The 55,202-nt window shown below is 67.9% G+C and carries 57 protein-coding genes (2 of these 57 running past the window's edge); 28 read left to right on the forward strand and 29 right to left on the reverse strand.

Features of this window, described 5'->3' with window-relative positions; translation table 11 throughout:
* The 10 genes from GT347_RS11145 to GT347_RS11190 form a co-directional block, all read left to right on the forward strand.
* Positions 1-178 carry the final stretch of an ABC transporter substrate-binding protein gene (locus GT347_RS11145; RefSeq protein ID WP_160552018.1) on the forward strand. It extends 1,397 nt beyond the left edge of the window, so only the last 178 of its 1,575 coding nucleotides appear in the window; its start codon lies beyond the left edge, outside the window; the stop codon is at positions 176-178.
* Positions 169-1,620, forward strand: a complete 1,452-nt coding sequence (locus GT347_RS11150; protein ID WP_160552019.1) for an amidohydrolase family protein — start codon at positions 169-171, stop codon at positions 1,618-1,620. Before GT347_RS11145 ends, GT347_RS11150 begins: the two co-directional genes overlap by 10 nt.
* Complete coding sequence (locus GT347_RS11155) at positions 1,617-3,377, forward strand: ABC transporter ATP-binding protein (protein ID WP_160552020.1); 1,761 nt, start codon at positions 1,617-1,619, stop codon at positions 3,375-3,377. The genes GT347_RS11150 and GT347_RS11155 overlap by 4 nt, the downstream gene beginning before the upstream one ends.
* 26 nt (positions 3,378-3,403) lie before the next feature.
* Entirely contained in the window at positions 3,404-4,894 is a 1,491-nt protein-coding gene (gene hydA / locus GT347_RS11160; RefSeq protein ID WP_160552021.1) for a dihydropyrimidinase, read from the forward strand.
* Positions 4,891-5,550: an aspartate/glutamate racemase family protein gene (locus GT347_RS11165; RefSeq protein ID WP_160552022.1), complete on the forward strand. Its 660-nt coding sequence runs from the start codon at positions 4,891-4,893 to the stop codon at positions 5,548-5,550. Before hydA ends, GT347_RS11165 begins: the two co-directional genes overlap by 4 nt.
* Positions 5,551-5,575: 25 nt before the next feature.
* A complete protein-coding gene (locus tag GT347_RS11170; RefSeq protein ID WP_160552023.1) occupies positions 5,576-6,616 on the forward strand; it encodes an isopenicillin N synthase family dioxygenase in 1,041 nt (346 codons plus the stop codon).
* Positions 6,617-6,699: 83 nt separating this feature from the next.
* Entirely contained in the window at positions 6,700-7,650 is a 951-nt protein-coding gene (locus tag GT347_RS11175) for a Bug family tripartite tricarboxylate transporter substrate binding protein (protein WP_160552024.1), read from the forward strand.
* 35 nt (positions 7,651-7,685) lie between these two features.
* Entirely contained in the window at positions 7,686-8,624 is a 939-nt protein-coding gene (locus GT347_RS11180) for an N-carbamoyl-D-amino-acid hydrolase (protein WP_160552025.1), read from the forward strand.
* Positions 8,625-8,670: 46 nt separating this feature from the next.
* Positions 8,671-9,570 carry a LysR family transcriptional regulator gene (locus GT347_RS11185; RefSeq protein WP_160552026.1) on the forward strand — a complete coding sequence of 300 codons (900 nt, stop codon included), beginning with the start codon at positions 8,671-8,673 and terminating at the stop codon, positions 9,568-9,570.
* 68 nt (positions 9,571-9,638) lie between these two features.
* Positions 9,639-10,376, forward strand: coding sequence for an IclR family transcriptional regulator (locus GT347_RS11190; protein WP_160552027.1), 738 nt, complete (start codon positions 9,639-9,641; stop codon positions 10,374-10,376).
* A 4-nt stretch (positions 10,377-10,380) separates the two neighbouring features.
* Here GT347_RS11190 and GT347_RS11195 read toward each other — a convergent pair whose 3' ends face one another.
* Positions 10,381-11,313 carry an NAD(P)-dependent oxidoreductase gene (locus GT347_RS11195; protein ID WP_195812409.1) on the reverse strand — a complete coding sequence of 311 codons (933 nt, stop codon included), beginning with the start codon at positions 11,311-11,313 and terminating at the stop codon, positions 10,381-10,383.
* A gap of 48 nt (positions 11,314-11,361) precedes the next feature.
* On the reverse strand, positions 11,362-12,816 hold the full coding sequence (locus tag GT347_RS11200; protein WP_160552028.1) for an aldehyde dehydrogenase: 1,455 nt from the start codon (positions 12,814-12,816) through the stop codon (positions 11,362-11,364).
* Between the two features lie 181 nt (positions 12,817-12,997).
* On the opposite strand from GT347_RS11200, the gene GT347_RS11205 reads away from it, so the two are divergent.
* On the forward strand, positions 12,998-13,984 hold the full coding sequence (locus GT347_RS11205) for a tripartite tricarboxylate transporter substrate binding protein (RefSeq protein ID WP_160552029.1): 987 nt from the start codon (positions 12,998-13,000) through the stop codon (positions 13,982-13,984).
* Positions 13,985-14,086: 102 nt separating this feature from the next.
* On the opposite strand, the gene GT347_RS11210 is transcribed toward GT347_RS11205, so the two are convergent.
* The 3 genes from GT347_RS11210 to GT347_RS11220 all read right to left on the reverse strand — a co-directional run bounded on the left by GT347_RS11210 (position 14,087) and on the right by GT347_RS11220 (position 15,788).
* Entirely contained in the window at positions 14,087-15,067 is a 981-nt protein-coding gene (locus GT347_RS11210) for an aldo/keto reductase (RefSeq protein WP_160552030.1), read from the reverse strand.
* 16 nt (positions 15,068-15,083) lie between these two features.
* Complete coding sequence (locus tag GT347_RS11215) at positions 15,084-15,338, reverse strand: helix-turn-helix domain-containing protein (RefSeq protein WP_160552031.1); 255 nt, start codon at positions 15,336-15,338, stop codon at positions 15,084-15,086.
* Positions 15,339-15,500: 162 nt separating this feature from the next.
* On the reverse strand, positions 15,501-15,788 hold the full coding sequence (locus tag GT347_RS11220; RefSeq protein WP_229722835.1) for a helix-turn-helix domain-containing protein: 288 nt from the start codon (positions 15,786-15,788) through the stop codon (positions 15,501-15,503).
* A 115-nt stretch (positions 15,789-15,903) separates the two neighbouring features.
* Here GT347_RS11220 and GT347_RS11225 point away from each other — a divergent pair, with 115 nt between their 5' ends.
* Complete coding sequence (locus GT347_RS11225) at positions 15,904-16,359, forward strand: hypothetical protein (protein WP_160552033.1); 456 nt, start codon at positions 15,904-15,906, stop codon at positions 16,357-16,359.
* Between the two features lie 97 nt (positions 16,360-16,456).
* Here the strand turns inward: GT347_RS11225 and GT347_RS11230 are convergent, their stop codons facing one another.
* A complete protein-coding gene (locus tag GT347_RS11230; protein ID WP_160552034.1) occupies positions 16,457-16,609 on the reverse strand; it encodes a hypothetical protein in 153 nt (50 codons plus the stop codon).
* 278 nt (positions 16,610-16,887) lie between these two features.
* Here GT347_RS11230 and GT347_RS11235 point away from each other — a divergent pair, with 278 nt between their 5' ends.
* Positions 16,888-17,217, forward strand: coding sequence for an STAS-like domain-containing protein (locus GT347_RS11235; RefSeq protein WP_160552035.1), 330 nt, complete (start codon positions 16,888-16,890; stop codon positions 17,215-17,217).
* 12 nt (positions 17,218-17,229) lie between these two features.
* Here the strand turns inward: GT347_RS11235 and GT347_RS11240 are convergent, their stop codons facing one another.
* Genes GT347_RS11240 through GT347_RS11250 form a run of 3 tightly spaced genes read right to left on the reverse strand, consistent with a single transcriptional unit; the run spans position 17,230 to position 19,949 of the window.
* A complete protein-coding gene (locus tag GT347_RS11240) occupies positions 17,230-18,051 on the reverse strand; it encodes an ABC transporter permease (RefSeq protein ID WP_160552036.1) in 822 nt (273 codons plus the stop codon).
* Positions 18,052-18,053: 2 nt separating this feature from the next.
* Positions 18,054-18,902, reverse strand: coding sequence for an ABC transporter permease (locus GT347_RS11245; protein WP_160552037.1), 849 nt, complete (start codon positions 18,900-18,902; stop codon positions 18,054-18,056).
* Between the two features lie 15 nt (positions 18,903-18,917).
* Positions 18,918-19,949, reverse strand: coding sequence for an ABC transporter substrate-binding protein (locus tag GT347_RS11250; protein WP_160552038.1), 1,032 nt, complete (start codon positions 19,947-19,949; stop codon positions 18,918-18,920).
* A gap of 292 nt (positions 19,950-20,241) precedes the next feature.
* Between GT347_RS11250 and GT347_RS11255 the strand changes: the two genes are divergently transcribed.
* From GT347_RS11255 to argE, 4 genes are all read left to right on the forward strand, one after another.
* The gene (locus GT347_RS11255) at positions 20,242-20,655 is read left to right on the forward strand and encodes a RidA family protein (RefSeq protein WP_160552039.1); all 414 of its coding nucleotides are present in this window, start codon (positions 20,242-20,244) and stop codon (positions 20,653-20,655) included.
* An 11-nt stretch (positions 20,656-20,666) separates the two neighbouring features.
* Positions 20,667-21,338 carry a DUF1028 domain-containing protein gene (locus GT347_RS11260; RefSeq protein WP_160552040.1) on the forward strand — a complete coding sequence of 224 codons (672 nt, stop codon included), beginning with the start codon at positions 20,667-20,669 and terminating at the stop codon, positions 21,336-21,338.
* Between the two features lie 77 nt (positions 21,339-21,415).
* Complete coding sequence (locus GT347_RS11265; protein ID WP_160552041.1) at positions 21,416-22,375, forward strand: LysR substrate-binding domain-containing protein; 960 nt, start codon at positions 21,416-21,418, stop codon at positions 22,373-22,375.
* On the forward strand, positions 22,375-23,556 hold the full coding sequence (gene argE / locus GT347_RS11270) for an acetylornithine deacetylase (RefSeq protein ID WP_195812410.1): 1,182 nt from the start codon (positions 22,375-22,377) through the stop codon (positions 23,554-23,556). The genes GT347_RS11265 and argE overlap by 1 nt, the downstream gene beginning before the upstream one ends.
* 9 nt (positions 23,557-23,565) lie before the next feature.
* Here argE and GT347_RS11275 read toward each other — a convergent pair whose 3' ends face one another.
* Positions 23,566-24,816: a flavin-containing monooxygenase gene (locus GT347_RS11275; protein ID WP_160552043.1), complete on the reverse strand. Its 1,251-nt coding sequence runs from the start codon at positions 24,814-24,816 to the stop codon at positions 23,566-23,568.
* A 193-nt stretch (positions 24,817-25,009) separates the two neighbouring features.
* On the opposite strand from GT347_RS11275, the gene GT347_RS11280 reads away from it, so the two are divergent.
* The 5 genes from GT347_RS11280 to GT347_RS11300 are packed head-to-tail and all read left to right on the forward strand — an operon-like array spanning position 25,010 to position 29,216.
* The gene (locus GT347_RS11280; protein ID WP_160552044.1) at positions 25,010-26,143 is read left to right on the forward strand and encodes an ABC transporter ATP-binding protein; all 1,134 of its coding nucleotides are present in this window, start codon (positions 25,010-25,012) and stop codon (positions 26,141-26,143) included.
* A gap of 7 nt (positions 26,144-26,150) precedes the next feature.
* Entirely contained in the window at positions 26,151-27,158 is a 1,008-nt protein-coding gene (locus GT347_RS11285) for an NAD(P)H-quinone oxidoreductase (RefSeq protein ID WP_229722836.1), read from the forward strand.
* 4 nt (positions 27,159-27,162) lie between these two features.
* Positions 27,163-27,777: a glutathione S-transferase gene (locus GT347_RS11290; protein ID WP_160552045.1), complete on the forward strand. Its 615-nt coding sequence runs from the start codon at positions 27,163-27,165 to the stop codon at positions 27,775-27,777.
* Positions 27,778-27,787: 10 nt separating this feature from the next.
* Positions 27,788-28,264, forward strand: coding sequence for a type II 3-dehydroquinate dehydratase (locus GT347_RS11295; RefSeq protein ID WP_160552046.1), 477 nt, complete (start codon positions 27,788-27,790; stop codon positions 28,262-28,264).
* A gap of 4 nt (positions 28,265-28,268) precedes the next feature.
* On the forward strand, positions 28,269-29,216 hold the full coding sequence (locus tag GT347_RS11300; RefSeq protein ID WP_160552047.1) for a 2-hydroxyacid dehydrogenase: 948 nt from the start codon (positions 28,269-28,271) through the stop codon (positions 29,214-29,216).
* Positions 29,217-29,225: 9 nt separating this feature from the next.
* On the opposite strand, the gene GT347_RS11305 is transcribed toward GT347_RS11300, so the two are convergent.
* The 8 genes from GT347_RS11305 to urtA form a co-directional block, all read right to left on the reverse strand.
* Positions 29,226-30,254: an aliphatic amidase gene (locus GT347_RS11305; RefSeq protein WP_160552048.1), complete on the reverse strand. Its 1,029-nt coding sequence runs from the start codon at positions 30,252-30,254 to the stop codon at positions 29,226-29,228.
* 345 nt (positions 30,255-30,599) lie between these two features.
* Positions 30,600-30,962 (reverse strand): FmdB family zinc ribbon protein, encoded by a 363-nt coding sequence (locus GT347_RS11310; protein ID WP_160552049.1) that lies wholly within the window; start codon positions 30,960-30,962, stop codon positions 30,600-30,602.
* A gap of 2 nt (positions 30,963-30,964) precedes the next feature.
* Complete coding sequence (fmdA, locus tag GT347_RS11315) at positions 30,965-32,194, reverse strand: formamidase (protein WP_160552050.1); 1,230 nt, start codon at positions 32,192-32,194, stop codon at positions 30,965-30,967.
* A gap of 17 nt (positions 32,195-32,211) precedes the next feature.
* The gene (gene urtE / locus GT347_RS11320; protein ID WP_160555310.1) at positions 32,212-32,901 is read right to left on the reverse strand and encodes an urea ABC transporter ATP-binding subunit UrtE; all 690 of its coding nucleotides are present in this window, start codon (positions 32,899-32,901) and stop codon (positions 32,212-32,214) included.
* A gap of 14 nt (positions 32,902-32,915) precedes the next feature.
* Positions 32,916-33,659 carry an urea ABC transporter ATP-binding protein UrtD gene (urtD, locus tag GT347_RS11325; RefSeq protein WP_160552051.1) on the reverse strand — a complete coding sequence of 248 codons (744 nt, stop codon included), beginning with the start codon at positions 33,657-33,659 and terminating at the stop codon, positions 32,916-32,918.
* On the reverse strand, positions 33,656-34,843 hold the full coding sequence (gene urtC, locus GT347_RS11330; RefSeq protein WP_160552052.1) for an urea ABC transporter permease subunit UrtC: 1,188 nt from the start codon (positions 34,841-34,843) through the stop codon (positions 33,656-33,658). Before urtC ends, urtD begins: the two co-directional genes overlap by 4 nt.
* Positions 34,840-35,754 carry an urea ABC transporter permease subunit UrtB gene (gene urtB / locus GT347_RS11335; RefSeq protein WP_160552053.1) on the reverse strand — a complete coding sequence of 305 codons (915 nt, stop codon included), beginning with the start codon at positions 35,752-35,754 and terminating at the stop codon, positions 34,840-34,842. Before urtB ends, urtC begins: the two co-directional genes overlap by 4 nt.
* Positions 35,755-35,815: 61 nt before the next feature.
* Positions 35,816-37,069, reverse strand: coding sequence for an urea ABC transporter substrate-binding protein (gene urtA / locus GT347_RS11340; RefSeq protein ID WP_160552054.1), 1,254 nt, complete (start codon positions 37,067-37,069; stop codon positions 35,816-35,818).
* 172 nt (positions 37,070-37,241) lie between these two features.
* On the opposite strand from urtA, the gene GT347_RS11345 reads away from it, so the two are divergent.
* Together GT347_RS11345 and GT347_RS11350 are read left to right on the forward strand one after the other, a co-directional pair.
* Positions 37,242-40,694 carry a hybrid sensor histidine kinase/response regulator gene (locus GT347_RS11345; protein ID WP_160552055.1) on the forward strand — a complete coding sequence of 1,151 codons (3,453 nt, stop codon included), beginning with the start codon at positions 37,242-37,244 and terminating at the stop codon, positions 40,692-40,694.
* Positions 40,691-41,614, forward strand: coding sequence for a response regulator transcription factor (locus GT347_RS11350; protein ID WP_160552056.1), 924 nt, complete (start codon positions 40,691-40,693; stop codon positions 41,612-41,614). Before GT347_RS11345 ends, GT347_RS11350 begins: the two co-directional genes overlap by 4 nt.
* Positions 41,615-41,632: 18 nt before the next feature.
* On the opposite strand, the gene GT347_RS11355 is transcribed toward GT347_RS11350, so the two are convergent.
* Positions 41,633-43,600 (reverse strand): secretin N-terminal domain-containing protein, encoded by a 1,968-nt coding sequence (locus GT347_RS11355; protein WP_160552057.1) that lies wholly within the window; start codon positions 43,598-43,600, stop codon positions 41,633-41,635.
* Positions 43,601-43,710: 110 nt separating this feature from the next.
* Positions 43,711-44,607: a LysR substrate-binding domain-containing protein gene (locus GT347_RS11360; protein WP_160552058.1), complete on the reverse strand. Its 897-nt coding sequence runs from the start codon at positions 44,605-44,607 to the stop codon at positions 43,711-43,713.
* 101 nt (positions 44,608-44,708) lie between these two features.
* Between GT347_RS11360 and GT347_RS11365 the strand changes: the two genes are divergently transcribed.
* The 3 genes from GT347_RS11365 to GT347_RS27505 are packed head-to-tail and all read left to right on the forward strand — an operon-like array spanning position 44,709 to position 47,255.
* Positions 44,709-45,581 (forward strand): amidohydrolase family protein, encoded by an 873-nt coding sequence (locus tag GT347_RS11365; protein WP_160552059.1) that lies wholly within the window; start codon positions 44,709-44,711, stop codon positions 45,579-45,581.
* Positions 45,582-45,618: 37 nt separating this feature from the next.
* The gene (locus GT347_RS11370; protein ID WP_160552060.1) at positions 45,619-46,593 is read left to right on the forward strand and encodes a Bug family tripartite tricarboxylate transporter substrate binding protein; all 975 of its coding nucleotides are present in this window, start codon (positions 45,619-45,621) and stop codon (positions 46,591-46,593) included.
* 11 nt (positions 46,594-46,604) lie between these two features.
* A complete protein-coding gene (locus GT347_RS27505) occupies positions 46,605-47,255 on the forward strand; it encodes a hypothetical protein (protein ID WP_229722837.1) in 651 nt (216 codons plus the stop codon).
* Here the strand turns inward: GT347_RS27505 and GT347_RS11380 are convergent.
* The 9 genes from GT347_RS11380 to GT347_RS11420 form a co-directional block, all read right to left on the reverse strand.
* Positions 47,252-48,130 carry an amidohydrolase family protein gene (locus GT347_RS11380; protein ID WP_160552061.1) on the reverse strand — a complete coding sequence of 293 codons (879 nt, stop codon included), beginning with the start codon at positions 48,128-48,130 and terminating at the stop codon, positions 47,252-47,254. The two genes, GT347_RS27505 and GT347_RS11380, sit on opposite strands and share 4 nt — an antisense overlap.
* A gap of 14 nt (positions 48,131-48,144) precedes the next feature.
* The gene (locus GT347_RS11385) at positions 48,145-48,831 is read right to left on the reverse strand and encodes an RraA family protein (protein WP_160552062.1); all 687 of its coding nucleotides are present in this window, start codon (positions 48,829-48,831) and stop codon (positions 48,145-48,147) included.
* Between the two features lie 34 nt (positions 48,832-48,865).
* Entirely contained in the window at positions 48,866-50,068 is a 1,203-nt protein-coding gene (locus GT347_RS11390; protein ID WP_160552063.1) for a pyridoxal phosphate-dependent aminotransferase, read from the reverse strand.
* A 42-nt stretch (positions 50,069-50,110) separates the two neighbouring features.
* A complete protein-coding gene (locus GT347_RS11395) occupies positions 50,111-50,836 on the reverse strand; it encodes an amino acid ABC transporter ATP-binding protein (protein ID WP_160552064.1) in 726 nt (241 codons plus the stop codon).
* 12 nt (positions 50,837-50,848) lie between these two features.
* On the reverse strand, positions 50,849-51,571 hold the full coding sequence (locus GT347_RS11400; protein ID WP_160552065.1) for an amino acid ABC transporter permease: 723 nt from the start codon (positions 51,569-51,571) through the stop codon (positions 50,849-50,851).
* Between the two features lies 1 nt (position 51,572).
* Positions 51,573-52,271 (reverse strand): amino acid ABC transporter permease, encoded by a 699-nt coding sequence (locus GT347_RS11405; RefSeq protein ID WP_160552066.1) that lies wholly within the window; start codon positions 52,269-52,271, stop codon positions 51,573-51,575.
* A 22-nt stretch (positions 52,272-52,293) separates the two neighbouring features.
* Positions 52,294-53,124, reverse strand: coding sequence for an ABC transporter substrate-binding protein (locus GT347_RS11410; protein WP_160552067.1), 831 nt, complete (start codon positions 53,122-53,124; stop codon positions 52,294-52,296).
* Between the two features lie 217 nt (positions 53,125-53,341).
* On the reverse strand, positions 53,342-54,058 hold the full coding sequence (locus GT347_RS11415; protein ID WP_160552068.1) for an IclR family transcriptional regulator: 717 nt from the start codon (positions 54,056-54,058) through the stop codon (positions 53,342-53,344).
* Positions 54,059-54,124: 66 nt separating this feature from the next.
* A complete protein-coding gene (locus GT347_RS11420; protein ID WP_160552069.1) occupies positions 54,125-54,994 on the reverse strand; it encodes a LysR family transcriptional regulator in 870 nt (289 codons plus the stop codon).
* Between the two features lie 106 nt (positions 54,995-55,100).
* Between GT347_RS11420 and GT347_RS27510 the strand changes: the two genes are divergently transcribed.
* Positions 55,101-55,202 carry the 5' portion of a hypothetical protein gene (locus tag GT347_RS27510; protein ID WP_229722838.1) on the forward strand. 141 nt of this gene lie beyond the right edge of the window, so only the first 102 of its 243 coding nucleotides appear in the window; it begins with the start codon at positions 55,101-55,103; the stop codon falls past the right edge of the window.

Consider the following 55,202-nt stretch of genomic DNA (forward strand, 5'->3'; position numbering starts at 1 on the left):
GGCCGCCGCCGACAAGTTCTACAGCCAGGTGCTGGGCAAGACCTCCGCCGCCGCCGTCTGGATCCCCCTGTTCCACGATTCGCTGTGGCTGGTCAACGGCCCGCGCCTCAAGCCCCTGAAGGCCCACGGCATCGAAGGCACCGCCTTCTACAAGGGCCTGGACTTCGCATGGAAGTGAAGACCGTCGTCGTCCGCGGGCTGGATGTCCTGGTGGCCTGGGACGAGGCCGCGCAGGAACATGTCTACCACCACGGCGCCGACCTGGCCCTGCGCGGCCATCTGATCGTGCAGGCCGGCGGCCGCTACGAAGGCCCTTGCGACGAGACGGTCGACGGCCGGGGCCTGATGGCCATGCCCGGCCTGATCAATATGCACAGCCACCCCAGCTCGGAGCCGGGCAACCGGGGCCTGCTGGAAGAGCTGGGCAGCGCCAAGCTGGGCCAGAGTTCGCTCTACGAATACATGCCGGTGTTCCGCGCCGACATCTCCTCGGCCCCCTACGCCAACCAGGTGGCGGTGTCGGAGATGTTGAAGAGCGGCGTCACCACCTATGTGGACATGTCGCTGCCCCGCCCCGGCTGGGCCGACACCGTGGCCGCCACCGGCATCCGCGGCATCCTGGGGCCGATGTTCCGCTCGGCCAGCTGGGCCACCCGCAACGGGCATTCGGTGGAATACACCTGGGACGAGGCGGCGGGCGAACGTGCTTTCGAGGCCTCGCTCGATGTGGTGAAGAGTGCGCTGGCGCATGAGAGCGGCCGCCTCGGCGCCATGCTCTGCCCCTCGCAGGTGGATACCTGCACCCCCGCGCTGCTGCAGGCCGCGCAGGCGGAAGGCCGCAAGCTGGGCATTCCGCTGCAGGTGCATGCGGCGCAGAGCGTGGTCGAGTTCCAGGAGATGACCCGCCGCCACGGCCGCACGCCCATCGAATGGCTGGACGACATCGGCCTGCTCGACGAACACCTGGTGCTGGGCCATGGCATCTTCCTCAACGACCATCCCTCGCTCTTCTGGCCGCAGGCCGACGACTTCGCGCTGCTGGCCCGATCCGGCACCGGCGTGGCGCATTGCCCCACCGTGTTCGCGCGGCGCGGCATCTCGCTGAACTACCTGGGCCGCTACCAGCAGGCCGGCATTCCGGTGGGCATAGGCACCGACACCTTCCCGCACAACATGCTCGACGAAATGCGCCTGGCCAGCTACCTGGCGCGTGTCGTGGCGCGCAACTTCAAGGCCAGCAGCACCGAGGGCGTGCTGGACGCCGTCACCACCACCGCCGCCCGCATGCTGGGGCGGGACGACATCGGCCGGCTCGCCCCGGGCTTCAAGGCCGACTTCTCGCTGATCGACCTGCGCCACGCCTACATGCGCCCGGCGCGCGAGCCGCTGCGCAGCCTCTTGTATTCGGCCGGCGACCGTGCGGTGCGCGACGTGTACGTGGATGGCCGACAGGTGGTGCGCAACGGCGAGGTGCTGACCATCGACGTGGAGCGTGCCCTGCACGAGGTGGAGCAGGCCCAGCTCTCCACCCTGAGCCGGGTGCACCTGAACGACCATGCCGGCCGCAGCGCCGAGACACTCTCGCCCAAGGTGCTGCGCACCCTGGAGGCCGGCGCATGACCGCCCCCTTGCTCGATGTGCAGGGCCTGGTGGTGGAGTTCGCCCGCGGCCAGCAGCGCACCCAGGCGGTCAAGGGCCTGAGCTTCTCGATCGGCGCGGGCGAGACGGTCGCGCTGGTCGGCGAATCCGGCTCCGGCAAGTCGGTCACCGCCTTCTCGCTGCTGCGCCTGATCGAGAACGCGGGCGGTGTCATCGCCGGCGGCAGCGCGCGTTTCAGCCGCGCCGGCGCCGATCCGGTGGACCTGTTCCAGCTGCCGCAGGACCGTCTGCGCGCCCTGCGCGGCAAGGCCATCTCCATGATCTTCCAGGAGCCGATGACGGCCCTGAACCCGCTGATGACGGTGGGCGACCAGATCGCGGAGGCCTACCGCCTGCACGAGGACGTGAGTCCGGCCGAGGCCCTGGCCCGCGCGCAAAAGATGATCGAGGCCGTGCGCCTGCCCGAGCCGGCGCGGCGCCTGAAGCAATATCCCGGCGAACTCTCCGGCGGCATGCGCCAGCGGGTGGCCATCGCCATGGCCCTGGCCTGCCGGCCGGCGCTGCTGATCGCCGACGAACCCACCACCGCACTCGACGTGACGGTGCAGGCCGAGATCCTGGAGCTGATCCGCGAGATGCAGCGCGAGCTGGGCATGGCCGTGCTCTTCATCACCCACGACATGGGTGTGGTGGCCGAGATCGCCGACCGGGTGGTGGTCATGCAGGCCGGCCGCAAGGTGGAGGAGGCCCCCGTGCGCCAGCTCTTCGCCGCGCCCGTCGAAACCTATACCCGCGAGCTGCTGGCCGCCGTGCCGCGCCTGGGCGACGGCTCGCCCGCGCCGGTGGCGACCGACGATGCGCCGCTGCTGGAAGTCAGCGGCCTCAGCAAGCGTTTCCCCATCCGCAAGGGCTGGTTCGGCAAGGCCCGCAATGTGCATGCGGTGGAGCAGGTCTCCTTTTCGCTGCGCGCCGGCGAGACCCTGGGCCTGGTCGGCGAATCCGGCTCCGGCAAATCCACCACCGGCCGGCTGGTCAGCAAGCTGATCGACCCTTCGGAAGGCCGGGTGCGCCTATGCGGCCGCGACATCGAGGGCCTGAACAACCGCGAGATGCGCCCGCTGCGCGCCGACATCCAGACCATCTTCCAGGACCCCTACGCCTCCCTGCATCCGCGCCTGCAGGCGTGGGAACTGGTGAGCGAGCCGCTCAAGCTCCACGGAGGCCTGGACGCGGCCGAACGCCGCAACCGTGCCGCCGCCCTGATGGAGCGGGTGGGCCTGCCTTCGAGCATGCTGGAGCGTTATGCCCACCAGTTCTCCGGCGGCCAGCGCCAGCGGCTTTGCATCGCCCGGGCGCTGAGCGTGCGGCCCAAGATCATCGTGGCCGACGAGTCCGTCTCGGCGCTCGACGTGTCGGTACAGGCCAGGGTGCTCGACCTGCTGCAGGACCTGCAGAAGGAACACGGCCTTGCCTATCTCTTCATCTCGCACGACATGGCGGTGGTGGAGAAGGTCAGCCACCGGGTGGCGGTGATGTACCTGGGCCGCATCGTGGAGATCGGCCCCACCGCCTCGGTGCTGCACCAGCCGCGCCATCCCTACACCCGGCGCCTGCTGTCGGCCGTGCCCATGCCCGACCCCACCCGCGAGCGCGGCCGCCATGTGCGGCCGGCCAGCACCATTCCCAGCCCGGTCTTCGCCCAGGGCCACCGGGCCGCCGAGATGCCGATGACCGAGGTGGCGCCCGGCCATTTCGTGCAGGCGGACGGCCTTCATTGAACCCCAGCGAACAGGAAGACAAGCGTATGCAGGACACACCTTTCGAACTCACCATCCGCAACGGCCGCATCGTCACCGACGGCCGGGTCGTGCAGGGCGACGTCGGCATCAAGAACGGCCTGATCGTCGCCATCGGCGCCGACCTGCCGCCGGGCCAGCGCGACATCGACGCGGCCGGCCGCTGGGTGCTGCCCGGCGGCATCGACAGCCATTGCCACGTCGAGCAGAAATCCGGCATGGGCATGATGTGCGCCGACGATTTCCACTCGGCCACCGTGGCCGCCGCCTTCGGCGGCACCACCACCATCGTGCCCTTCGCCGCCCAGCACCGCGGCATGTCGGTGCCCGAGGTGCTGGCCGACTATGCCCAGCGCGCGGCCGAGAAGGCGGTGATCGACTACGGCTTCCACCTGATCCTGGCCAACCCCGACGAGCAGACGCTGAAGGTCGACCTGCCCAAGGCGATCCGAGACGGCATCACCTCGCTCAAGGTCTACATGACCTACGACAAGATGAAGCTCGAAGACCACGAGCTGCTCGACGTGCTGGCCCTGTCGCGCGAGGAGGGTGCGCTGGTGATGGTGCATGCCGAGAACCACGACATGATCAAGTGGATCGCCCAGCGCCTGCTGGACCGCGGCCACGGCGCGCCCAAGTTCCACGGTGTGGCGCACGACCCGCTGGCCGAGACCGAGGCCACCTTCCGCGCCATCTCGCTGGGCCGGCTGGTGGACGTGCCCCTGCTCATCGTGCATGTGGCCGGCGCCGAGACGGTGGAGCTGATCCGCCAGGCCCAGTCCCTGGGCGCCAATGTGCTGGCCGAGAGCTGCCCGCAGTACCTGTTCCTGACCGCCGACGACCTGGACCGCCCCGGCATGGAAGGCGCCAAGTTCTGCTGCTCGCCGCCGCCGCGCGATGCCGACTCGCAGGAGGCCGTGTGGCAGGGCCTGATCGACGGCACCCTGGCCACCTACTCCTCCGACCACGCGCCCTACCGCTACGACGAGACCGGCAAGCTGCCCAAGGGCGACTCCACCCTGTTCAAGGAAATGGCCAACGGCGTGCCCGGCATCGAGCTGCGCCTGCCGCTGCTGTTCTCGGAAGGTTTCCTCGCCGGCCGCATCGACATCCACCAGTTCGTGGCCCTGTCCTCCGGCAACCATGCGCGGCTCTACGGCATGGCGCCGAGGAAGGGCGCGATCGCGGTTGGCGCCGATGCCGACATCGCCATCTGGAACCCGGAGCGCGAGGTCGCCATCAGCGCCGACATGCTGCACGACAACACCGGCTACACCCCCTACGAAGGCCGCACGATTCGCGGCTGGCCAGAGGTGGTGCTGAGCCGCGGACGCATCGTCGTCGACGAGGACGGCCTGCATGCCGAACGCGGCTCCGGCCAGTTCATCCGCCGCGGCCCGCCCGATGTGCCACGCCGCGAGGCGCCGGCCAGCGGCCTGGGCTCGCGCCCTTACGGCCGTGTGCTCAAGGCCCTGATCGGACTGGAGAAGCAGGCATGAAAACACCCCGCATCCAGGTGCTGAACCCCAACAGCAGCGTCAACGTCACCGAAGGCATTGACCGCGCGGTGCAGGCCGCCGTCACCGCCACGCCCTGCCGTTTCGAGAGCGTGACCTCCCGGGTCGGCCCGCCGGGCATCGTGAGCCAGGCCGACTACGACATCGCCTCGGTGCAGGTCGCGGAACATGTGCAGGCGCACCAGGGCGAGGCCGATGCCTTCGTCATCGCCTGCTTCAGCGATCCGGGCGTGGCCCAGGCACGTGCGGTGAGCGGCGGCAAGCCGGTGATCGGCATCGGCGAGGCCGGCGTGCGCGCCGCCCTGGCACAGGGCCGCCGGGTGGGCGTGGTGGCGGTGGCCGATGCCTCCATCCCCCGCCACATGCGCTACTGGAAGGCCCTGGGCCTGGAGCAGAGCGTGGCCGGCGAACGCGCCCTCAACCTGCGGGTGGACCAGACGGGCGATCCGGACCTGGCCTTTGCGCCCATGCTGGAAGCCGCCCGCCAGCTGCGCGACGTGGACGGCGCCGACGTGATCCTGCTCGGCTGCGCCGGCATGGCCGACCTGCGCAAGCCCCTGGCCGATGCCCTGGGCCTGCCGGTGATAGACCCCTGCGAGGCGGCCGCCCAGGAGGCCAGCCGCCAGGCCGGCGCCTGACAGACCCCACACCGGAGACAAGAACATGAGCGATACCAGCTACGCCCCCAGCCTCGCCGCGATCCGCCCGGATGCGAAGGAGGAGATCCCTGTCCTCGACATCGGCCCCTACTTGGCTGGCGAGCCCGGCGCGCTGGAGCGCCTGGGCGCCGAGATGCGCTACGCGCTGGAGAACATCGGCTTCTATTTCGTGGTGAACCACGGCATCCCGCAGGCGCTGATCGACGGCGTGTTCGATGCCGCGCGTTTGTTCCACGCCCTGCCGCTGGAGCAGAAGTCCGCCATCGCCTTCACCGAGAACAACACCGGCTACGTGCCGCTGAAGGGCTCGACCACCCGCCATTCGGCGCTGACCAAGGACAACAAGCCCAACCTGGTCGAGTCCTTCTTCATCAAGCGCGACCTGCCGGCCGACCATCCCGACGTGCTGGCCGGCAAACGCTTCCGCGGCCAGAACCAGTGGCCCGAGGACCTGCCGGAATTCCGCCGCCTGGCCATGGCCTATGCCGATGCGGCAGAGCGCCTGGGCACCTCCCTGCTGCCGCTCTATGCGGTGGCCCTGGGCCTGCCGGCCGACTGGTTCGCGCCGGCCTTCCGCGAGCCGATGTACACCCTGCGCCTGTCGCACTATCCGCAGCAGCCGCCGGCCGTCGATGACCAGTTCGGCCTGGCCCCGCATACCGACACCAGCTTCATGACCCTGCTGCCGCAGAACAAGGTGCAGGGCCTGTCGGTGCGCCTGCCCAACGGCAAGTGGATCGATGCGCCGGCCCTGCCGGGCAGCTTCCTGGTCAATGGCGGCGACCTGATGCGGCGCTGGACCAACGACCGCTTCCTGGCCACGCCGCACCGCGTCACGAATAAATCCGGCCAGGAGCGCTACGCCGCGCCCTTCTTCATGGACTGCGACTACGGCTGGGTGATGCGCTGCATCCCCAGCTGCCTGCCGGCCGGCGCCGAGCCCTCCTATCCGCCCATCACCTATGCCGAGTACCTGGCCTGGTACCGGGCGCAGAACTACGCGGCGGCACCGGGCAAGGACGGCGTGAAGCTGTCCGCCTACTGACCCGATCACCAGAGCCACCCAGGGAAGCGAACAAGAACATGCAGCAGGATTTCAGACTCACCCGCCGCAAAGCAATGGCCGGCTTGGCAACTGCGCCCTGGCTGCTGTCCGGCACCGCGGCCCAGGCGCAGGACGGCTGGCCCGCCAAGCCGATCCGCTTCGTGGTGACCTTCGCGGCCGGCGGCTCCACCAGCGTCTTCGCCCGCCTGATGGCCGACCCCATCTCCAAACGCCTGGGCCAGAGCGTGTGGGTGGACAACCGCGCCGGCGCCGGCGGCCTGATCGGCGTGGACAACGTGGCCAAGTCACCGCCGGACGGCTATTCCATCGTGATGACCGCCGCCGGCCCCACCTCGATCTTCCCGGCCATGCAGGGCACCCACATGCCCTTCGACCCGGTGAAGGACCTGACGCCCATCGTCTACCTCAGCGACCAGCCCAATGTACTGGTGGCCCACCCCAGCGTGCCCACCGCCACCTTCGGCGAGTTCGTCGCCTGGTGCAAGGCCAACCCCGGCACCGGCTATGCCACCGTGGGCGTGGGCACCACCAACCATGTGACCGGCGCGCAGCTGGCCAACACCCTGGGCGTGGACCTGGTGCATGTGCCCTATCGCGGCGCCGGCCCGGCCATCCTCGACCTGCTCTCCGGCAACATCAAGTTGGGCATCCTGAACATCGTCGATGCCATGGCCAACATCAATGCCGGCAAGTTCAAGGCCGTGCTGGTGACCACCGACAAACGCTCCGCGCTGCTGCCGGCCGTGCCCACCATCCAGGAAGTGGGCGGCTCGCCCAATGCCTTGAAAAGCTGGCAGGGCATGTTCGGCCCGGCGGGCATGCCGCCCGCCGTGGTGCAGCAGCTCAATACCGCCTTCAACGAGGCCCTGAAGACCCCCGCCGTGCTGGAGTGGATGCAGGCCAACGGCTCCATCCCGGTGGGCGGCAGCAGCGAGCAGTTCGCCAGGTTCGTCGCCTCCGAGCAGCGGGTGTGGGGCGACCTGGTCCGCAAATACAAGATCACCGCCGAGTAAGGCAAAACACCTCAGCCAATCCAAGGACAACAGAGATGAACGACAACAAACGCAGCCTGGGCCTGGCCGTGGCCCAGATGGGCGCCGTGAACCTGGCCGACACCCGCGAGAGCGTGGTCGCCCGCCTGATGGCCATGATGCGCGAGGCCAAGTCGCGCGGCGCCGAGTTCGTGGTCTTCCCCGAACTGGCGCTCACCACCTTCTTCCCCCGCTACTGGATGAGCGAGGCCGAGGCGCAGCAGCGTTTCTTCGAGCCCGCCATGCCCGGCCCCGCCACCCAGCCGCTGTTCGACCTGGCGCGCGAGCTGCAGATGGGCTTCTACCTGGGTTATGCCGAACTCACGCCCGAAGGCCAGCCCTTCAACACCGCCATCCTGGTGGACCGCGCCGGCAAGATCACGGGCAAGTACCGCAAGATCCACCTGCCCGGCCACAGCGAACACAAGCCCGAGGCGCCTTTCCAGCACCTGGAGAAGAAGTTCTTCGAGGTGGGCGACCTGGGCTTCCGTGTCTTCGACACCGACGCGGTGCGCATGGGCATGTGCATCTGCAACGACCGCCGCTGGCCCGAGACCTACCGGGTGATGGCGCTGCAGAGCGCCGAGGTCGTGGTGCTGGGCTACAACACGCCCTCGGTCAACATCCACTGGAACGAGCCGGCCCACCTGCGCACCAGCACCCACCTGGTCTCGCTGCAGTCGGCCGCCTACCAGAACGGCATCTGGGTGGCTGCCGCCGCCAAGTGCGGCAGCGAGGACGGCCACCACATGATCGGCAGCTCGGTCATCGTCGCCCCCACCGGCGAGATCGTGGCCCGCGCGCTGAGCGAGGAGGACGAGGTCATCTGCGTGAAGGCCGACCTGACGCTGGGCGAATTCTTCCGCGAGCATGTCTTCAACTTCGCCAAGCACCGCCGGCCGGAGCACTACAAACTCATCACCGAGCGCACCGGCGCCGGCGAGCCCGTCGCCTGAAAGCGCAACGAAAGGCCGGCCTTCGCCGGCCCGTTAGCATCGGGCGATGAACCTGCGCCAGATCGAGGTATTTCGCTCCATCATGTCCGCCGGCTCGCTGAGCGCGGCCGCCCAGCTGCTGCACGTGTCGGTGGCCGCGGTGAGCAAGGCGCTGGCGCACACCGAGCAGCAGCTGGGCTTTCCGCTCTTCGAGCGCAGCAAGAGCCGGCTGCATCCCACCGCCGCCGCGCGCCGGCTCTACAGCGAGGTGGAGCTGGTGTACCGCGGCGTGCAGCGCATCGACCAGCTGACCTATGAGCTGGCCGAACGCCGACACGGCCTGATCTCGGTGGTCACCAGCCCCAGCATCGGCCAGATGGTGGTGCCCCTGGCCATCGCCCAGTTCCGCAGCGGCAACCCGGAGGTGCATGTGCATTTCCAGTGCCTGAGCAACGCCCTGCTGCAGGAGCGGCTGGTGAACCGGCAATGCGACATGGGGGTCTCCATCCTGCCGGTGGACCATCCGCACCTGGTCTGCGAACCCATCGCCCGCAGCCGCCTGGTGTGCATCAGCCCGCGGGCCCATCCGGTGGCGGTGCGGCAGTCGCTCACCGTCGACCAGCTGGTGGAGTTCCCGATCATCGGCTACCCGCCGGACTCGCCTTTCGGCGCCCGCATCGACGCCCTCTTCGCCCAGCACGCCGCCATCCCCCAGGCCCATATCGTGGTCGGCTCGCCGCAGAACGCCTGCGCCCTGGTGCATGCCGGCGCGGGCATCGCCATCGTGGACGAGTTCTCGCTGCAGGCCTGGCAGGACGCGCGTTTCCGGGTGATTCCGCTGGAGGGCGTGGCGCCCATCGTGGCGAGCCTGGTGCATCCGCGGGGGGAGCCCTTGTCGGATAGTGCGGAGGCCTTTGTGCGGGCCTTGAAGAGTGTGTTCCTGCAGCTCGAACTGACGACACCCTAGCCGCCCCGAAGCACCCGGCCCGAGCAGGTAAGCTCGCCTTTTCCCACCGCCATCCGCCCCCAAGTCCCATGCCCAAGGTCTCCCCCGACACCGCCTTCCCGCCCTCGGACGGCGTGGCCGCCGTGGACCGTGCGCTGCTGGTCGCCACCGCCATCGCGGGGCCCGAGGGGCCGGTCACGCTGACCGAGCTGGCGGGCCTCACCGGCATGTACAAAAGCACGCTGCTGCGCCTGCTCGCCTCGCTGGAACGCAGCGGGCTGGTGCTGCACCGGGCGGACAAGCGTTATGCCCTGGGTCCGCTGGCCTTCGTGTTCGGCCGCTCCTTCGACCGCAGCAACGGCCTGCGCGAGGCGGTGCTGCCGGTCATGGAATGGCTGGTGAGCCAGGGCACGGAAAGCCCGTCCTTCCATGTGCGCAACGGCGAGGACACCCGCCTGTGCCTGCTGCGCATCGACTCCAACCATTCCACGCTGGACCGCGTCCGGGTGGGCGATGTGCTGCCGCTGCACCGGGGCGCCGCCGGCAAGGTGCTGCTGCGTTTCGGCGAGAGCGGCATGCCGGCCGCCGCGAGCACCGCGGAGCTGCTGTTCACCTCCTTCGGCGAACGCGATCCGCTCTGCGGCGCGGTGGCCGTGCCGCTGTTCGGGCCCAATGCGATGCTGCTGGGAGCGCTGTCGGCCTCCGGGCCGCTGGAGCGGTTTTCCGAGCTGGCCGTGCAGCGCATGAATGCCGTCATGCTGACCGCCGCCGAACGCGGCTCGCGGGCGCTGGGCGGGGGATGGCCGGCGATCAAGGCCGCCGGCTAGGTTTTTATCTGGCGGCGATGCGGCGGTAGATGACGGGGTGGTAGCGGGCGCCGTCGCCCGCATCGATCGCCTCCTGGAACCAGCCATCCACCGTGCGGGCGCCGCGTGCATCCACGCCGGTGTCGCGCGCCAGGCGCAGGGCGTAGTCCAGGTCCTTGCGGGCGTATTCCACCGAGAAGGCACGCTCCGGGAACTCGCCGGGCAGCATGGCCTTCATGCCGTGGTTGCGCAGCGCGAAGCTGTCGGCGGATCCCTTGGAGAGCGTTTCGAACAGCAGCGCCGGATCCACCCCCGAACGCTCGGCGATGGCCTTGGCCTCGGCCATGGCCACCACCGTCTCGAACAGCACCATGTTGTTGAGGATCTTCACCACCTGGCCGGTGCCGACATCGCCGCAGTGGGTGATGTCGCTGGCGAAGGTGGCGATCAGCGGCCGCACCGCGTCGAAGCCCGCCACATCGGCACCCACCATCACCGACAGCGTGCCGGCCTCGGCCGCCGCCCGGGTGCGGGCCACCGGCGCATCCAGGAAGCGGGCGCCGCGCTGGGCGAAGGCGGCGGCCAGGGCGCGGGTGATGTCCACCGGCGAGGTGCTCAGGTCCACCACGATCTGGCCGGGGCGGATGCGGGCCAGCAGGCCGTCGGCGCCCTCGCACAGCTCGCGCACCACCTCGCCCGAGGGCAGCGAGAGGAAGACCACATCGGAGCCCTCCACCACCGCACCCGCATCGGCCGCCGCCACCACGCCGAAGGGCGCGACACGGGCCAGCGGCTGCGGATCGCGGTCGAGCGCGATCACCGGCAGGCCGGATTTCTGCGCCAGGTTGCGGCACATGGGCTCCCCCATCACCCCCAGGCCGATGAAGCCCAGGCGGCGGATGGCGGTGATGGCGATGGCCTCTGCGGCGGGCCGGGAAAGCGTTGCGGAAGTGTTCATGTGGGGATGGACAAAAGACATAGGTGTTGAAAGAGGAAGCCGGCCGTATCAGCCGCCCAGCCCGAAATAAATGCCCTTGGCCTGCTGGTAAAGCCGCATGCCGCCGGTGCCCTTCTCGCGGCCCAGGCCGCTGTCCTTGAAACCGCCGAATGGCGTGGCGATGGACAGCTGCTTGTAGGTGTTGATCCACACCGTGCCGGCTTCCAGCGCCCGCGCCACCCGCCAGGCACGGGGGAAATCGCGGGTCCAGATGCCGGAAGCCAGGCCGAAGACGGAATCGTTGGCCTGGGCGATCAGGTCGTCTTCATCGTCGAAGACCATGGCGCAGACCACCGGGCCGAAAATCTCGTTCTGCGCGATGTCGGAGCGGTTGGAGATGCCGGCGACCACCGTCGGCAGGTAGAAGGCGCCGGCCGACAGGGCCTCGTCCTCGGGCGCGCCGCCGCCGGTCAGCACCTCGGCACCCGCGGCCCGGGCCGCATCCACCATGCCGGCGATGTGCTGGCGGTGGGCGAAGGAGGCGATGGGCCCCATCTTCGATTCCGGCCGGTCGGGCAGACCCACCTTCAGGCCCCGGGCCTTGGCCAGCAGCTTCTCGATGAAAGCCTCGTACACCGAACGCTGCACGAAGAGCCGCGAGCCCGCCACGCAGGACTGGCCGCTGCCCTCGAAGATGCCGCCGGCCACCGCATCCGCCGCCGCATCCAGATCGGCATCGGCGAACACGATGTGCGGCGACTTGCCGCCCAGCTCCAGCGCCACCGGCATCAGCTTCTGCGCCGCCACCACCGCGATGCGCCGCCCGCTGGCCGTGCCGCCGGTGAAGGACACCATCTTCACGCCGGCATGCGCCACCAGCGCGCTGCCCACCGCCGCCCCGGTGCCCGGCAGCACATTGAGCAGGCCCGGCGGCAGCCCGGCCTCCAGCGCGATGCGGCCCAGCAGCAGGGCGGGCGAAGGCGTCAGCTCCGAGGGCTTCAAGATCACCGCATTGCCCGCCGCCAGCGCGGGCGCCACCTTCTGCGCCTCCATGGTCATCGGCGAATTCCAGGGCGTGATCGCCACCACCACCCCATAAGGCTCGTACACCGCCATCGACAGGTAGTTGCCGCGCGATGGCGTGAGGGCCGACTCCAGCGTCTCGCACACCGAGGCGTAGTAGCGGAAGGTGGCCGCCGCGCTGCGCACCTGCACCATGCATTCGGCATGCACCTTGCCGTTCTCGATGCGCTGCAGCTCGGCGAAGGTCTCGGCATCCCGCAGCATCAGCTCGCCGATGCGGTGCAGCACCGCCGCCCGCTGCGGCGGCTGCATGCCGCGCCACGAAGCCTGGGCGGCGGCTTGCGTGGCCGACAGCACCGCCTGCTCCACCTGCTCGGCCGTGGCGGTGTGCACCTCGTAATTGGTGGCGCCGGTGGCCGGGTTGACCGACACCAGCGGCGGCGCGGAGGAGCGTAGCCACTCGCCGCCGATCAGCAGGGGTTTGGATGTGTCTGCGTTCATGACGCGTTTCCGATCTTCTAGAATTCTGTTGAACAGAACTATCGTTCTTTTTTAAAGCGGTGCGAACAAGGGTTAACCATGCAGCCAGCGCCTTGACGCACCGCAGGATTCCGCAAAGACTATAAAAAGGAACAGAAGTTTTATCTGACAGAACAATCCAAAAAGATCAAAGGAGACACCCATGATCGACCGCCGCCAGACCCTTGCCCGCGCCGCCGCCCTGCTGGCCGCCGGCGCCACCGCCCTGCCCGGCCTCGCCCTGGCCGCGGACGACTTCCCCAGCAAGCCGGTGCGCCTGGTGATCCCCTACCCGGCCGGCGGCGCCACAGACCTGATCGCCCGCATCGTGGCCGACAAGCTCACCGCCAAATGGGGCCAGAGCGTGATCGCCGACAACCGTCCCGGCGCCGGCACCACCATCGGCGCCGAGGCCGTCGCCAAGTCGCCGCCGGACGGCTACACCCTGTTCATGACCACCTCGGCGCACACCATCAGCGCCAGCCTGTACAAGAAGCTGAGCTACGACCCGCTGAAGGATTTCACGCCCATCACCCTGGTGGCGACCATCCCGCTGGTGCTGGTGGTGGCGCCCGAACTGCCGGTGAAAAACGTGCAGGAGCTGGTGGCCCTGGCGCAGTCCTCGCCCAAGGGCCTGTCGATCGCATCGCCCGGCAACGGCACGGCCCAGCACCTGGCCGGCGAGCTGTTCAAGAACCGGGCGAAGATCGAATCCACCCACATCCCCTACCGCGGCGACGCGCCCATGATCAACGACCTGCTGGGTGGCCAGGTGCAGGCGGGTTTCGTCACGCTGTCGGTGGCCATCCCCTACATCCAGGGCGGCAAGCTGAAGGCGCTGGCCCTGGCGCACGGCAAACGCATCGACGCCATCAAGGCCGTGCCCACCTTCGCCGAGGCCGGCTACCCGGGCTTCGAGGCCGCCACCTGGTTCGGCCTGATGGGCCCGGCCGGCATGCCGCCCGCACTGGTGAAAAAGATCCGCACCGACGTGGCCGCCATCGTGGACACGCCGCAGACGCGGGACAAGCTGGTGGAGATGGGGGCCGAGGTGAACAACAGCACGCCGGAGGCATTCGAGGCGTTCATGACCAAGGAGAGTGCGCGGTGGAAGGAGGCGGTGAGGATTTCGGGGGCTCGGCTGGATTGAGCCGCCGGGGCCGCCATCCGCCGCGGCCGTTCTCCCCACGGGCGCGGACGGGGGCGCCTTGCCGTTTCAGCGCCGCGGGCTTGCGGAGAAGCCCGCCGTCGCTCAGCTAAACCCCACCACCGCATGCGGCACATACGCCGCCTCCAGCAAGCCAATCTCCTCCGCACTCAGCCGGATCTCCAGCGCCGCCACCGCATCCTCCAGATGCCCCGGCTTGGACGCCCCCACGATGGGCGCGCTGACCGCCGGCTGGGCCAGCACCCAGGCCAGGGCGATCTGCGCGCGCGGCACGCCACGGGCGGCGGCCACGGTGGCGACGGCCTCGACCACCTTGCGGTCGGCGTCGGCCGTGTGGCGGAACAGGGTCTTGCCGAACTGGTCGCTCTCGGTGCGCTCGGTGGACTCGTCCCAGTCGCGGGTGAGGCGGCCGCGCGCCAGCGGGCTCCAGGGGATCACGCCGATGCCTTCGGCCATGCACAGCGGCAGCATCTCGCGCTCCTCCTCGCGGTAGAGCAGGTTGACGAAGTTCTGCATGGTGGAGAAGCGCGTCCAGCCGTTGGCCTCGGAGGTGTGCAGCATGGTGGCGAACTGCCAGGCGTACATGGAGGAGGCGCCGATGTAGCGCGCCTTGCCGGCCTTGACCACGTCGTGCAGGGCCTCCAGGGTTTCCTCGATCGGCACCTCGGGGTCGAAGCGGTGGATCTGGTAGAGGTCGACATAGTCGGTGCCCAGGCGGCGCAGGGAGTGGTCGATCTCCGTCAGGATGGCCTTGCGGCTGAGGCCCGCGCCGTTGGGGCCGGGGCGCATGCGGCCGTGGACCTTGGTGGCGATGACGACTTCGTCGCGCCGGGCGAAGTCTTTCAGCGCCCGGCCGACGATCTCCTCGGAGGTGCCGTCGGAATACACGTTGGCCGTGTCGAAGAAGTTGATGCCGGCCTCGACGGCCTGGCGGATCAGAGGGCGGCTCTTGTCCTCGTCCAGCGTCCAGGGGTGGGGGCCGCGGGTGGGGACGCCGTAGGTCATGCAGCCCAGGCAGAGGGGAGAGATGTCCAGGCCGGTTTCAGCGAGCTTTTGGTACTTCATGGGCTTTGCTTCTCTGTTAACGGTCAGCCGGTGGCGGCGGGTTCAGGAATTTGTGCAGCACCTTTCCGGGTTGCAGCCCGCAGGCGTCGCACCAGCGGGCGAAGAGGAGGACATCGACGAAGTTCTCGCCCCGTTCCAGCTTGGAGATATAGGACTGGCCCAGGCCCAGGGCTTCGGCCATCTGGACCTGGGTAAGTTTGGCCTGCAGGCGGAGCGACTTCAGCAGGGCGCGGAGGGCGTTGTACTGTTCTTCGTAGAGGGAGACCGGCATTCCCGAATGCTCAAGTCCCAAACGGAATAGGCGTAAACAGGTTTTCTTGAGGTATGGTGACTCGGGCAAATCGATAGGCGCAAATCAACACGGAAGTGGAAGGTGATGGAGGAGCCGAATGAGCGACAACGCCATGGATGAGATATGCCTCACCTCGAATCGCTACCCTGCTGTCAGCGACTTGTGGCTGCGCTCGAACTCCCCTGCCAGCTCCTGCACGGTGCATCCCAGCGCGGCGGCGATCTTCACGACACCCACGAAATTCGGCACCGTCCGCCCGTTCTCGATCGCCGACATGTTCGACCGGCTCACCGCCGCCGCAAGCCCCAGCGCCTCCTGCGACATCCCGGCCGCCGTCCTCAGCGACACCACCGCCTGCCCGAACGCCTGGGCGATCACCGGATCGGTCGATTTCGACCCCACCGGCCGTCCCTTGCGGATCTTCTTCACAGCTGCACTCATCGAGGCAGCTTCACGATGCGTCTCTAGTTAAACCACACTTAATTAAATACATTCTGGCGTAGAGTTCAGCCTTCCTGGTGAACACGATCATGGAGAGGACGGTATGAGCAACAAGGTCGTCTATGAACTGGTTTGTTATGGCCTGGCGGTGTCGGCCGAGGGGGTGGATCAGCTCTCGCGCACCAAGGTCGATCCCGAGCGGCTGGCGCTGGCGCATCGCATGGCGGGTGTGCTGCTGGGGCAGCGGCCGCCGGTGGAGGGGCACTGCCGGTATGCGGGCTGCAATGGGGAGATGCTGCTTCTTCCGGGAAATGCGGACGAAGCGATCACTGTGAAATTGGCGCTGGACGACATCGACCCGCGGACAGTGGCCGCCATGGCGGAGATCGCTGCCGCCTTGCAATGCACTTTTGTGCCCTGGGGAGGCGGGGCCTGCATCGCGGCGGAAGCGGATGCCCTGATGGCGGATGTCGCGGGGCGCGCCGTGCGACATGTGGTCCCGCAAGGATCGACCTTGTACGAGAACACACGCATGGATGTGCGGATCGGCCTCGCCTGAGGGTGCAGGCCGCGGGCCGGTGACCCGATTAGGGCGTTTTAGCCAAAACCGCTAATTAGCCGATCTGGCTAAAACCCCCTAAACAGCCGGCGCGGACTTACCGTGGCCGCTGCATGAACTGCTCCAGCTCATCCCGGGTCAGCCCGCCGGCCGACAGTTCGAAGGCACCGAGCCCCACCGTCCACGCATCGACGACCGAGCCCCACAACGCCATCACCTGCTGCCGCAACATCGCAAGACGGAACGCCATAACCACCGCCCTTCAGCTTGGAGAAAACACTGCCCAAACCCAAGCAGGTTCCGTGCCCCAGTCTCCCCTCAATGCCCATCCTCGATATTGAGGATCTTCCCCAAGCCGGTCGTCAAAAGCAAAGGATCACCGCGGCCGGCCTAGTAGGAGCGGCAATTCACAGTAGAGCCCGTGGTGACGCAATTTGTGTATTGCCTTAGCTCGAAAAGCTATTGAAAACCTGCCGTGTCCAACGCTCAAAATTCCAGGTTCAGCGCACCCTCAAGTCTGAGTTCCACGTGACCCAACTAGTCTCATTGCGAACGCTTGCCCACAGCCGAACGCTTGGCTCAAGGACAATCGCAACGCCCATTCGTGCCCAGGTCGAAGCGCATCTGTCGGCAGGCGATGAGGTCGTGCTGGATTTCACCGGCATCAGCATCACTCAAGGCTTTGCCGATGAACTGGTGGGCGGGATCGTTCTGGCACAAGGGCTCCAGGTTCTGGAGAAGCTGGTGTTCAAAGGCTGCTCGCGGGCCGTGCAGCAGATCATTTCCTTCGTGATCGCCGACCGAGCCGAACAGCATCAAAGCCGAGGCCGGTCGACCGCTACAGGCCAGCCCGTCTGAACCCGCCGGGCCTTAGTGCCCATCCTCGATATTGAGGATCTTCCCCAAGCCCAGAAAGTAGTTGGCAAACCCCAGCACCGCCGCCGTCACCGCGATGTAGACCACCGACAGCGCCGCCAGCGTCGGGTCGGCGAACTCCCGCACATAGTTGTACATGGCCACCGGCAGGGTCTGCGTGTCCTGCGTGGTCACGAAGAGCGAGGCGGTGAACTCGCTGAAGGACATGATGGCCGCGAACAGCCAGCCGCCGAAAAGCCCGGGCGCCAGCAGCGGGATGGTCACGGTAAACAGCACCTTCACCGGCGATGCGCCCAGGCTGGCGGCGGCCTGCTCCAGGCGCTCGTCCAGGTTCTCCATCGACACGTACACGCTGCGCATCACAAAGGGCAGCACCAGCATCACATGGCACAGGATGACGATGCCGTAGCCGCGCTGGATCGAGGCCTGCGACACCAGGATCAGCAGCCCCAGCCCCAGCGTGAAATGCGGCACCACCAGCGGCGAATGCAGGATGGCCAGCAGGGTCTGCTTGCCCTTGAACTCCATGCGTTTGACGGCGATCGACAGGCAGGTGCCGATCACCAGCGCCAGCGACGAGGCCCAGCCGGTGATGACCACGCTGGCCTTGAAGCCCTCCTGGAAATCCGGGTAGCTGAACACCCGCTCGAACCACTTCAGCGAATACGACTCGGGCGGGAAAACGATGATGGCCTTCTCGTTGAAGGAGGCGATGGTCACCACCACCACCGGCAGCAGCACGAAGGCCAGCAGCAGGGCGATGAGCAGCGGGCCGGCGATGCGCAGCGGCAGGGGCAGTGCACTCTTGATCTTCATGCTCAGTGGCCTCCCACGGTCTTCAGGCGTTTGGTCAGCTGGCCCAGGGCGGCGAGCGCGGCGGCGGTCAGCAGCAGGCCGCACACGCTCAGGCTGGCGGCCAGCGGGAAGTTCATGGACGAGAAGCCCAGCTGGTAGACCAGGGTGGACACGGTGGGCACCCGGCCGCCGCCGATCATCTGCGGGGTGGCGAAGGCGCTGAAGGTCCAGGCGAAAGCGGTGGTGATGCTGGCCAGGATGCCGGGCATGGACAGCGGCAGCGTCACCGTGACGAAGGTGCGGATGGGGCCGGCGCCCAGGCTTTGCGCAGCCTTCTCGTAGTCGCGGTCGATGTGCGAGATGGCGGTGGCCAGCATCAGCACGACCACCGGGATGGTCACATGCACCAGGGCCACCAGCACGCCGAAGTGGGTGAACATCAGCTGCAGCGGCCATTCGATCAGGCCGAGTTTTCTCAGGGCGCCGTTGATGAAGCCGTTGTTGCCCAGCACGGCGATCCAGGAGTAGGTGCGGACGATCTCGCCCAGAAAGAGCGGGGTGATCGACACCACCAGGATGAAGGATTTCAGCGCCCGGTGCTTCACCCGCACCAGGGCATAGGCCAGCGGATAGGCCACCAGCAGCGAGAAGACCGTCGTCTCCACGCTCAGCAGCAGGGTGTTGGTGAATGCGCCCAGGTAGATCGACTTGCCCAGTCCGCTGAAGTTGTCCAGCGTGAGGCCGCCCACATCCAGCGAACCGGGCACGAAGGCCCGCAAGCTGTACTGGAAGACCGCGAGCAGGGAGACGGCGATGCCCGCCGCGACGAAAACGGCCGGGGATACCAGCCAGGGCCTGAGACCAGAACGCATTCCTTGGCTACCCGATCAGTTCATGATGTTTTCGGTGAACCACTTGCGCCACTCGGCGGTCTTCTCGGCGCGCAGCTTGTTGTCGATCACGATGGTTTGCGTGTCCCACTGTTCCTTGGTGGTGAACACGCCGGGCAGCTTCGCATCCTCGGCCGAGACGGTGGCGTTGTCGACGACCGGGCTGGCCTTCTTGGATGCGACGATCTTGGACTGCACATCGGCCGAGAGGGCGATGTTCAGGAACTTGTAGGCCAGCTCGGTCTTGCTGCTGCCCTTCATGATGGCCATGGTGTCCACGCCCAGCACCGCGCCTTCCTTGGGCATGGCGACCTTGATCGGCACGCCCTGGCCGGCCATGTGGTACGCGTTCATCGACAGGATGACCTCGACCGGGGTTTCGCCGGTGGCGATCAGCTGCTGGGCGTTGGCGTCGTTGGTGTAGAAGGCCTTGAAGTTGGGCTTGAGGGCCTTCAACTTTTCCTGGCCCTTTTCCCAGGTCCTGGCGTCGCCGCCGGAGAGCATGGCGGAGACGGCGATCAGGTGGCTGGGGTCGAAGTCGGGGGCGCTGATCTTGCCCTTGAGGGCGGGGTTCCACAGGTCGTTCCAGCTTTCGAACTTGACGCTGGGCGGCATCAGGTCCGGGCGGTAGCCGATGGAGTAGATGTAGGCCCAGCTGCCGATGTGGTACGGGCTGATCTTGGCACGGTCCACCAGGTGGCTGAAGTTGGGGATCTTGCTGGTGTCGAGCTGCTCGAAGAGGTTGCTGCTGACGTAGAGCCAGCCCACATGCGAGGTGGTGAAGGTGATGTCGCTCTCGGGCTTGGTGGTGAGCTTGGCCTTGTTCAGGCGGTCGATGGTGCCGCCGGTGACGTACTTCACCGGCACCCCGGTCTGCTTGGTGAATTCGCGGCCGATGTTCTCGTCGATCAGGTCACGGAAGCTGCCGCCCCAGGTGCTGACCACCAGGGCGTTGTCCTGGGCCCAGGCGGAGCTGCCGGCGGCCATGGCGGCGGTGAGCGCGCACAGTGTCAAAAGCTTGCGGATCATTGATAAACCTCAATCGAAAAAGTTGAACATCTGCCGATACTGAAAACGCGGCCTGGGTCCTGGCCGGGCTGACGCAAACATCACGCCAGCCCGGCCGCCACCCACCCCGCATCACGGACCGGATGATGGGAAAGCCGCGCCGCCGGGCCAAGTCGCCTTTTACGTAGAGGTGCCTCAAGTTTCCCGATGGGGCGGCGCTCGGAAATTCCTAAACGGTCGCACAGAAAAAACAAATGGCCTCGCCGCCCGGCGCGCACGACCATGGCCGCTTTCCGATGTCACCGAAGCGACCATGAAGCACACCCGCATCCGCCCCTTCAATACCAAGGCCACCTATCCGGAGCAGAAGCTCGACAACGACCTGTGCCAGGCGGTGGTCGCCCGGGGCAGCATGGTCTTCCTGCGCGGGCAGATCGGCCAGAACCTCGACACTTCCGAGAGCGTGTGCATCGGCGACGTGAGCGGGCAGGCGGAGCAGGCCATGGCCAACATCGCCATGCTGCTGAAGGAGGCCGGCGGCGAGCTGCAGGACATCTGCAAGATCACCATCTACATCATCGATCCGCGCTACCGTGAGGCGGTGTACCTGGTGGTGGGCCGCTGGCTGAAGGGTGTTTTCCCGGTCTCGACCGGCATCGTGGTGTCGGCGCTGGCGCGGCCGGAGTGGCTGGTGGAGATCGACGCGACCGCGGTCATCCCCGACTGAGCCGGGTTTCCATGACCTTCTCCATCATCGCGCGCTGCCCGAAGACGGGGCAGTTCGGTGCGGCGGTCTCTTCCTCGTCGCCGGCCGTGGCATCGCGCTGCGTGCGCGGCCGCCAGGGCGTGGGCGCGGCGGCCAGCCAGAACATCACCGATCCGGACCTGGGCCCGCTGGCGCTGGACCTGATGGCCGGCGGCCTCACGCCAGCGCAGGCCGTGGCCGAGCTGCAGAAGCGGCCCTTCATCGCCTACCGGCAGCTGATGGCCATCGATGCGACGAACCCGCCGGTGGTCTTCACCGGCGACCAGGCCCTGGGCACGCTGGCCAGCGCGGTTGGCCGCGATGCAGCCTGCGCCGGCAATATGCTGAAGAGCCGCGAGGTGCCGCAAGCCATGCTGTCGGCCTTCGAGGCGGCCGGGGGCTCGCTGGCCGAGCGGCTGATGCTGGCCATGCTGGCCGGCCAAGATGCCGGCGGCGAGGAAGGGCCGGTGCATTCGGCCGGGCTGCTGGTCTATGGCGAGCAGAACTGGCCGATCGTGGACCTGCGGATGGACTGGGTGGAGCACGACCCGGTGCAGGCCCTCTACGCCGCCTGGAAGGTGTACGAGCCGCAGCTGCAGGCCTACATCACCCGCGCGCTCGATCCGCGTGCCGCGCCCAGCTACGGGGTGCCCGGCAACCTCTGAAAGCCCTGGGGGGCGCCGCTACACTGGCCGGCCCTTCCCCCCCGGCGCTGAGCCACGGCGCGCATCCACACACCGACATGCTCAACCGCGTCTCCCTGCGCCAGATGGAGTATTTCGTCGCCACGGCCAAGCACGGCAGCATTGCCGCGGCCTCGGCGCAGATCCACATCTCCTCGCCCTCGATCTCCGCGGCCATCGCCCATATCGAGACCGAGCTGAACGTGCAGCTCTTCGTGCGCCACCCCTCCAAGGGCCTGGGGCTGACGGCCATCGGCACGCTGGTGCTGCGCCAGTGCGAGGATGTGCTGGACCGGTCTTCCCGCCTCTACGAGATCGCCTCCGACTCGGGCGACGTGATGCAGGGCGCGCTGCGGGTGGGCAGCTTCCAGTCGCTCACCGCCATGATCGCGCCGGAGGTCATCTTCGGTTTCTCGCGCGCCTTCGAGAAGGTGCAGGTGCAGATGGTGGAAGGCGACCAGGAGGTGCTGATGAACAAGCTGCACGCGCTGGAGATCGACCTGGCCATCACCTACGACCTGCACCTGGGCGACGACATCCAGTTCGAGGCCCTGGCCACCCTGCCGCCCTATGTGCTGGTGAGCGAGCTGCATCCGCTGGCGCAGCAGGCCGCCGTCACATTCGAGGAGCTGGCGCCCCAGCCCTATGTGCTGCTGGACCTGCCGATGAGCCGCGAGTACTTCACCTCGCTCTTCGCCATGGCGGGTGTCACGCCCAACATCGTGGCGCGATCGCGCTCCGAAGAGGTGGTGCGTTCCATGGTGGCCAACGGCATCGGTTATGCGCTGTTCAATGTGCGGCCCAAGTCCAACCAGTCGCTGGACGGCAAACGCATGGTGCGGGTGCGCCTGGCCGGCAAGAACCGGCCGATGCTGCTGGGGCTGGCTTCGTACAAGCCGATGAAGCAGTCCAAATTGGCGCGGGTGTTCATGGAGCGCTGCCGGGCCTATATCTCCGACCAGTACATCCCCGGCATGAGCGCGGCGAGTTTCTTCGACCCCCATATTTCCGCACCGTGATGAATACAGCCACTTCCGCCAGCGTCGAACTGCTGGAGACCCTGATCGCCTTTCCCTCGGTATCGCTTAAGCCCAATATCGGGCTGATCGAGAAGGTGCAGCAAGTGCTGGCCGATGCCGGCATCGCCTCCACCCTGGCGCCGGATCCGCAGGACGCGAGCCGCACCAATCTCTTCGCCTCGGTGGGGCCGGAGGGCGTTCCCGGTGTGCTGCTGTCGGGCCATACCGATGTGGTGCCGGTGGAGGGCCAGCCCTGGACCTCGCCGCCCTTCGAGGCCACGCACCGCGACGGGCGCATCTACGGGCGCGGCGCTTCGGACATGAAGGGTTTCGTGGCCTGCGCCGTCACCGCCATGGTGGCGGCTGCGAAAAGGCCGCTGGCCCGGCCGCTGCAGCTGGCCCTGTCCTTCGACGAGGAGATCGGCTGCGTGGGCGTGCGCCACCTGCTGCGCCGGCTCGAAGGCAGCCTGCCGGCGCCCTATCTCTGCATCGTCGGCGAGCCCACGCTGATGCGCATCGGCACCGGCCACAAGGGCAAGGCCGCCTACCGCGCGCTGTGCTGCGGGCAGGCGGGGCATTCGGGGCTGGCGCCGCGTTTCGTCAACGCCATCCACATGGCGGGCGACCTGGTGGCCTCGCTGCGGGATGTGCAGCAGGAGCTGGCCGAGACCGGCCCGCGCGAGGAGGGCTACGGCGTGCCCTACTCCACCGTGCATGTGGGCACCATTCACGGCGGGCGGGCGCTGAACATCGTGCCCAGCGAATGCGAGCTGAATTTCGAGATCCGCAATGTGTCCGAAGACCAGCCCGAGCTGATCCTCGAACGCATCCTGCAGCGGCTCACCGAGCGGGTGGCGCGCGATGCGGTGCACGCCGATGCGCCGCTGCCGGAGATCGCGCTGGTCAACAGCTATCCCAGCCTGAACACGCCCGAGGACTCGGCCGCCGTCGGCCTGCTGAGTTCGCTGCTGCCGCCCGGCACGCCCTGCACCAAGGTCGACTACGGCAGCGAGGGCGGCCTCTTCAAGCGCAGCTGGAACCAGACACCGGTGCTGGTCTGCGGCCCGGGCAGCATCGAGGTGGCGCACAAGGCCGATGAGTACGTGGAGCTGTCGCAGCTCGAAGCCTGCGACCGCATGCTGGCCGGGCTGCTCGATTTCCTCTGCCGGCCCGGCGCCTGAACCCGCGGCTCAGGACTTCTCGTAAGTGCGGTAGCCCTCCTGGGTCACGATGTGGTCGGCGATGTACTTCGCGTCGTGCCACACGCCGTAGATGAAGGACGAGGCCCGGTTCACCAGGTTGGGCAAGCCCAGGAAGTAGATGCCGCTCTCGGCCGAGATGCCGCGTTTGTGGAAGGGCTCGCCCTTCTCGTCGAAGGCATCGACCTGCAGCCAGCGGTAGTCGAAAGTGAAGCCGGTGGCCCAGAGGATGGAGCTGATGCCGGCCGCCTTCAGGTCCAGGCTCTCGATGGGATGGGTGAGGCAGTCCGGGTCGGGCAGCAGCTTCCAGGCTTCGGGCTCGGGAGGGAAGTCCAGGCCGTGTTCCTCGATGTAGGCATCGGCGTCGCGCAGCACGTCGAAGTAGGCGCGGTCGCCCTCACCCACGTTCTCGGCCAGGCCCGGCTCGAAGTGGATGACGCCGTTGTCGAAGGATTTGGTGAGGCCGACCAGGTGGATGCCCTGGTGCGCCAGGCGGCGGAAATCCACCGTCTTGCCGCCCTCGTAGCCGCTGACGGCAAATGCCACATGCTTCTTCTTGGGCTTGATCTTGACCTCGTCCCACAGGCCGAGCGCGCCCAGCCACCAGCAGTAGTCGCGGCCGCGGTAGGAGCGCGGCGGGCGGTAATGCTCGCCCACCGACAGGTAGACCGTCTTGCCGGACTTCTGCAGCTCCTCGGCGATCTGCGAGCCGGAGGCGCCGGCGCCCACCACCAGCACCGCGCCTTCGGGCAGCTGTCCCGGGTTCTTGTAGGCGACCGAATGCAGCTGCCGGATGCCGTCGCTGGCCGGCACGATCTTCGGATAGTTGGGTGTCTGGAAGGGGCCGGTGGCGGCCACCACGTTGGCGGCCTCGATCACGCCTTCGGAAGTAGTCACCTTGAAGCCGCTGCGGCCGCGGTGGCGCTCCACCTTCAGCACTTCCACACCGGTGCGCACCGGCGCCTTGAGCATGGCGGCGTAGTCCTCGAAGTACTGGGCCATGCGTTCCTTGGGCGGGAAGGTCTCGGGCGAGACGTCGCCGAACTTCAGGCCCGGGAAACGGTCGTGCCAGGCCGGGCCGTTGGCCACCAGCGAATCCCAGCGTTCGGAGCGCCAGCGTTCGGCGATGCGGCTGCGCTCCAGCACGATGTGCGGCACCCCCATCTGCGACAGGTGCTCGCTCATCGCGATGCCGGCCTGGCCGGCACCGACGACGAGGGTGTTGATGGTTTCCACTGACATGTAGGCTTCCTCTGGATATCGCCGCGATCGGTCTTCGATGGCGGCGAGTCTGAAGAAGCCCGCCCTGTTTTGGAACCACGTTTTTCGGACTCAGGGCTTAGGAAAAAGCAAAGCGGGGCATTTCGTTTTTTCCGAGGGGCCGCATCAATATCGGCAAAGGCCTGTGGCCGGCCGCTTGGCTTATCGTCGGCGCATGAATGCCGTACCCACCACGCCCGCAGTGCAGCCGCAGGGCGATATCGCCGTCAGCCTCGAAGGCGTGGTCAAGAAGTACCACGAGCAGACGGTGCTGCACGAGGTATCGCTGAAGATCCGGCGCGGCGAGTTCCTCACGCTGCTGGGCCCCTCGGGCTGCGGCAAGACCACGCTGCTCAACCTGATCGCCGGCTTCGCCGAGGCCGACAACGGCGAGATCTTCATCGAGGGTCAGCCGGTCACCAGCGAGCCGCCGCACAAGCGGCAGATCGGCATCGTGTTCCAGAACTACGCGCTGTTCCCGCACATGACGGTGGAGCGCAACATCGGCTATGGCCTGCGCATGCGCGGCATGCCGAAGGACGAGGTGGCGCAGCGGGTGAAGGAGGCCATGGCCATGGTCAAGCTCGACGGGCTGGGCCACCGCAAGCCGCGTGAACTCTCCGGCGGCCAGCAGCAGCGGGTGGCGCTGGCGCGGGCCCTCGTCATCCAGCCCAAGGTGCTGTTGCTGGACGAGCCTTTCTCGGCCCTGGACAAGAGCCTGCGCGGTGCCATGCAGGTGGAGATCCGCGAGATCCAGCGCCGCCTGGGCCTGACCACCGTCTTTGTCACCCACGACCAGGGCGAGGCCCTGGCCATGTCCGACCGCATCGCGGTGATGTCGGCCGGCGTGATCCGCCAGATCGCGCCGCCGGCCGAGCTGTATCAGAACCCGCAGGACCCCTTCGTGGCCTCCTTCCTGGGCGATGTGAACATCCTGCCGGCCCACTACCACGGCCAGACGGCCACCGACTTCCAGCTGCGCCTGGGCTCGGGGCTGATCAGCCTGCCGCATGCGCGGCTGGTGGATGCCTCGCATGAAGGCGAGCGGCTCGATGTGTATGTGCGGCCCGAACACATCCGGCTGGAGAGCCTGCATGCCGGCTCGGTGCTGAGCGGCACCGTGGTCAACCATGTGTTCCAGGGCGACCACATCAATACCTTCGTCGATGTGGATGTGCCGCGCACCGCACGCCAGATCGTCACCGTGCGCAGCGCAGGCCTGGGCGCCATGCAGCAATGGCCCGTCGGCTCGGTGGCCGGGCTGGCCCTGCCCGACGAAGGCATCAGCGTTTTCAGCCCCAGGAAATAAGAGACCCATGATCAACACGACCCGACTGCCCGACACCATGCAGGCCATCGTCGCCCGCGAACCCGGCGACGCCAGCGTGCTGGTGCTGGCCGAACGGCCCATGCCGGTGCCCGGTGCCGGTGAGGTGCTCTTGAAGGTGCTGGCCGCCGGCATCAACCGGCCGGACATCATGCAGCGGCAAGGGATCGCCAGGCCGGCGCCCGGCATCACCGATGTGCTGGGGCTGGAGGTGTGCGGCGAAGTCGTGGCCTGCGGGCCGGGCGCCGATCCGAAACTGCTCGGCCAGCGCTTGATGAGCCTGGTGCCGGGCGGCGGTTACGCGCCCTGGTGCACGGCCTCGGTGGAGCATTCCTTCGTGGTGCCGCAGAACCTGTCGGATGTGGAAGCCGCCGCGCTGCCCGAGGGCCTGTTCACCGTGTGGCACAACCTGTTCGAGCTGGGGCGGCTGTCCATGGGCGAGACGGTGCTGGTGCACGGCGCGGCCGGCGGCATCGGCACGCTGGCGGTGCAGATGGCGCATGCGGCGGGCTGCACCGTCATCGTCACCGACAACGACGAGGCCCGCTTCGCCGAGCTGAAAGCGCTGGGCGCCGACCTGGCGATCCACTGGCCCAGCACCGATTTCACCCAGGCCTGCCTGGACTTCACCGGCGGGCGCGGCGTGGACGTGGTGCTGGACATCGTCGGCGGCGAGTATGTGAGGCGCAACCTGCAGGCCATGGCCTTCGGCGGGCGGCATGTGAGCCTGTCCTTCATGCAGGGCTCGGCGGTGAATGTGGAGCTGCTCACGCTGATGCAGAAGCAGCTGAGCCTGCACTCCTCCACCATGCGGCCGCAGAGCCCGTACGAGAAGGCGCGCATGGCCAAGGCCATCGCCCACCATGTGCTGCCCCTGCTGAAGAGCGGTCGCATCCGGCCCCGCATCCACGCCAGCTTCCCCGTGGCCGAGGCCTCGGCCGCCCATGTCGCGCTGGAAAGCGGCAAGGTCTTCGGCAAACTCGTGCTGCTGCCCTGACGCCATGCAACTGCTCCACGCCACCACTTCCCCCTTCGTGCGCAAGGTGATGGTCTGCGCCCATCTCACCGGCCAGGCCGCACGCATCGAATGGCTGGCCAGCGCCGCCCATCCGGTGAACCGCGATCCGCGCATCGCCGCCCACAACCCGCTGGCCAAGGTGCCCACGCTGATCCTGGACGATGGCAGCTCGCTCTACGACAGCCGGGTGATCTGCGAGTACCTCGACAGCCTGGCCGGCGGCACGCTCTTCCCCTCCGCCGGCCCCGCGCGCTGGACCGCCCTCACCCGCCAGGCCCTGGGCGACGGCCTGCTCGATGCCGCCCTGCTGGCCCGCTACGAACACACGGCGCGGCCGGCCGAGCTGCAATGGCCGACCTGGCGCGAGGCGCTGCTGACCAAGGTCTCGGCCTGCCTGGTGGAGATCGAAGCGGTCGCCGAGGAACTCTCCCTCGACCGGCCCACCATCGGCGAGGTCACCATCGGCTGCGGCCTGGGCTACCTGGATTTCCGTTTCCCCGAGATCGACTGGCGTGCCGCCTGCCCCCGGGCGGCGCGCTGGAACGAGGCCTTCCAGTCCCTGCCCGCCCTGCAGGCCACCCGCCCCTACGACGCCTGAGATACCCAAGATGAGCGACACCCCCACCACGCCCCCCATCACCGTCTGGTTCCTCAACGGCCCCAATGCCAACCTCTATGGCCTGGATGCCAACAAGAGCTACGGCACCGACAGCTTCCCGGTGCTGCAGTCGCGCTGCGAGGCGCGGGCGGCTTCGCTGGGCGTGTCGTTGCGTTTCCTGCAGTCCAACCACGAAGGCCAGCTGATCGACTGGATCCAGGAGGCGCGCGGCGTGGCCGACGGCATCTGCATCAACGCGGCCGGGCTCACCTACACCTCGATCGCCATCCTGGATGCGCTGATGTCCTTCCCCGGCAAGATCATCGAGACCCACATGAGCATGATCTGGAAACGCGAGCCCTTCCGCCACCACTCCTACATCTCCAAGGTGGCCGACGGCATCGTCGCCGGGCTGGGCGGCGACGGCTACGAGCTGGCCATCCAGGCCGTGGCGCAGCTGGTGCGCAAGAGCCAACAGAGCGCCTGAAGCGATGAGCACGACACCCCTGGGCACCCTGGCCTTCTACAGCGAGTTCGACGATTTCCAGACCTGGAAACGCGCCCTGCAGGCGCAGCTCCCCCACCTGCAGGTGGTGCATTCCAGCGCCATCGAGCGGCCCGAAGACATCCACTACGCCATGGCCTGGAAGCCGCCGCAGGGCTTCTTCAGCAGGATGCCGAACCTGCGCCTGATCGTGAACCTGGGCGCCGGCGTCGATTCGCTGGTGGCGCGCGAGGACCTGCCCGCGGGCATCCCGATCACCCGCATCACCGATCCGCAGATGTCCCGCATGATGGCCGGCTACGTGCTCTTCGCCGTGCTGCGCCATGCACGCGACATCCCCTTCTTCGAACAGGCCCAGCGCCTGGGCGAATGGGCCTACCGCCATCCGCGTTCGCCCGACGAGATCACCGTGGCCGTGCTCGGCCTGGGCCAGCTCGGCGCCAAGGCCGCGCACGAGATCCAGCGCCAGGGCTACCGCACCCTGGGCTGGTCGCGCAGCCAGGCCGCCATCGAAGGCGTGGAATGCTTCGCCGGCCTGGAGACCCTGGACAGCGTGCTCGCCCAGGCCGACATCGTGGTGCTGATGCTGCCGCTGACGCCGCAGACCCGGCACCTCTTCGACCGCCAGCGCCTGGAGAAGCTGCGCCCCGGCGCCGCCTTCGTCAACGTGGCCCGCGGCGCCCTGGTGGACCAGACGGCACTGACCGATCTGCTGCGCAGCGGCCAGATCGGCGCCGCCACGCTCGACGTCTTCGAGCGCGAGCCCCTGCCCGCCGCCGACCCGCTGTGGAGCATGCCCAACGTACTGATCACGCCGCACCTGGCCTCGGTGGCCATCCCGTCTTCCTCGGCCCGGCAGATCGCCGAGAACATCGAACGGGTGGGGCGCGGCGAGGCGCCGAACCACGTGATCGATCCGGCGCGGGGTTATTGAGGCAGCCGCTCAGCAGCCCTGGTGGGGAATGCCGGGAATCGGGCATTCCTCGGTGCCCACGGTCGGCCGGGTGATGGCCTCCACCGCCTCGCGCGCGCCCTGGGGATCGGCGATCCATTTGCCGTAGAACTCGAACGGACAGTCCGCCACGCCCTGGTCGCCATCGCCGGAGTTGATGAGCCCGGTATAGCCCCGGTGCAGCAGCTTGAAGAGGTGGTTCTCCGACTGCCCGTTCTTGCGGAAGTCGCGGATCAGCGACTTGCTCAGCGCCGCGTATTGCACGCCCATCTCCTCTTCCCCGCATTCGCCGAGCGTGCGCCCGTCGAAGCCGATCAGCGCCGAGTGCCCGAAGTAGGAATACACCCCATCGAAGCCCGTCGCGTTGGCCACCGCCACATAGCTGTTGTTGGCGAAGGCCATGGCCTTGGACATGAGGATCTGCTGTTCCTTGGCCGGGTACATATACCCCTGGCAGCGCACGATGAGTTCCGCCCCCTTCATGGCGCAGTCGCGCCAGATCTCCGGATAGTTCCCGTCGTCGCAGATGATGAGGCTCACCTTGAGCCCCTTGGGCCCGTCGCACACATAGGTGCGGTCCCCCGGATACCAGCCCTCGATGGGTGTCCAGGGCATGATCTTGCGGTACTTCTGCACGATCTCCCCCTGGTCGTTCATGAGGATGAGCGTGTTGTAAGGCGCCTTGCGCGGATGCTCCTCATGGCGTTCGCCCGTGAGAGAAAACACCCCCCACACCTTGGCGGACCGACAGGCCTCCGCAAAGATCTCCGTCTCCTCACCAGGAACGGTGGCCGCCGTGTCGTACATCTCCTGGCTGTCATACATGATCCCGTGCGTGCTGTACTCCGGAAAGATCACCAGATCCATCCCCGGCAGTCCGACCTTCATGCCCTTGACCATGGAAGCGATGGCCCGCGCATTGGCCAGCACCTCAGCCTTGGAATGCAGCCGCGGCATCTTGTAGTTGACGACAGCGACACCGACGGTGTCCCTGCTGCTAGAAATATCCCCATGAATCATGACCACCTCCAAAAGAGAACATGAACATCAACCCAGGGCCGAGCGCAGCGAAGGCCCGTAGCGCTGCGAAGCAGCCGCTGTCCCCGCTCCCGCTCCCGGGTCCCGTGAGCCCGAGAGCGAGGAACGGAGCAAAGGCGGATCAGGGCCACGACCTGTTTGAGCGAAGCGAGTTGTCGTGGACCCCGCCTTTGCGAGTACCGCAGCGGTGCCCGAAGGGCCTCGGGTGTCGGGTCGCCTTTCTTTGCTTACTTTCTTTGGCGAAGCAAAGAAAGTGAGCGCGGTCTGGGGCGCGCAGCCCCAGCCCCGCCCTCCGCCAGGAGACCCAGCGCCAGCAAAGCAAAACAGTCAGTGACTGATCATCCAGGGCCGCTTGGAAGGAAACCCCTTGGCCCCATTAGCCGCAGTAACAGTAGCCCCCCGCTTCCCAGCAGAAGTACTGCAACACCCACAGCCGCTGGGATGCCGCATCCGCCCATAGCTCCCCTGATCCCCATCCCGCGAAGACCGAGGCGCATGCCGCGAACGCTCGTTGGTATCAAACGCCTTGCGCTGCTCCGCACTGACACAAGCCAGCCGAGGCGCACTCGCAAACACCCGCTGAGAAGCCCGCGCACAGGCAGGACAAGCCGCAGGCTCATTGCGCTCCGACAGTCGCCGAATCACATCGAACCCCCCGCAGTCCGAACAGTCGTACTCATAGGTAGGCATGGCTACTTGTCCTGCGAGATAGGCATGTCGATGCTCCCATCGAGCATCTTCACAGGCCCCGCCGCAGTGGGATTGATGTCGAAGTCGAAGATCTCCGTAGGCAGCCACAGCGTCGCACAGGCATTGGGCACATCCACCACCCCACTGATGTGCCCCTGCACCGGCGCAGTCCCCAGGATCGAATAGGCCTGCGCGCCGCTGTAGCCGAACTTCTTCAGGTACTCGATCGCGTTCAGGCAGGCCTGCCGATAGGCCACGGTCACATCGAGATAGTGCTGCTTGCCAGCCTCATCCACCGAGATCCCCTCGAAGATCAGATAGTCCTTGTAGTTAGGCACGATGGGACTGGGCTTGAAGATCGGATTCTTGATCCCGTACTTGGCCATGCCACCCTTGATCAGCGACACCTTCATGTGCACCCAACCGGCCATCTCGATGGCGCCGCAGAAGGTGATCTCCCCGTCGCCCTGGCTGAAGTGCAGATCGCCCACCGACAGGCCAGCGCCCTCGACGTACACAGGGAAGTACACCTTGGACCCGCGCGACAAATCCTTGATATCGCAGTTGCCCCCATGCTCACGCGGCGGCACAGTGCGGGCACCCTCGGCAGCAGCCTTGGCCGCAGCCTCGCCCGTCAGCATGCCCATATGCGCAGTCGGCGCATTGGGCGGATTCGCCAGGCCAGGTACGCGATCCGGATCGGTGGCAATCAGCTCAGCCTCCCGGGCGTTCCAGGCATCCAGCATCTTCTGATCCGGCAGACACCCGATCAGCCCCGGATGGATCAGCCCCGCGAAGTTCACCCCGGGGATATGCCGGCTATTGGTGAACATCCCGTGAAAGTCCCAGATCGACTTCTGCGCCAGCGGATAGTGCTCGGTGAGAAACCCCCCGCCGTTCTTCTTCGAGAAGAAGCCATTGAAACCCCAAAGGCTGTCATCCCGCGCCCCGATGTCGAGCAGATCGACCACCAGCAGGTCGCCAGGCTGCGCCCCCTTCACCCCGACGGGGCCAGACAGAAAGTGCACCGTCGAAAGATCCACATCCCGCACGTCATCCGCACTGTCGTCGTTCTTGATCGCACCACCAGTCCAGTCATAAGTCTCCAGCTTGAACTCATCCCCCGGATTCACCCAGACGGCCATGGGAATATCCGGATGCCACCGGTTGTGCACCTTCTTGTTCTCATAGGGAGACTGCTGGAGATCGACTTTGATCAGGGTATCGGCCACGGAAACACTCCTTTGGTTCAGACAGAGAGATAGGACTTGATGCGCTGCTGGTCGGTTTCGGCACGCGAGGTCTCGTGCACCAGCCGCCCGCCCTCGATCACGAAGAGCCGGTCGGCCACGTCCATGGCGAAGGACAGCACCTGCTCGCTGACCACGATGGTCAGCTTGCGCATGCGGCGGATCTCGTTGAGCGCCTTGGCGATGTCCTTGATGATCGAAGGCTGGATGCCTTCGGTGGGCTCGTCGAGCAGCAGCACCTTGGGATCGGTCACCAGCGCGCGGGCGATGGCCAGCTGCTGCTGCTGCCCGCCGGAGAGGTTGCCGCCCTTGCGCCGGCGCATGTCCCACAGCACCGGGAACAGCGCGAAGATCTCCTCGGGAATCTTCTTGACCTTGGCGTTCTCCAGCCCGGTCTGGATGTTCTCCTCCACCGTCAGCGTGGGGAAGATCATGCGGCCCTGCGGCACATAGGCGATGCCCTTGGCGACCCGGCGGAAGCTCTCGTCCTTGCTCACTTCCTGTCCGCCCACGGTGATGCTGCCGCTCTTGCAGGGCAGCACGCCCATCAGGCTCTTGAACAGCGTGGTCTTGCCCATGCCGTTGCGGCCCATGATGGCCACCGTCTCGTTCTCGCGGCCCTCGAAGGAGATGCCGTGCAGGGCTTCGCTCTGGCCGTAGGCCACGTGGAGGTCCCTGACCTGGAGGATGTCGGCGCTCATGTTCAGTGTCCCAGGTAGACGTCGATGACCTTGGGGTCGGCCTGCACCTGCTCCATCGGCCCTTCGGCCAGGATCTTTCCCTGGTGCATCACGGTGACCTTGTGGGCGATGCGTTTGACGAACTCCATGTCGTGTTCGATCACGATCACCGCGCGGTTCCTGCAGATGCGCTTGAGCAGCTCGGCGGTGAGTTCACGTTCGCGCGCGCTCATGCCGGCGATGGGTTCGTCCAGCATCAGCAGCTCGGGCTCCTGCATCAGCAGCATGCCGATCTCCAGCCACTGCTTCTGGCCGTGGGAGAGCAGGCCGGCCTCGGTGTCCAGCTTGGCCAGCAGGCCGATGTCCTCGGCCACCAGGCGCACCTTCTCGCGGACGGCCTCGGTGCACTGGAAGGCCAGCGCGCCGAAGACCGAGCGGCCGGCGGGATAGGACACCTCCAGGTTCTGGAACACCGACAGGTTCTCGTAGATCGACGGCGTCTGGAACTTGCGGCCTATGCCCAGGCGCACCCGCTTGTGCTCGGCCATGCGGGTCAGTTCGGTGTTCTTGAACTTGATGCTGCCGGCGCTGGCCTTGGTCTTGCCGCAGATCAGGTCGAGCAGCGTGGTCTTGCCGGCGCCGTTGGGGCCGATGATCACGCGCAGCTCGTTCTTGTCGATGTAGAGCGTGAGGGTGTCGATGGCCTTGAAGCCGTCGAAGGACACGGTCAGGTCCTCCACCGCCAGGGCGAAGTCGGTATTGCTCATGGCTGGGTTCCCTGCAGGTTGGACGGAAGGCTGGCGGGTTCGGGCGCGGGTGCCGGCGGCACGGCATGGGGCGCGGGGGCCTTGGGCGCGGCCTGCCGGAGTGCCGCGCGGCGGCCGCGCCACCAGGGCTTGACGTGTTCTTCCCAGACGCCGGCCAGGCCCATCGGGAAGGCCATGGTCACGCCGATGAAGAGCGCGGCCATCAGGAACAGCCACAGGTCCGGGAAGCTCTCCGAGAAGTAGGTCTTGCCGGCGTTCACCAGCAGCGTGCCGTACACCGCGCCGACCAGGCTCATGCGTCCGCCGACGGCCGCGTAGATCACCATCTCGATCGAAGGCACGATGCCCACGAAGCTCGGCGACATGAAGCCCACCTGCAGCGTGAACAGCGCGCCGCCGATGCCCGACAGGGCGGCGGCCAGGCAGAAGGTGAAGACCTTGAAGTTGGACACGTCGTAGCCGGAGAACCGCACCCGGTCCTCCTTGTCGCGCATGGCCAGCAGCAGGGTGCCGAGCTTGCTGGTCTGGATGAAGCGGCACAGCAGCATGGCGGCCACCAGCAGCGCCACGCAGGCGTAGTAGAGGATGTACTTGGCCGAGTCGGTGCGGGTGTCCCAGCCCAGCACGGTCTTCAGGTCGGTCATCCCGTTGACGCCGCCGGTATAGCCCTGCTGGCCGATGATGAGCACCGTCACGATCAGCGCCACCGCCTGCGTGATGATGGCGAAATACACCCCGCCCACCCGCCGCTTGAACATGGCGAAACTCACGATCCAGGCCAGCAGCGTGGGCAGCAGGATCACCGCCGCCAGCGAGAAGGGCAGGCTCTTGAAGGGCACCCAGAAGGCCGGCAGCGCGGTGATCTGGTTCCAGTCCATGAAGTCCGGAATGCCGGGGGTGGACTGGATCTTGGTGGTGATCGGGTCCGAGGCTTCGAGCTTCAGGAACATGGCCATGGCATAGCCGCCCAGGCCGAAGAACACACCCTGCCCCAGGCTCAGCACGCCGCCATAGCCCCAGACCATCACCAGGCCGATGGCCACGAAGGCATAACTCAGGTACTTGCCCACCAGGTTGAGCCGGAAGATGTCCAGCGACAGCGGCAGCACCACCGCCAGCAGCACGGTCAGCAGCACCATGCTGGCGAGCTGGTAGCGCACGATCCAGGATTTGATTCGGTTCATCGACGCACCTTGCTAGCGAAGAGGCCTTGCGGGCGGACCATGAGGATCAGCACGATCAGCGACAGCGTGATCACCTTGGCCATGGAGCCGGCCAGGAAGAACTCGGTGATCGACTGCGTCTGCGCGATGCCGAAGGCCGACACCACCGTGCCCAGCAGGCTGGCCGCGCCGCCGAAGGTGACGACCAGGAAGCTGTCCACGATGTAGAGCGATCCCGACGTCGGCCCGGTCGAGCCGATGGTGGTGAAGGCGGCGCCCGCGATGCCGGCGATGCCGCAGCCGATGGCGAATGTCAGCCGGTCGGTGCGCTGGGTGTCGATGCCGATGGCGTTGGCCATCACCCGGTTGCTCACCGTGGCGCGCACCCGCAGGCCCCAGCGGCTGCGGTGCAGGGCGAACAGCACGCCGCCGGTGACGACCGCGGTGAGGCCCAGCACGAACATGCCGTTGATCGGGATGTCCAGGCCCTCGGCCGGCGCCCAGGAGCCCAGCAGCCATTCGGGCAGCGTGGGGCTGACCTCCTTGGGGCCGATGAAGGAGCGGAAGCACTGCTGCAGCGCCAGGCTCACGCCCCAGGTGGCCAGCAGGGTGTCGAGCGGGCGTTTGTAGAGGTGGCGGATCAGGCCCCATTCCACCAGCCAGCCGCCGATGAAACCGAAGCCGAAGGCGGCCGCGATGGCCACCGGGAAGTAGTAGGGCAGCAGCGCCGGCGCATGGTTGCCGACCAGCGTGGAGCCGAGATAGATGGTGTAGGCGCCTATGGTCATGAACTCGCCATGCGCCATGTTGATCACGCCCATCTGGCCGAAGATGATGGCCAGGCCCAGGCCCATCAGCAGCAGCACCGCGAACAGGCTCAGGCCCGCGAAGCCCTGCATCAGGCCGATGTTCAGCATTTCCGAAAGGCTCATCGGATTCCCCGGCAAGTCGAATCAAGGAAGGCACGGCCCACGGGGTGGGCCGTGGGGAGACTTACTGGTAGCCCTTGGGGAACGGGTCCGGCTTGATCAGGTCGGGCGATTCCGATACGACCTTGAAGGTGGCGTCGGCCTGGCCCTGCGCGATGCGCGACTTGCTCCACAGGTGGTGGTTGGCGTCGAGCTTCACATAGCCCTCGGGCGCGGTCTTCAGTTCGATGCCGGGCGAGGCGGCGACCACCTTGTCCACGTCGAAGCTCTTGGCCTTTTCCACCGCGGCCTTCCACAGCCAGGGGCCGAGGTAGCCCGCCTGGGTCACGTCGCCGATCACCGAGTTGGGGCCGTACTTGGCCTTGAAGGCTTCGACGAACTTCTTGTTGTTGTCGTTGTCCAGGCTCTGGAAGTACTTCATGGACGAGTAGAAGCCCTTGAAGTTCTCGCCGCCCACGCCGGTCATCTCGTCCTCGGTGACGGCCAGCGTCACCAGCAGCTGCTTGTCGCCGGTGATGCCGGCGGCCTTGAGCGCCTTGTAGAAGGCCACGTTGGAGCCGCCGACCACGGCCACGAACAGGCAGTCGGGCTTCTGCACCTTGATCTTGTTCATCAGGGAGCCGAAGTTGGTGCTGCCCAGCGGGTAGTACTCCTCGCCGACGACCTTGCCCTTCTGGAAGTTCTCGATGTGCTTGCGGGCGATCTTCATCGAGGTGCGCGGCCAGATGTAGTCCGAGCCGATGAGGAAGAAGCTCTTGGCGTTCTTCTCCTTCTTGGCCCAGTCCAGGCTGTAGAGGATCTGCTGGGTGGCTTCCTGGCCGGTGTAGATCACGTTCTTGGACTGCTCCAGGCCTTCGTAGAAGGTGGGGTAGTACAAGAGGCCGTTTTCCTTCTCGAAGACCGGCAGCACCGCCTTGCGCGAGGCGCTGGTCCAGCAGCCGAAGACGGCGGCGCAGTGGTCGCTGATGAGCAGCTTCTTGGCCTTCTCGGCGAAGGTGGGCCAGTCGGAGGCGCCGTCTTCCTTGATGACCTTGATCTTGCGGCCGAGCACGCCGCCCATGGCGTTGATCTGGTCGATGGCGAGCTGCTCGGCCTGGATGGAGCCGGTCTCGGAGATGGCCATGGTGCCGGTGGCCGAGTGCAGCTGGCCCACGGTGACTTCGGTGTCGGTGACCGCCAGCTTGGTGGTGTTGACCGCCGAGGTGGCCTGGGCGTGCGAGAAGCTGGGCAGGCCGGCCACGGAGGCGGCGCCCAACGCCTGGAGCAGGCGGCGGCGGCTGGATTCGGGGGCGTCGGAGGCGTCGAAACGGGAAGTCATGGAGGGTTTTCCTGCTGCGGTCGGGGGGACGAATCGGCGTGTGGCGCCGGGCTGCCGCGAAGGTTAGGGAAAGCCCTGGAGATGACCCATACGTTGTTTGACGTAGGTGGCGTACGCACGGTTGCGTAGGACATTTGCCGGGTTCCCACGTTTCTTGCATGCGCTTTTGGACATGGCATCCACCGACCGCGCCAACGCCCATGCGCCCGCCGCCCGGGGCACGCAGACCATCTTCCGGTTCCGCCGCGACTACAACTCCTGGGTCGCCGACGAGACCATGGAGGACTACGCCCTGCGCTACACACCCAAGCGCTTCCGGCGCTGGAGCGAGTTCCGGGTGGCCAACACCGCCTTCGGCTCGCTGTCCTTCCTGGCGCTGGAGGCCATCGGCGGCACCATCGCGCTGAACTACGGATTCGCCAACGCGATGTGGGCGATCCTGTGCGTGGGCATCGTGATCTTTTTGACCGGCCTGCCGATCGCCTACTACGCGGCGCGCTACGGGCTGGACATGGACCTGCTGACCCGCGGCGCCGGCTTCGGCTACCTGGGCTCGACCATCACCTCGCTGATCTACGCGGTGTTCACCTTCATCTTCTTCGCGCTGGAGGCGGCCATCATGGCGCTGGCCCTGCGCATGGTGGTGGACTGGCCGCTGGTCTGGTGCTATGTGGCCTGCTCGGTGGTGGTGCTGCCGATCGCGATACGGGGCATCACCTTCATCTCGCGCATGCAGGCGTGGACGCAGCCGGTGTGGCTGTTCCTGCTGTTCCTGCCCTTCGTGTGGATCTTCCTGAACCAGCCGCAGCTCTACCGCGACGTGGCGGGGCTGTCGGGGCTGCGCAGCGGCAGCGCGGGTTTCGACGCGCTCATGTTCGGTGCGGCCACGGCGGTGATCTTCTCGCTGGTGGTGCAGATCGGCGAGCAGGTGGACTTCCTGCGCTTTTTGCCCGAGCGCACCCGGGACAACCACTGGCGCTGGTGGGCGGCGCTGATCGTGGCCGGGCCGGGCTGGGTCTTCATGGGCATGCTGAAGATGGCGGCCGGGGCCTTCCTGGCCTTCGCGGCGCTGCAGTTCCAGGTGGATCCGCACCGGGCGGCCGAGCCCACGCAGATGTTCCTGGCGGGCTTCACCCAGGCGGTGGGCCTGCCGGGGGTGGCGCTGGCGCTGACCGTGGTCTTCGTGCTGGTCTCGCAGGTGAAGATCAATGTGACCAATGCCTATGCGGGGTCGCTGGCCTGGTCGAACTTCTTCGCGCGCATCACCCGCAGCCATCCGGGGCGGGTGGTGTGGCTGGTGTTCAACGTGGGCATCGCCACGCTGCTGATGACACTCGATGTGTTCGGCGCGCTGGAGAAGGTGCTGGCCTTCTACAGCAATGTGGCCATCGCCTGGGTGGGGGCGCTGGTGGCGGACCTCGTCATCAACAAGCCGCTGGGGCTGTCGCCGCCGCATATCGAGTTCCGGCGGGCGCATCTGTACGACTTCAACCCGGTGGGGCTGGGCGCGATGGTGCTGGCGGCCATCGTGGCCTGCTGCGCCCATGTGGGCTGGCTGGGCGGGACGGCGGCTGCCTTCTCGCCCTTCATCGCACTCGGCCTGTCGATGGCGCTGGCGCCGCTGCTGGCCTGGGCCACGAAGGGGTGCTACTACCTGGCGCGCGATCCGGCCACCGGATGGCAGCCGGGCGAGCTGGTGCGCTGCGCCGTCTGCGAGAAGCAGTTCGAATCCGAGGACATGGCGCGCTGCCCGGCCTATGCCGCGGCCATCTGCTCCCTGTGCTGCTCGCTGGAATCGCGCTGCCACGACCGCTGCAAGACCAACGCCCGCGCCTCCGACCAGATCCGCCTGGCGATGGCCTGGCTGCTGCCCAAGCGCTGGGGGCTGCGGGTGAATTTCCGGCTGGGGCAGTACCTGGTGATCCTGCTGTCGCTGACGGCGGTGATGGCCTTCCTGGTGGGCGTGGTCTATGTGCAGGAGAGCCTGGAGACCCCCGCCCAGTTCCTGCGCTGGCCCTTCCTCAAGGTGTTCTCGCTGATGGCGCTGATGGCCGCCGTCTGCGCCTGGTGGGTGGTGCTGTCGAGCGACAGCCGGCGCATGGCGCAGGACGAGTCCGAGCGCCAGACCCAGCTGCTGCTGCAGGAGATCGACGCCCACCGCCGCACCGACGCCGCCCTGCAGTCGGCCAAGGACCTGGCCGAATCGGCCAACCAGGCCAAGACGCGCTACGTGGCCGGCATGACACACGAGCTGCGTTCGCCGCTCAACAGCATCCTGGGTTATTCGCAGATCCTGCTGAAGAACCCGCAGGTGGACGGCTGGCTGCGCGAGACGCTGGCCACCATGCAGCACAGCGGCCAGCACATGCATGCGCTGATCGACGGCTCGCTGGAACTGGCGCGCATCGAGGCCGGCCGGCTGCGGCTGGACCCGGTGCCGGTGCCGCTGGCCGAACTGCTGGACAACGTGGAGCGCATGATGCGGCCGCAGGCCGAAGCCAAGGCCCTGCGCTTCTCGGTGCTGGTGGAAGGGCCGGCGCCGGCCTGGATCAGAGCGGATGCCAAGCGGCTGCGGCAGATCCTGATCAACCTGCTGGCCAATGCGGTGCGTTTCACCGACCAGGGCGCGGTGACGCTGCGGCTGGACTTCCACCACCATGTGGCGCGCATCGAGGTGATAGACACCGGCATCGGCATCGCACCGCAAGACCAGGAGCGCATCTTCCTGCCCTTCGAGCGCGGCAGCGCCGGCCGCCGCGCCAGCGAGGCGGGCACCGGCCTCGGCCTGACCATCACCCACCTGCTGACCGAGCTGATGGGCGGCCAGCTCACGCTGCAGAGCGAGCCCGGCCAGGGCAGCACCTTCACCGTGCGGCTGTACCTGCCGGGCGTGGCCATCGACGGGCCGGGGCAGCGCCCGCCTTCGGCCGTGCTGCGGCCGGTGGTGGGCTACCTCGCGCCGCGCCGCACCCTGCTGGTGGTGGACGACCAGCCCCTGCAGCGCCAGCTGCTGGCCGGCCTGCTGGTGCCGCTGGGCTTCGTGGTGCGCGAGGCGGCCAGCGGCAGCGAATGCCTGGAGATCGTGCGCCACGAGCCGCCCGACCTGGTACTGCTCGACATCACCATGGACGACCTCGACGGCTGGCAGACCGCCGCCCGCCTGCGCCAGATCCTGCCGGCCGAACGGCTGCCCATCGTCTTCGTGTCGGCCAATCTCTTCGATGCGCAGTCGGACCAGCTGGCGCGGCTGCAGTGCCAGGGCTTCGTTGGCAAGCCGGTGATCGAATCGGAACTGCTGTCGGCGCTGGAGCGGGCACTGGCGCTGGAATGGGTGCGCGAGCCGATGCCGCAGGAACTGGCGCCGCAGCCGCCCGCGCCGTCCGGCGCCCTGCTGTCGGCCCTGCCCGAGGAGCTGCGCGAGAACCTCGCCCGCCTGGCCCGCCTGGGCCAGGCCGCCGAACTGCGCGAGAGCCTGCGCCAGGCGCAGGCCCGGTGGCCGCGGCATGCCCAGGCCCTGCGCCTGCTGCAGGACTGCGCCGACCGCTTCGATTTCGAGACCCTGGCCCGGCTGCTGCGCGAGGCCGAAGACACCGACAACGAGACGGAAACCGAGACCGACCCATGAACGCGATCGACCAGCCCCATGCAGCGCCCGCCCCCCTGCCCGCCGCCGATGCGCGCCGGGTGATCCTGGTGGTGGACGACGCCCTGGACACCCTGCGCATGGTGAGCGACGCCCTGGCCGGCGCCGGCTATGCCGTGCTGGTGGCGCGCGATGCCGAGGAGGCCCTGCAGCGTTTCGAGATCACCGTGCCCGACGGCGTGCTGCTGGATGCGGTGATGCCGGGCATCGACGGCTTCGCCCTGTGCCGCCGGCTCAAGGCCATGCCGGCCTGGTCGCATGTGCCGGTGCTGTTCATGACCGGGCTGTCGGAGACCGAGCAGATCCTGCAGGGCTTCGCCAGCGGCGGGGTGGACTATGTCGTCAAGCCCCTGCGCATACCCGAGGTGCTGGCGCGCCTGGCCACCCATGTGCGCAACGCCCAGGCCGCGCGGCTGGCGCGCGAGGCGGTGGACGTGGCGGGCATGGGCACGGTGGTGCTGGATGCGCTGGGGCGGGTGGCCTGGCAATCGCCGCAGGCCGCGCGCTGGCTGGACGAGGCTTTCGCCGGCCCGGCGGTCGAAGCGCGGGGCGGCTGGCTGCAATCGGTGCGGGTGGGCGAGGAGGCTTGCACCGCGCTGGGCGCCGGGCGGCGGCTGGCGGCGCGCCACATGGGCGAGAGCGGTTTCTCCGAGGCCATGCTGCTGCTGCGCAGCGAACGCATGGATGCGGTCTCGCCGCCGCGCCAGCCGGACGTGCCGCTGACGCCGCGCGAGACCGAGGTGCTGTCCTGGCTGGCCAAGGGCAAGACCAATCGCGACATCGCCGACATCCTGGGCATGAGCCCGCGCACGGTGAACAAGCACCTGGAGCACATCTTCGAGAAGCTGGGGGTGGAGACGCGGTCCGCGGCCACCGCCATGGCTGGGCGATGGCTGGCCTAGGCGCTGCGGCACCCGGCTTCAGGGCATGACCGGCGGAACCACGAAATTCCCCGGCAGCTTGCCGATGTCCGGCGGCATGGCGGCCTGCTGCCCGCGGATGTAGTCGTACCGGTCCATGGTCATCGAGGCCATGGCCGCGTCGTCGCGCAAGGCCACCGGCCGCAGGAAGACGATCAGGTTGGTCTTCTTGCGCGAGCGGGCGAAACTGCGGAACACGCCGCCCACCAGGGGCAGATCGGCCACCCAGGGCAGGCGGTAGGCCTCGTCGGTGTAGCGGTCCTCGATCAGGCCGCCCAGCACGATGATCTTGCCGTCCTGCACCGTCACCGTCGATTCGATGGAGCGCTGGTTGGTCGTCGGGCCCAAGGTGGTGCTGGTCGAGGCCACCGAGGACGACTCCTGGTAGATCGACATGCGGATATTGCCGTTCTCCCCGATCTGCGGCCGCAGCCTGAGCGTGATGCCCACGTCCTTGCGCTCCACCGTCTGGAAGGGGTTGGAGTTGGTGCTGGTCGTGTACGAGCCGGTGATGTAGGGCACGTTCTGGCCCACCACGATCTTGGCCTCCTCGTTGTCCAGCGTGACCACGTTGGCGGTGGAGAGGATGTTGGTGCCGCTCATCGACTCCAGCGCCTTGGCCACCGTGCCCAGGGTCAACGTGGTGCTGGAGCTGATGTCGAAGAGCTGCGACCACTGCACGCCCAGCTCCACCGTCTTGCTCGCGTCCACCTCCACCACCAGCGATTCCACATAGAGCTGGGCGCGCCGGCTGTCGAGCTGCTCGATGATGGGCCGCATCTCCCGGAACCGCGGCTCGGGCGCGGTGATGATCAGCGCGTTGCTGGCCGGATCGGCCTGGATGCCGCCGCCGGTGGTGGGCTGGCCGGCCGGGGTGACGGAGGAGGTGGTGGCGGCCGAGGCCTTGCTGCTGCCGGCGGTCGAAGCGGAAGCGGTGTCGGCGCTGGAAGCGGTCGTGCCGCCGCTCAGCCCTGCCGTGGCGCCGGAAGACCCGCTGCCGCGCTGCGCCGAAGCAGCGCCCTGCTCCGCCGACGCCTCGGCCGGGAACGCCGCCCGCAGCACCTGCGCCAGCCGCGTGGCCTGGGCGTTCTTCAGGTAGACCACCCGCACATTGCCGGCCTCGCGCGGCTGGTCGAGCTGCGCCACCAGGGCGCGGATGGCGGCCAGCTGGGCGCGGCTCTGGGCGCGCACCAGCAGGCTGTTGGTCTGGCTGTCCACCACGATGGAGGCATCGGCAGCGGACCTGGCGGCGCCCGCGCCGGCCGGCTGCGCGGCGGCGCCGGGCGTGGCCGCCGAGGGGGTGCCCGTGTCGGCCGCCGCACGCGACAGCGCCGAGAGCTTGCGCACCGTCGCCGCCGTGGCCGCGGCGGTGGTGTTGCGCAGCGGGATCACCTCCACATCGGTGGCGCTGGGCGTGTCCAGCGCCGCCACCAGGGTGCGCAGCCGCGCCAGGTTGCTGGTGTAGTCGGTCACCACCAGCGTGTTGTTGGCGGCATCGACGTTGATCACGTTGTTGGGGCTGATCAGCGGCCGCAGCACCGGCAGCAGGTTGCTGGCGCCCTGGTAGTCCAGGCGCATCACCTCGGTGGCGATCGCCTCGCCGCCCGGCCGCTGGCCGGGCACCAGCACCGAGGTGGACAGCAGCTTGGCATCGGCCTCCTGCACGATGCGGTAGAGGCCGTTCGACGCCACCACGCTGTAGCCCGACAGGCGCAGGGCGCCGACGAACATCTCCCAGGCCTGCGCCGGCGTGACCGGCGTGTCGGTATGCAGCGAGAGCGCGCCCTGGACCCGCGGATCGACCACGATGTTGCGCCGGGTGATGGCGTTGAGGGTGCGTGCCACGGCGGCGATGTCGGCATGGTCGAAGTCGAGCGAGACCGGCTCCTGGCCGGGCAGCCCGCCGGCCCCGGCGGGCAGGGACAGGCACAGCGCCAGGGCGATGGGCAATGGCAGGGGGAACTTCATGGAGGGCGGATTCTGCGGCGGGCCGGCTCCCCCCAGGTATGCAGCAGCGCTCGGTTTGCATCCGGCATGTTGCGCTGCGCTGGCCGATGGCTGCGCCGGCGCAAGCGATGTCACGAAGCGTTCGGTGCGTAGTGCTTGCGCGCCAGGGTGCGCAGCAGTTCGGCCACCAGCCGCGCCGGCCGGGTGGCCGGCCGGGCGGTGGGAATCACCAGCGCCAGCCGGTTGCGGATCGCAGGTCCCACGATGGCCGCATGGTGCAGCGGCTGGGCATAGTTCCACAGCGCCATGGCGCTGATCGGCAGCACGGTGTGGGCCACGCCGCGCGCCACCAGCGAAAGCACGGTCAGCACCGAATCGACCTCGGCCACGATGTCCAGCGCCAGGCCGCGCGGCCGCATGCTGGACTCCAGCAGCTGGCGCAGCGCGTTCGGCCCGCTGGGCATGACCAGGGGCAGCGCCGCCACGTCGGCCAGCTTCACCCGCGCCGGCAGCGGCTTGGGGCCGAAGAGCAGCAGGGCCTCGCGCGCCAGGGTCTCGTCCTGCAGCTGGGGCGAAGGGGGCGGGTCGAACAGGATGGCCATGTCCAGCGTGCCGGCCACCATCCATTCGCGCAGGCGGATGCTCAGCGCCTCCACCACGGTCAGCGTCACCTCCGGGTACTCGCGCCGAAAGCGCTCGATCAGGTCGGCCGCCAGCACCTGCGCCACCCGCGGCGGCAGGCCCACGGTGACCCGGCCGCGCGGGCTGGACTGGCGTTCGTGCATGTCGGCCTGGGCGCGGTCGGCCAGCTCGAAGATGCCGCGTGCATGGGCCAGCAGCGCCTGCCCGGCCTCGTTGGCCAGGGCGCCGCGGCCGTGGCGCACCAGCAGGCGCTGGCCGAGTTCCTCCTCCAGCAATCCCACCTGGCGGCTGAGTGCCGGCTGCGACAGGTGCAGCGCGGCGGCGGCCCGGCTGAAGCTGCCGCTCTCGACGACGGCGACGAAGTAGCGCAGGCGGGTCAGGTCCATGGTTTTCCCTGAGGCGGTTCGGTGACAGGCATAACTTCAGCCACTATCTCATATGCACTGAACGGATCGCACGATGGGCCGGCGCGCCGGACAATTTGCCCATGCCAGATGTGCTCACCTACGACCTCCAGCCCCGCGCCGCCAGCTTCACGCCGCCGCCGGGCAGCTGCGACAGCCATGTGCATGTGTTCGGGCCGCGCGAGCGTTTTCCGTATGCGCATAAGCGAGGCTTCACGCCGGTGGATGCGCCGAAGGAATCGCTGTTCGCCCTGCACCGGGTGCTGGGAATCGAGCGCTGCGTGATCGTGCAGACCGCCCTGCACGGCTTCGACAACCGTGTGGTGGAGGATGCGATCGAGGCCGGCGAAGGCCGCTACCTCGGCATCGCCCTGGTGCCGGCCGATGTGCCCGATGCCGAGCTGGCCCGGCTGGCCGGGGCGGGGTTTCGCGGCGTGCGTTTCAACTTCATGGCGCATCTGCCGGGCACGCCGGTGGAGGATGTGATCGCGCTCACCCGCCGCCTGGCGCCGCTGGGCCTGCACCTGCAGGTGCATTTCGAAAGCGCGATGGTGCATGGCCTCGGGCCCATCCTGGCGCGCAGCGCGGTGCCGGTGGTGATCGACCATATCGGCCGGGTCGATGCGGCGCAGGGGCCGCAGCATGCCGACTTCATCGCCCTGCGGGCCCTGCTGCGCAACCCGCTGTTCCGGGTGAAGGTGAGCGGCGTGGACCGCATCGCCACGCAGGACAGCTATCCCCAGGGCGTGGCCCTGGCCCGCATCCTGGTGGAGGAGTTCCCCGAGCGCTGCTTCTGGGGCAGCGACTGGCCGCATCCCAACCACACCCATGTGCCCGACGACGCGGCGCTGGTCGAGCTGCTGCCGGACATCGCGCCCGATGCGGGCCTGCGCGAACTGCTGCTGGTGCGCAACCCGGCGGCCTTCTACCGCTTCGAGCCCTTGCGGCCGGCCTGAGCGCGGCGCGACACGAGACAAGAACAGGAGACAAGACATGAGCCACCACCACATCTCGCGCCGTGGCCTCTGCGCCCTGGCGGCCGGCCTGGCGCTGGGCGGCAGCGCACGGGCCCAGAGCGGCAGGATCACCCGCCTGGTGGTGGCCTTCCCGCCCGGCGGGCCGGTGGACTTCGTGGCCCGCACCGTGGCCGAACAGCTGGGCAAGGAGCTGGGCCACCAGGTCATCATCGAGAACCGCGCCGGGGCCAACGGCGCCATCGCCGCCGAATACGTCTCGCATGCCCCGCCGGACGGCAACACCCTCTGGCTGACCAGCGTGGGGGCGGTCGCCATCAACCCCTCGCTCTACGACAAGCTGGCCTACGACATGCAGAAGGACCTGCAGCCGGTGGGCCTGGTGGTGCGCAACGTCGAGGTGCTGGTGGTGCCGGCCGACGCGCCCTGGAAGACGGGCGCCGATTTCGTGGCCGCCGCGCGCCAGTCGAAGCAGCCGCTGACCCTGGCCTCCTCCGGCACCGGCAGCGTGCCGCACCTGGCGATGGAGCTGCTGGCCGACGCGGGCAAGGCGCCCTTGCTGCATGTGCCCTACAAGGGCGCGGCGCCGGCCATCACCGATGTGATCGCCGGCCATGTCAACGGCTTCTTCGGCGACATCCCGGGCCTGCTGCCCTTCATCAAGACCGGCAAGCTCCGGCCCATCGGCCTGGCCGCCAGCCACCGCCATCCCCTGCTGCCCGAGGTGAAGACCTTCGCCGAGATGGGTGTGCCCGGCGTGGATTCGGACAACTGGTATGCCGTCTTCGCCGGCCGGGCGGTGCCGCCGGCCGAGATCGAACGGGTGAGCGCGGCGCTGCGCAAGACCCTGGGCGACGAGGGTGTGCGCGGCCGGCTGTCGGCCTCCGGCGCGGAGCCCGCGCCGTCCTCGCCCGCCGAACTCGCGGCCCTGCTCAAGCAGGACAGCGAGAAATGGGGCCGCGTGGTGCGGGCCAAGAACATCAAGGCCGACTAGGCCTCTTATCCATGCTCCAGAACACCGATCTCCTCCTGCTGCAGGCCCGCCTAGACGAGGCCGGCGCACAGGGCTTTCACGCCGCCTGCGAAGCCGCCAACAGCGCAGCCCGCCAGCGCTGGCCGGCCAGCCATGTGCAGCGCACGGCCTGGTCGCCAGACACCGGCGATGCGTACGGCTACCTGGTGCTGCCGGCGCGCCAGTCCATGCACGGCACGGCGCTGCAGCCGGTGCTCGATGCCTTTTCGCTGGCCCTGCCGGCCGATGCCCTGGCCCGCGTCTCCCGGCTGGAAAGGGCCTTCGAGCGCTCGGGCGCCAGCCTGGACGAACGGCCCAGCTTCCACTACGTGGTGGAGATGGATCCGGAAGACGGCTGGCGCGAGGAGCTGCTGCGCTGGTACGACAGCGAACACATGCCCGGCCTGGCCTCGGTGCCCGGCTGCGTGCGGGCGGCCCGGCTGCTCAACCACGACCACGGCCCGCTGTCCCTGGCCTGCTACGACCTGGTGAGCCAGGAAACCCTGGGCTCGCCGCCCTGGCTGGCGGTGCGCGCCTCGGCCTGGAGCAGCCGGGTGCGGCCGCATTTCACCAACACCCGGCGCACCATGTGCCGCACGCTGGGGCTCCAGGCCCCGGCAGTGCCGCCGGTGGTGCTGGTCTAGAAACCGTAGAGCGCCTGCGGGTTGTCGACCAGGATGCGTTCGAACACCGCCTGGCTGGGGCACCAGCGGCGCAGCAACTCCAGCAGGTCGGCGTCGTTGACGCTTTCCTTCGGCTGGGTGGTGTGCGGCCAGTCGCTGCCCCAGACCATGCGTTCGGGCGCGGCTTCGAGCAGCGCGCGGCCCACCGCGTCGCGGTCGGCATAGGTCGGCCCGCCGGCGGTCGATTCCATGTAGGCGCCCGAGAGCTTCATCCAGGTGTTGCCCGCATCGAGCAGGCCGCGCACCGCACGGAAGGCATCACTGTCCACACCGATGGCGGCATCGATGCGGCCCATGTGGTCGATCACCAAAGGCACCGGCAGGCCCTGCAGAACGGGCAGCAGCTCCATCAGCTGCGCCGCATGGGCGAACACCTGGATATGCCAGCCCAGCGGCGCGACCTTGGCCGCCAGCGTCTGCAGCATCCGGGGTGTGGTCGTGCCCCAGGACTGCGCGGTCACGAAGTTCACCCGCAGGCCGCGAACACGCTGTTCGGCCAGCGACTGCAGCTCGGCCTCGCCCACCTCCTGCGGCACCACCGCCACGCCGCGCGCCTGCTCGCCGAAGGCGGCCAGGGCATCGAGCGTGCAGCGGTTGTCGATGCCGTAGGTGGAGGGCGTGACCACCACCGTGCGGCGGGTGCCCAGGCGCTGCTGCAGCCGGCGGTAGATGGCCACGTCGGCCACCGGCGGGGTGCGGGTCCAGTGCGGCGATGGCGCGAACCGCGGATCGAAGATATGCATGTGGCTGTCGCATGCGTTCGGCGGCACCTGCACCGCCGGCCGGTTCAGGCCTACCGAGTGAGGGACCGGTGTGTCGATCTGGTTCGCGTTCATCTTTGCCGCTCCGCTCAGATCGACTCGCCGTCCTTCAGCACACCGGCGGCGCGCAGGGCGGCCGGCAGCCACTTGGACTCGATCTCGCCGCGGGCGATGGCCTCGATGCGGGCGGCCTCGTCGGCCACCTTCTTCACCGCCAGGGCCATCATGGCGGGCGCCTTCAGGCGCTCGATCACGACCACGCCGTCGGCATCGGCCACCACCAGGTCACCGGGGTTGACCACGGTGCCGCCGGCGGAGATCGGGTGGTTGATGCGGCCAGGCACGTACTTGGTCGGGCCGGCAGGATTGAAGCCTGCCGAGAAGACCGGAAAGCCCAGGTCCAGCAGCTCCAGCCGGTCGCGGATGGCGCCGTCGACGATCACGCCGCCGAGGTTCAGCTTCTTGCAAGCGCTGAGCATCAGCGTGCCCATCAGCGCGGCCGTCTGGTCGCCCTTGCCGTCGATCACCAGCACGTCGCCGGGCTTGGCGAGCGAGATGGCCATGTGAATCATCAGGTTGTCGCCAGGGCGCACTTCGACGGTGAAGGCCGGGCCGGCCGCGACCATGTTCATCTCCACCGGCGCCACCCGCGAATGCATGGTGCCGCGGCGGCCGGACACGTCCGACAGGATGGCCGCCTGGAAGGTGCGCGCCTGGGCCACGACTTCGGGCGAGACACGTTCGAATTCGCGGATGACTTCGGGGAGCTGGCTCATGGAAAGCTTTCTGGGATGGTGGTCTGGAAATCGATCAGGTCAGGCTGGCGCAGAAGCGCTGCACACGCTGGCAGGCGTCGGTCAGCTGTTCGGTGGCCGCAGCATAGGACAGGCGGAAGTGTCCACCCATGCCGAAGGCGCTGCCCTGCACGATGGCCAGGCCCTGGGCATTGAGCAGCTCGGTGGCGAAGGTGGTGTCGTCGTGCAGCACCACGCCGTTCGGGCTGCGCTTGCCCAGCACCTCGGCGCAGGAGGCGAAGACATAGAAGGCGCCCTCGGGCGTGCGGCAGCTGATGCCGTCGGCGGCGTTGAGCATGGAGACCACCATGTCGCGGCGTTCGCGGAAGACTTCGCGGCGTTCGGCCAGGAAGTCCTGCGGACCGTTCAGCGCTTCCACCGCCGCCCATTGCGAGATGCTGCAGCAGCCGGAGGTGAGCTGGCCCTGGATCGAATCCATGGCCTTCATCAGCTGCAGCGGGCCGGCCCCGTAGCCCAGGCGCCAGCCGGTCATGGCGTAGGCCTTGGAGACGCCGTTCATGGTCAGCGTGCGGTCCATCAGCGCGGGCTCGACCTGGGCGATGGTGGTGAACTCGAAGCCGTCGTAGACCAGGTGTTCGTAGATGTCGTCGGCCAGCACCCAGACGTGCGGATGGCGCAGCAGCACCTCGGCCAGGGCCTTCAGCTCTTCGCGGGTGTAGGCGGCGCCGCTGGGGTTGGAGGGCGAGTTCAGGATCAGCCACTTGGTCTTCGGCGTGATCGCCTTGTCCAGGACTTCCGGCGTCAGCTTGAAGTTGCTGGCCGCCGAGGTCTCGGCGAACACCGGCACGCCGTTGCACAGCGCCACCAGCTCGGGGTAGCTCACCCAGTAGGGCGTGGGGATGACGACCTCGTCGCCCGGGTCCAGCGTGGCCAGCAGGGCGTTGGAGATCACCTGCTTGCCGCCGGTGCTGACCATGGTCTGCTGGGGGGTGTAGCTCAGGCCGTTCTCGCGCTGGAACTTGCCCACGATGGCCTCGCGCAGCGCCGGGATGCCGCTGACCGGCGGGTACTTGGTCTTGCCCTCGGCGATGGCGCGGATGGCGGCCTGCTTGATGTTCTCGGGCGTGTCGAAGTCGGGCTCGCCGGCGCTGAGGGCGACGATGTCGCGGCCCTGGGCGGCGAGGTCACGGGCGCGCTGGGTGGCGGCGATGGTGCTCGAAGGTTTGATGCGGCTGAGCGTGGAGGCGATGAAGGACACGGTGAGACCTGAAGAAGAACGACTGGGAAAAAGAAGAAAGGTTCAGTGCCGGATGTCGGCCACGAACTTCTGCGCGCGCGGATGCTGCGGCTGGTGGAAGAACTCCTGCGGCGTGGCGCGTTCGAGCACCGCGCCCTGGTCCATGAAGACGATGCGGTCGGCCACCTCGCGGGCGAAGCCCATCTCGTGGGTCACGCACACCATGGTCATGCCCTCCTGGGCCAGCTGCTTCATCACCTGCAGCACCTCGCCGACCATCTCGGGGTCGAGCGCGCTGGTGGGTTCGTCGAACAGCATCACCGGCGGCTGCATGGCCAGCGCACGGGCGATGGCCACGCGCTGCTGCTGGCCGCCCGAAAGCTGCGCCGGATAGGCCTCGGCCTTGTGCGCCATGCCCACCTTCTCCAGCAGGGCCATGGCGCGGTCGCGCGCCTCGCCGCTGCCCACGCGGCGCACGTCCATCGGCGCCAGCATCAGGTTCTTCAGCACACTCATGTGCGGGAAGAGGTTGAAGCTCTGGAACACGAAGCCGATCTCGCTGCGCAGCTGGTTGACCTTGACCTTGCTGCCGTGGATGTCCACGCCGTTGACCGTGATGCGGCCCTTGTCGATCGGCTCCAGGCGGTTGATGGTGCGGATCAGGGTGGACTTGCCCGAGCCCGAGGGCCCGCACACCACCACCACCTCGCCCTTGGCGACGGTTTCGTCGATCTGCGTCAGCGCCTTGTAGTCGCCATACCATTTCTCGACGTTTTCGAACTGGATCATGTTCATGCGCTCCTAGAGGGCCGGGCTCGCCGCCAGGCCGCGCTGGTTGCGGCGGGCATGGATGCGCTTTTCCAGGCGCGACATGCACAGGCCCAGCGACCAGCAGATGAGGAAATAGGTCACCGCCAGGATGGCGTAGACCTGGAAGGGCTTGGTGAGCAACTGGGCGTTGATCTGGTAGGCCGAGTAGGTCAGTTCGTTGACGCTGATGATGTAGCCGAGCGAGGTGTTCTTGATCAGGTTGATGAACTGGTTGAGGATGCTCGGCAGCATCTGGTAGAGCGCCTGCGGCAGCACGATGCGGCGCATCACGCCGAAGCCGTTGAGGCCCAGCGAACGCGCGGCCTCGATCTGGCCCTTGGGGATGGCCTGGATGCCGGCGCGCACCACCTCGCCCATGAAGGCCAGTTCGTAGACCACCAGCGCGCAGACCACGGTGGTGACGGCCGACACGCTGGTGCCGGTGACGATGGGCACCACGAAGTAGGCCCAGAAGATGATCATCAGCACCGGCAGCCCGCGGATCGCATGGACCAGGGTGGAGACCGGCAGGTAGATCGCCTTGTTGCTGCTGGTGCGGGCCATGCCCACCAGCACCGCCAGCGGGAAGGACAGGCAAAGCCCGGCCACGGCCAGGCACAGCGTCAGCGCCAGGCCGCCCAGCGGGCCTTGCGGGTACTGGCCGACCAGCAGCAGCAGGCCGTAGTCGTGCAGGATCTGGAGAATGTCGGCCATGTCAGCGGGCTCCCCGTGCGCTCAGGCGGCGGGTCCAGACGTGGCCCAGGCCCATGATGAGGAAGGAGAAGGTCCAGTAGAAGAGGGAGGCGATGGCGAAGGCCTCGAAGGTGCGGAAACTCTCGTTCTCCACCTGGTGGCTGGCATAGGTCATCTCGGCCACGCCGATGGCCATGGCCAGGCTGGTGGACTTGAAGAGGCCGAGCGACTGGTTGATGAGCGGCGGCACCGCCACCTTCAGCGCCTGCGGCAGGATCACCTTGCGCATGGCTGAGGCGTAGCTCAGGCCCAGCGCCCGCGCCGCTTCCAGCTGCGAGGGCGGCAGCGAGCGGATGCCGCTGCGCAGGTCTTCCGACATGTAGGCGGCGGCGTTCAGCGACAGCGCCAGCGTGGCGAAGATGAACTCGCTGCCGGTGGCGTTGATCCACTGCTGCCAGGCTTCGGGCAGCAGCTGCGGCACGCCGAAGTACCAGATGAAGAGCTGCACCAGCCCCGGCACGTTGCGGTGGTAGCCGACGAAGGCGGCCGAGGCCGCCTGCAGCGCACGCAGGCCCGAGGACCGCGCCGCGGCGATCAGCAGCGACAGCAGGAAGCCGATGAGCCAGGAGGCCGCGAACAGCATCAGGGTCTTGGCCGCGCCGGCGATCAGCCAGTCGAGATAGCGTCCTTGCAGGATCGCGGAGAAGTCCAGGGATAGCATGCGTGCTTCGAAGGCTGGCGGCTTACAGCGCCGAGATGGGCGTGAGCTTCTTGTCGCGCGGGATGTTGTACTTGGTCTGCGGGCCGTACCACTTGGTCCACATCGCATCCAGCTCGCCGGAGGCTTCCATCTCGGCCAGGGCCTTGTTCACGGCGGCCAGCAGCTCGGGCTCGCCCTTCTTCACGCCAAGCGCGGTGGCTTCGTAGGCCAGGGTTTCGTCGAGGAACTTGAACTTGCCGCCCGATTCGTTGACGAAACGCACGCCCGAGGCCTGGGCGATGGCGAAGCCCTGGGCCTTGCCCTGCGACAGGGCGAGGAAGGCGGTGGGGCTGTCCTGGAAGGTCACGACCTCGGCGGCGGGGATGGCGCGGCGGGTGTAGAGCTCGGGGGTGGAACCCTTGTTGGCGCTGATCTTCTTGCCGGCCAGGTCGGCGAACTTGGTGATGCCGGAGTTGGTGGCGACCATGATCTTCAGCGGGATCTGGTAGTGCGAGGAGGTGAAGGCGATCTGCTCGGCGCGCTCCTTGGTGTAGCCCAGGGCGGCGGCGACCAGGTCCACGCGGCCCAGGCCCAGCTCGGGGATACGCGCTTCCACGGTCACCGGCTTGTGTTCCATCTTCACGCCCAGGTGCTTGGCGACGGCGGCGCAGGTGTCCACGTCGAAACCGACGTACTGGCGGGTGGCCGGGTCCTGGAAGGCCAGCGGCTCGGAGCCCGACAGGGTGGCGCAGACCAGGGTGCCGCGGGACTGGATGTCCTTCAGGCGGTCGGCATGGGCGGTGCCGGCGAAGGCCAGGGCGGCGACGGCGACGGTCAGGCCGGAGCGCAGGAAGCCGGAGAGGGAACGGGTCATGTGTCGGGTCCTTCAGTGGTTGTGAGCGAGAGCTTATCAATTTCATACGTAGCGTATGAAAAAACATGATGCGTGCAAACCCTGTGCCAGGGCGTGGCCGGCCGGGGCGCGGCAGCATGCGCCCCGTGCCGCGGAAATGCACGCGTGTTTGCACCACGCCAGGGCTTTCGGGCCCGGCCGTGGTGCATCGGAACGGTTGCGGAAAAGCTGCGCCGGCTCAGTCCAGGCGCGGTACCCGCGGGCAGCCGAGCAGCGAGGCCAGGCCCAGGGCCTGCTGCAGCAGCAGCTTGCGCACGGCAGGGTCCTGCACGTCGAAACGCAGCTTGGGGCCGGAGATGGTGAGGGCGCCGACCAGCTGGGCATCCTGCCCCAGCACCGGCGCGGAGATGGAGGCCGACCATTCGTCCAGGATGCCGGCGGACTGGCGCACGATGCTGCCCGGGTCCTCGGCCGGATAGCCCTGGCCCTCGGCGAAGTCGCGCAGCACCTGGTCGGTGGAGGTTTCGTTCAGCGGCACGACCCGGCCGGCGTTCACGCTGACACGCAGGGCGTGCGGCGAATCCTGGCGGTACAGGCACAGCCGGGTCTCGCCCTCGCGCACGTAGAAGGAGGCGCTCTCGCTGGTCAGCTCGACGATGCGGGTGAGCACCGGCAGCACGTAGGAGGAGAGTTCGAAGCCCTTCTCGTAGCTCTGCCCCAGCTGGTAGAGGCGCGAGCCGAGCTGGTAGCGGCCGTCGGCGCGGCGGTGCACATAGTGCATGGACTCCAGCGTGAGCATGTAGCGCAGGATGACGCTGCGGAACAGGCCGGTGCGGTCTTCCAGGTCCTTGAGCTTGAGCGGACCGTCCTTCTGCAGGAAGGCATCCAGGATGGACAGGGTGCGCTCGACGGCTGCAACGGAACGGTCGACTTCGGGCGTTTTCTGGGTGGCCATGTGTTTGGGGCGGGAAGCGGGCTGCATGTTAGTGGATATGCGCCTGCGCCGCGCCGGCCCAGCCGCTCAGCCCAGCGCCTGGTGCATGGCCTCGCGCAGCGCCTCCAGCGCCCGGCTGTCGCCGTCGAGCTTGCGGCTGACCAGCGAGACCTGCACGAAGGGCGCGTCCGCGCCCAGCGGCAGCACCCGCACCGGATGGGCCTTGAGCAGCGCCGGATCGGCCACCTGCAGCACCGACACCCCCAGCCCCGCGCTGACCATGGCGACGATGGCCGCCGGGCTGCCCGCCTCCAGCGTGCCGCGGATGTCGCCCACCTGGCCGGCCACGTAGCGCGCGGCCACGGCGCCAGTGGCCGTCTGGCGGTCGTAGCGGATCCATTCGTAGCGCTGGAACAGCGCGGCGGGCGTGGCCTCGGTGCTCTCGGGCGGGGCGATCAGCACCAGCTCCAGGCGCAGCAGGTCGTCCCAGCGCAGGTGCGAGGCGGCGCCCTCGTCGGCCTGGCGGCCGACCAGGCCGGCATCGATCTCGCCGGCCTTGACCGAGGCTGTCAGCTGGGTGGAGCTGCCGCGCGACAGCAGCAGCTGCAGGCGCGGATGGCGTTCGCGCAGGGTGCGCACCATGCCGGGCAGCAGCAGGGGCTGCATCTGCTCGATCACACCGATGCGCAGCGTGCCCTCCACCGCCAGCCCATTGCCCTTGCGCAGGGCCTTCAGGCCGCCCAGCATCGGCCGCGCCAGCGCCGCGATCTCTTCTGCCAGCGGCATCGGCCGGGGCTGCGCGCCGGAGCGGTCGAAGAGGGGCCGGCCCACGTACAGCTCCAGCTGCTTCATGCGCATGCTGATGGCGCTGGGCGTGAGCTGCAGCTCGCGCGCGGCCACGGCGAAACTGCCGCAGCGCAGGATGGCGTCCAGGGCCTCGAAGTTCTCCAGCTTCATTCAATAACTTTGATGTGGGGGGTCAAAACACCGAGCTAGGCCGGATGGGGCAGGCTGCCTAGACTTTTGGCACCAGCCCGCAAGCTCCATTCGAAAGCCAAGAGATATGACCCTCGCCACCCGCCCGCAAGCCTGGACCGCCGCCGAGGCACAGGCCGACCCGTCCTGGATTCTGCGCCTGGACGCCGCCCAGGCCGACGACGTGCGT

Origin of the sequence: Xylophilus rhododendri (genome assembly GCF_009906855.1) — a bacterium.
GTDB classification, from domain to species: Bacteria; Pseudomonadota; Gammaproteobacteria; order Burkholderiales; family Burkholderiaceae_C; genus Xylophilus; species Xylophilus rhododendri.

Coding starts and splice junctions, on each gene's coding strand:
- GT347_RS11150 (WP_160552019.1), top strand. CDS start 169: ATGGAAGTGAAGACCGTCGTCGTCCGCGGGCTGGATGTCCTGGTGGCC.
- GT347_RS11155 (WP_160552020.1), top strand. CDS start 1,617: ATGACCGCCCCCTTGCTCGATGTGCAGGGCCTGGTGGTGGAGTTCGCC.
- hydA (WP_160552021.1), top strand. CDS start 3,404: ATGCAGGACACACCTTTCGAACTCACCATCCGCAACGGCCGCATCGTC.
- GT347_RS11165 (WP_160552022.1), top strand. CDS start 4,891: ATGAAAACACCCCGCATCCAGGTGCTGAACCCCAACAGCAGCGTCAAC.
- GT347_RS11170 (WP_160552023.1), top strand. CDS start 5,576: ATGAGCGATACCAGCTACGCCCCCAGCCTCGCCGCGATCCGCCCGGAT.
- GT347_RS11180 (WP_160552025.1), top strand. CDS start 7,686: ATGAACGACAACAAACGCAGCCTGGGCCTGGCCGTGGCCCAGATGGGC.
- GT347_RS11185 (WP_160552026.1), top strand. CDS start 8,671: ATGAACCTGCGCCAGATCGAGGTATTTCGCTCCATCATGTCCGCCGGC.
- GT347_RS11190 (WP_160552027.1), top strand. CDS start 9,639: ATGCCCAAGGTCTCCCCCGACACCGCCTTCCCGCCCTCGGACGGCGTG.
- GT347_RS11195 (WP_195812409.1), bottom strand. CDS start 11,313: ATGAACACTTCCGCAACGCTTTCCCGGCCCGCCGCAGAGGCCATCGCC.
- GT347_RS11200 (WP_160552028.1), bottom strand. CDS start 12,816: ATGAACGCAGACACATCCAAACCCCTGCTGATCGGCGGCGAGTGGCTA.
- GT347_RS11205 (WP_160552029.1), top strand. CDS start 12,998: ATGATCGACCGCCGCCAGACCCTTGCCCGCGCCGCCGCCCTGCTGGCC.
- GT347_RS11210 (WP_160552030.1), bottom strand. CDS start 15,067: ATGAAGTACCAAAAGCTCGCTGAAACCGGCCTGGACATCTCTCCCCTC.
- GT347_RS11215 (WP_160552031.1), bottom strand. CDS start 15,338: ATGCCGGTCTCCCTCTACGAAGAACAGTACAACGCCCTCCGCGCCCTG.
- GT347_RS11225 (WP_160552033.1), top strand. CDS start 15,904: ATGAGCAACAAGGTCGTCTATGAACTGGTTTGTTATGGCCTGGCGGTG.
- GT347_RS11230 (WP_160552034.1), bottom strand. CDS start 16,609: ATGGCGTTCCGTCTTGCGATGTTGCGGCAGCAGGTGATGGCGTTGTGG.
- GT347_RS11240 (WP_160552036.1), bottom strand. CDS start 18,051: ATGAAGATCAAGAGTGCACTGCCCCTGCCGCTGCGCATCGCCGGCCCG.
- GT347_RS11245 (WP_160552037.1), bottom strand. CDS start 18,902: ATGCGTTCTGGTCTCAGGCCCTGGCTGGTATCCCCGGCCGTTTTCGTC.
- GT347_RS11250 (WP_160552038.1), bottom strand. CDS start 19,949: ATGATCCGCAAGCTTTTGACACTGTGCGCGCTCACCGCCGCCATGGCC.
- GT347_RS11255 (WP_160552039.1), top strand. CDS start 20,242: ATGAAGCACACCCGCATCCGCCCCTTCAATACCAAGGCCACCTATCCG.
- GT347_RS11260 (WP_160552040.1), top strand. CDS start 20,667: ATGACCTTCTCCATCATCGCGCGCTGCCCGAAGACGGGGCAGTTCGGT.
- GT347_RS11265 (WP_160552041.1), top strand. CDS start 21,416: ATGCTCAACCGCGTCTCCCTGCGCCAGATGGAGTATTTCGTCGCCACG.
- argE (WP_195812410.1), top strand. CDS start 22,375: ATGAATACAGCCACTTCCGCCAGCGTCGAACTGCTGGAGACCCTGATC.
- GT347_RS11275 (WP_160552043.1), bottom strand. CDS start 24,816: ATGTCAGTGGAAACCATCAACACCCTCGTCGTCGGTGCCGGCCAGGCC.
- GT347_RS11280 (WP_160552044.1), top strand. CDS start 25,010: ATGAATGCCGTACCCACCACGCCCGCAGTGCAGCCGCAGGGCGATATC.
- GT347_RS11285 (WP_229722836.1), top strand. CDS start 26,151: ATGATCAACACGACCCGACTGCCCGACACCATGCAGGCCATCGTCGCC.
- GT347_RS11290 (WP_160552045.1), top strand. CDS start 27,163: ATGCAACTGCTCCACGCCACCACTTCCCCCTTCGTGCGCAAGGTGATG.
- GT347_RS11295 (WP_160552046.1), top strand. CDS start 27,788: ATGAGCGACACCCCCACCACGCCCCCCATCACCGTCTGGTTCCTCAAC.
- GT347_RS11300 (WP_160552047.1), top strand. CDS start 28,269: ATGAGCACGACACCCCTGGGCACCCTGGCCTTCTACAGCGAGTTCGAC.
- GT347_RS11305 (WP_160552048.1), bottom strand. CDS start 30,254: ATGATTCATGGGGATATTTCTAGCAGCAGGGACACCGTCGGTGTCGCT.
- GT347_RS11310 (WP_160552049.1), bottom strand. CDS start 30,962: ATGCCTACCTATGAGTACGACTGTTCGGACTGCGGGGGGTTCGATGTG.
- urtD (WP_160552051.1), bottom strand. CDS start 33,659: ATGAGCAATACCGACTTCGCCCTGGCGGTGGAGGACCTGACCGTGTCC.
- urtC (WP_160552052.1), bottom strand. CDS start 34,843: ATGAACCGAATCAAATCCTGGATCGTGCGCTACCAGCTCGCCAGCATG.
- urtB (WP_160552053.1), bottom strand. CDS start 35,754: ATGAGCCTTTCGGAAATGCTGAACATCGGCCTGATGCAGGGCTTCGCG.
- urtA (WP_160552054.1), bottom strand. CDS start 37,069: ATGACTTCCCGTTTCGACGCCTCCGACGCCCCCGAATCCAGCCGCCGC.
- GT347_RS11345 (WP_160552055.1), top strand. CDS start 37,242: ATGGCATCCACCGACCGCGCCAACGCCCATGCGCCCGCCGCCCGGGGC.
- GT347_RS11350 (WP_160552056.1), top strand. CDS start 40,691: ATGAACGCGATCGACCAGCCCCATGCAGCGCCCGCCCCCCTGCCCGCC.
- GT347_RS11355 (WP_160552057.1), bottom strand. CDS start 43,600: ATGAAGTTCCCCCTGCCATTGCCCATCGCCCTGGCGCTGTGCCTGTCC.
- GT347_RS11360 (WP_160552058.1), bottom strand. CDS start 44,607: ATGGACCTGACCCGCCTGCGCTACTTCGTCGCCGTCGTCGAGAGCGGC.
- GT347_RS11365 (WP_160552059.1), top strand. CDS start 44,709: ATGCCAGATGTGCTCACCTACGACCTCCAGCCCCGCGCCGCCAGCTTC.
- GT347_RS11370 (WP_160552060.1), top strand. CDS start 45,619: ATGAGCCACCACCACATCTCGCGCCGTGGCCTCTGCGCCCTGGCGGCC.
- GT347_RS27505 (WP_229722837.1), top strand. CDS start 46,605: ATGCTCCAGAACACCGATCTCCTCCTGCTGCAGGCCCGCCTAGACGAG.
- GT347_RS11380 (WP_160552061.1), bottom strand. CDS start 48,130: ATGAACGCGAACCAGATCGACACACCGGTCCCTCACTCGGTAGGCCTG.
- GT347_RS11385 (WP_160552062.1), bottom strand. CDS start 48,831: ATGAGCCAGCTCCCCGAAGTCATCCGCGAATTCGAACGTGTCTCGCCC.
- GT347_RS11395 (WP_160552064.1), bottom strand. CDS start 50,836: ATGATCCAGTTCGAAAACGTCGAGAAATGGTATGGCGACTACAAGGCG.
- GT347_RS11400 (WP_160552065.1), bottom strand. CDS start 51,571: ATGGCCGACATTCTCCAGATCCTGCACGACTACGGCCTGCTGCTGCTG.
- GT347_RS11405 (WP_160552066.1), bottom strand. CDS start 52,271: ATGCTATCCCTGGACTTCTCCGCGATCCTGCAAGGACGCTATCTCGAC.
- GT347_RS11410 (WP_160552067.1), bottom strand. CDS start 53,124: ATGACCCGTTCCCTCTCCGGCTTCCTGCGCTCCGGCCTGACCGTCGCC.
- GT347_RS11415 (WP_160552068.1), bottom strand. CDS start 54,058: ATGGCCACCCAGAAAACGCCCGAAGTCGACCGTTCCGTTGCAGCCGTC.
- GT347_RS11420 (WP_160552069.1), bottom strand. CDS start 54,994: ATGAAGCTGGAGAACTTCGAGGCCCTGGACGCCATCCTGCGCTGCGGC.